The sequence below is a fragment of the Flavobacterium sp. RHBU_3 genome, assembly GCF_046613565.1.
In the GTDB taxonomy this organism is placed as follows: Bacteria; Bacteroidota; Bacteroidia; order Flavobacteriales; family Flavobacteriaceae; genus Flavobacterium.
The window spans coordinates 402,399-460,069 of sequence record NZ_JBKJHC010000002.1 but is presented as its reverse complement, the minus strand read 5'-3'; the positions used below and the strand labels follow the sequence as shown (position 1 = coordinate 460,069).

At 44.3% G+C, this 57,671-nt stretch carries 47 protein-coding genes and 1 riboswitch (1 of these 48 only partly in view); of the genes, 25 read left to right on the top strand and 22 right to left on the bottom strand.

Going from position 1 to position 57,671, the window contains the following annotated elements:
- The first annotated feature begins 33 nt into the window (after nt 1-33).
- Complete coding sequence (gene ahcY, locus ACLI1A_RS04325) at nt 34-1,350, top strand: adenosylhomocysteinase (RefSeq protein ID WP_411406455.1); 1,317 nt, start codon at nt 34-36, stop codon at nt 1,348-1,350.
- A gap of 280 nt (nt 1,351-1,630) precedes the next feature.
- Here the strand turns inward: ahcY and ACLI1A_RS04320 are convergent, their stop codons facing one another.
- Nucleotides 1,631-2,170 (bottom strand): hypothetical protein, encoded by a 540-nt coding sequence (locus ACLI1A_RS04320; protein ID WP_411406453.1) that lies wholly within the window; start codon nt 2,168-2,170, stop codon nt 1,631-1,633.
- A 302-nt stretch (nt 2,171-2,472) separates the two neighbouring features.
- Between ACLI1A_RS04320 and aat the strand changes: the two genes are divergently transcribed.
- Nucleotides 2,473-3,108, top strand: a complete 636-nt coding sequence (gene aat, locus ACLI1A_RS04315; protein WP_411406451.1) for a leucyl/phenylalanyl-tRNA--protein transferase — start codon at nt 2,473-2,475, stop codon at nt 3,106-3,108.
- An 18-nt stretch (nt 3,109-3,126) separates the two neighbouring features.
- Here aat and ACLI1A_RS04310 read toward each other — a convergent pair whose 3' ends face one another.
- The 6 genes from ACLI1A_RS04310 to ACLI1A_RS04285 all read right to left on the bottom strand — a co-directional run bounded on the left by ACLI1A_RS04310 (nt 3,127) and on the right by ACLI1A_RS04285 (nt 7,008).
- Nucleotides 3,127-3,759 carry a YiiX/YebB-like N1pC/P60 family cysteine hydrolase gene (locus tag ACLI1A_RS04310; protein WP_411406448.1) on the bottom strand — a complete coding sequence of 211 codons (633 nt, stop codon included), beginning with the start codon at nt 3,757-3,759 and terminating at the stop codon, nt 3,127-3,129.
- Between the two features lie 13 nt (nt 3,760-3,772).
- Nucleotides 3,773-4,147 (bottom strand): hypothetical protein, encoded by a 375-nt coding sequence (locus ACLI1A_RS04305; protein ID WP_411406446.1) that lies wholly within the window; start codon nt 4,145-4,147, stop codon nt 3,773-3,775.
- Between the two features lie 45 nt (nt 4,148-4,192).
- A complete protein-coding gene (truB, locus tag ACLI1A_RS04300) occupies nt 4,193-4,894 on the bottom strand; it encodes a tRNA pseudouridine(55) synthase TruB (protein WP_411406444.1) in 702 nt (233 codons plus the stop codon).
- Nucleotides 4,895-4,900: 6 nt separating this feature from the next.
- On the bottom strand, nt 4,901-5,713 hold the full coding sequence (locus tag ACLI1A_RS04295) for an undecaprenyl-diphosphate phosphatase (RefSeq protein WP_411406442.1): 813 nt from the start codon (nt 5,711-5,713) through the stop codon (nt 4,901-4,903).
- A gap of 3 nt (nt 5,714-5,716) precedes the next feature.
- Nucleotides 5,717-6,001, bottom strand: coding sequence for a DUF3098 domain-containing protein (locus ACLI1A_RS04290; RefSeq protein WP_411406440.1), 285 nt, complete (start codon nt 5,999-6,001; stop codon nt 5,717-5,719).
- Between the two features lie 134 nt (nt 6,002-6,135).
- Nucleotides 6,136-7,008, bottom strand: a complete 873-nt coding sequence (locus ACLI1A_RS04285; RefSeq protein WP_411406438.1) for a cell division protein FtsX — start codon at nt 7,006-7,008, stop codon at nt 6,136-6,138.
- Nucleotides 7,009-7,309: 301 nt separating this feature from the next.
- Here ACLI1A_RS04285 and leuS point away from each other — a divergent pair, with 301 nt between their 5' ends.
- Nucleotides 7,310-10,222, top strand: a complete 2,913-nt coding sequence (leuS, locus tag ACLI1A_RS04280) for a leucine--tRNA ligase (protein WP_411406436.1) — start codon at nt 7,310-7,312, stop codon at nt 10,220-10,222.
- A gap of 102 nt (nt 10,223-10,324) precedes the next feature.
- On the opposite strand, the gene ACLI1A_RS04275 is transcribed toward leuS, so the two are convergent.
- Nucleotides 10,325-10,681, bottom strand: coding sequence for a TfoX/Sxy family protein (locus ACLI1A_RS04275; protein ID WP_411406434.1), 357 nt, complete (start codon nt 10,679-10,681; stop codon nt 10,325-10,327).
- A gap of 425 nt (nt 10,682-11,106) precedes the next feature.
- Nucleotides 11,107-11,715 carry a superoxide dismutase gene (locus ACLI1A_RS04270; RefSeq protein ID WP_411406432.1) on the bottom strand — a complete coding sequence of 203 codons (609 nt, stop codon included), beginning with the start codon at nt 11,713-11,715 and terminating at the stop codon, nt 11,107-11,109.
- A gap of 294 nt (nt 11,716-12,009) precedes the next feature.
- Here ACLI1A_RS04270 and ACLI1A_RS04265 point away from each other — a divergent pair, with 294 nt between their 5' ends.
- From ACLI1A_RS04265 to ACLI1A_RS04245, 5 genes are all read left to right on the top strand, one after another.
- Nucleotides 12,010-13,020: an SdiA-regulated domain-containing protein gene (locus tag ACLI1A_RS04265; protein WP_411406430.1), complete on the top strand. Its 1,011-nt coding sequence runs from the start codon at nt 12,010-12,012 to the stop codon at nt 13,018-13,020.
- A 509-nt stretch (nt 13,021-13,529) separates the two neighbouring features.
- Nucleotides 13,530-16,688: a UvrD-helicase domain-containing protein gene (locus ACLI1A_RS04260; RefSeq protein WP_411406428.1), complete on the top strand. Its 3,159-nt coding sequence runs from the start codon at nt 13,530-13,532 to the stop codon at nt 16,686-16,688.
- 256 nt (nt 16,689-16,944) lie between these two features.
- The gene (kbl, locus tag ACLI1A_RS04255) at nt 16,945-18,138 is read left to right on the top strand and encodes a glycine C-acetyltransferase (RefSeq protein WP_411406426.1); all 1,194 of its coding nucleotides are present in this window, start codon (nt 16,945-16,947) and stop codon (nt 18,136-18,138) included.
- 110 nt (nt 18,139-18,248) lie between these two features.
- Nucleotides 18,249-19,640, top strand: coding sequence for an OmpA family protein (locus ACLI1A_RS04250; protein WP_411406424.1), 1,392 nt, complete (start codon nt 18,249-18,251; stop codon nt 19,638-19,640).
- A gap of 100 nt (nt 19,641-19,740) precedes the next feature.
- The gene (locus ACLI1A_RS04245) at nt 19,741-20,667 is read left to right on the top strand and encodes a hypothetical protein (RefSeq protein WP_411406422.1); all 927 of its coding nucleotides are present in this window, start codon (nt 19,741-19,743) and stop codon (nt 20,665-20,667) included.
- Here ACLI1A_RS04245 and ACLI1A_RS04240 read toward each other — a convergent pair.
- Both ACLI1A_RS04240 and uvrC read right to left on the bottom strand, forming a co-directional pair.
- Complete coding sequence (locus ACLI1A_RS04240; protein WP_411406420.1) at nt 20,664-22,862, bottom strand: patatin-like phospholipase family protein; 2,199 nt, start codon at nt 22,860-22,862, stop codon at nt 20,664-20,666. The two genes, ACLI1A_RS04245 and ACLI1A_RS04240, sit on opposite strands and share 4 nt — an antisense overlap.
- Nucleotides 22,863-22,948: 86 nt before the next feature.
- Nucleotides 22,949-24,745, bottom strand: a complete 1,797-nt coding sequence (uvrC, locus tag ACLI1A_RS04235) for an excinuclease ABC subunit UvrC (protein WP_411406418.1) — start codon at nt 24,743-24,745, stop codon at nt 22,949-22,951.
- A gap of 656 nt (nt 24,746-25,401) precedes the next feature.
- Between uvrC and ACLI1A_RS04230 the strand changes: the two genes are divergently transcribed.
- The 11 genes from ACLI1A_RS04230 to ACLI1A_RS04180 all read left to right on the top strand — a co-directional run bounded on the left by ACLI1A_RS04230 (nt 25,402) and on the right by ACLI1A_RS04180 (nt 37,694).
- Nucleotides 25,402-26,850 carry an ATP-binding cassette domain-containing protein gene (locus tag ACLI1A_RS04230; protein WP_411406416.1) on the top strand — a complete coding sequence of 483 codons (1,449 nt, stop codon included), beginning with the start codon at nt 25,402-25,404 and terminating at the stop codon, nt 26,848-26,850.
- Nucleotides 26,847-27,806: a succinylglutamate desuccinylase/aspartoacylase family protein gene (locus tag ACLI1A_RS04225; protein WP_411406414.1), complete on the top strand. Its 960-nt coding sequence runs from the start codon at nt 26,847-26,849 to the stop codon at nt 27,804-27,806. Before ACLI1A_RS04230 ends, ACLI1A_RS04225 begins: the two co-directional genes overlap by 4 nt.
- Before the next feature lie 74 nt (nt 27,807-27,880).
- The gene (locus tag ACLI1A_RS04220) at nt 27,881-28,444 is read left to right on the top strand and encodes a hypothetical protein (protein ID WP_411406412.1); all 564 of its coding nucleotides are present in this window, start codon (nt 27,881-27,883) and stop codon (nt 28,442-28,444) included.
- 453 nt (nt 28,445-28,897) lie between these two features.
- Nucleotides 28,898-30,055, top strand: a complete 1,158-nt coding sequence (locus tag ACLI1A_RS04215; RefSeq protein ID WP_411406410.1) for a homogentisate 1,2-dioxygenase — start codon at nt 28,898-28,900, stop codon at nt 30,053-30,055.
- A 214-nt stretch (nt 30,056-30,269) separates the two neighbouring features.
- Nucleotides 30,270-31,430: a 4-hydroxyphenylpyruvate dioxygenase gene (gene hppD, locus ACLI1A_RS04210; RefSeq protein ID WP_411406408.1), complete on the top strand. Its 1,161-nt coding sequence runs from the start codon at nt 30,270-30,272 to the stop codon at nt 31,428-31,430.
- Nucleotides 31,431-31,731: 301 nt separating this feature from the next.
- Nucleotides 31,732-32,493: a DUF3108 domain-containing protein gene (locus tag ACLI1A_RS04205; protein WP_411406406.1), complete on the top strand. Its 762-nt coding sequence runs from the start codon at nt 31,732-31,734 to the stop codon at nt 32,491-32,493.
- A 12-nt stretch (nt 32,494-32,505) separates the two neighbouring features.
- Nucleotides 32,506-33,438: a tryptophan 2,3-dioxygenase family protein gene (locus tag ACLI1A_RS04200; RefSeq protein ID WP_411406404.1), complete on the top strand. Its 933-nt coding sequence runs from the start codon at nt 32,506-32,508 to the stop codon at nt 33,436-33,438.
- 24 nt (nt 33,439-33,462) lie between these two features.
- Nucleotides 33,463-34,698, top strand: a complete 1,236-nt coding sequence (locus ACLI1A_RS04195) for a peptidoglycan DD-metalloendopeptidase family protein (protein ID WP_411406402.1) — start codon at nt 33,463-33,465, stop codon at nt 34,696-34,698.
- Between the two features lie 7 nt (nt 34,699-34,705).
- The gene (gene pgi / locus ACLI1A_RS04190; RefSeq protein WP_411406400.1) at nt 34,706-36,349 is read left to right on the top strand and encodes a glucose-6-phosphate isomerase; all 1,644 of its coding nucleotides are present in this window, start codon (nt 34,706-34,708) and stop codon (nt 36,347-36,349) included.
- Between the two features lie 283 nt (nt 36,350-36,632).
- A complete protein-coding gene (locus ACLI1A_RS04185) occupies nt 36,633-37,013 on the top strand; it encodes a VOC family protein (RefSeq protein WP_411406398.1) in 381 nt (126 codons plus the stop codon).
- 99 nt (nt 37,014-37,112) lie between these two features.
- Nucleotides 37,113-37,694: a YdeI/OmpD-associated family protein gene (locus ACLI1A_RS04180; protein ID WP_411406396.1), complete on the top strand. Its 582-nt coding sequence runs from the start codon at nt 37,113-37,115 to the stop codon at nt 37,692-37,694.
- Nucleotides 37,695-37,769: 75 nt separating this feature from the next.
- Here ACLI1A_RS04180 and ACLI1A_RS04175 read toward each other — a convergent pair whose 3' ends face one another.
- The 4 genes from ACLI1A_RS04175 to rbfA form a co-directional block, all read right to left on the bottom strand.
- The gene (locus tag ACLI1A_RS04175; protein ID WP_411406394.1) at nt 37,770-38,498 is read right to left on the bottom strand and encodes a hypothetical protein; all 729 of its coding nucleotides are present in this window, start codon (nt 38,496-38,498) and stop codon (nt 37,770-37,772) included.
- Nucleotides 38,499-38,599: 101 nt separating this feature from the next.
- A complete protein-coding gene (locus tag ACLI1A_RS04170; RefSeq protein WP_411406392.1) occupies nt 38,600-40,024 on the bottom strand; it encodes an MATE family efflux transporter in 1,425 nt (474 codons plus the stop codon).
- Between the two features lie 449 nt (nt 40,025-40,473).
- Nucleotides 40,474-41,682, bottom strand: coding sequence for an ABC transporter permease (locus ACLI1A_RS04165; protein ID WP_411406390.1), 1,209 nt, complete (start codon nt 41,680-41,682; stop codon nt 40,474-40,476).
- A 6-nt stretch (nt 41,683-41,688) separates the two neighbouring features.
- Entirely contained in the window at nt 41,689-42,081 is a 393-nt protein-coding gene (gene rbfA / locus ACLI1A_RS04160; RefSeq protein ID WP_411406388.1) for a 30S ribosome-binding factor RbfA, read from the bottom strand.
- Between the two features lie 351 nt (nt 42,082-42,432).
- Here rbfA and ACLI1A_RS04155 point away from each other — a divergent pair, with 351 nt between their 5' ends.
- The 3 genes from ACLI1A_RS04155 (at nt 42,433) to ACLI1A_RS04145 (ending at nt 46,695) form a co-directional block, all read left to right on the top strand.
- Entirely contained in the window at nt 42,433-43,269 is an 837-nt protein-coding gene (locus ACLI1A_RS04155; protein ID WP_411406386.1) for a sulfite exporter TauE/SafE family protein, read from the top strand.
- Nucleotides 43,269-43,658: a DUF1634 domain-containing protein gene (locus ACLI1A_RS04150; RefSeq protein ID WP_411406384.1), complete on the top strand. Its 390-nt coding sequence runs from the start codon at nt 43,269-43,271 to the stop codon at nt 43,656-43,658. The genes ACLI1A_RS04155 and ACLI1A_RS04150 overlap by 1 nt, the downstream gene beginning before the upstream one ends.
- A gap of 61 nt (nt 43,659-43,719) precedes the next feature.
- A complete protein-coding gene (locus tag ACLI1A_RS04145) occupies nt 43,720-46,695 on the top strand; it encodes an ELWxxDGT repeat protein (protein WP_411406382.1) in 2,976 nt (991 codons plus the stop codon).
- An 88-nt stretch (nt 46,696-46,783) separates the two neighbouring features.
- On the opposite strand, the gene thiL is transcribed toward ACLI1A_RS04145, so the two are convergent.
- From thiL to ACLI1A_RS04130, 3 genes are all read right to left on the bottom strand, one after another.
- Entirely contained in the window at nt 46,784-47,836 is a 1,053-nt protein-coding gene (gene thiL / locus ACLI1A_RS04140) for a thiamine-phosphate kinase (RefSeq protein ID WP_411406380.1), read from the bottom strand.
- A 75-nt stretch (nt 47,837-47,911) separates the two neighbouring features.
- A complete protein-coding gene (locus ACLI1A_RS04135) occupies nt 47,912-48,211 on the bottom strand; it encodes a type II toxin-antitoxin system RelE/ParE family toxin (RefSeq protein WP_411406378.1) in 300 nt (99 codons plus the stop codon).
- Nucleotides 48,211-48,432 (bottom strand): addiction module protein, encoded by a 222-nt coding sequence (locus tag ACLI1A_RS04130; protein WP_411406376.1) that lies wholly within the window; start codon nt 48,430-48,432, stop codon nt 48,211-48,213. The genes ACLI1A_RS04135 and ACLI1A_RS04130 overlap by 1 nt, the downstream gene beginning before the upstream one ends.
- 125 nt (nt 48,433-48,557) lie before the next feature.
- Nucleotides 48,558-48,748, top strand: a riboswitch (cobalamin riboswitch).
- Nucleotides 48,749-48,894: 146 nt separating this feature from the next.
- On the opposite strand from ACLI1A_RS04130, the gene metE reads away from it, so the two are divergent.
- Together metE and ACLI1A_RS04120 are read left to right on the top strand one after the other, a co-directional pair.
- Entirely contained in the window at nt 48,895-51,210 is a 2,316-nt protein-coding gene (metE, locus tag ACLI1A_RS04125) for a 5-methyltetrahydropteroyltriglutamate--homocysteine S-methyltransferase (protein WP_411406374.1), read from the top strand.
- A 17-nt stretch (nt 51,211-51,227) separates the two neighbouring features.
- Nucleotides 51,228-51,482 (top strand): cysteine-rich CWC family protein, encoded by a 255-nt coding sequence (locus tag ACLI1A_RS04120; RefSeq protein ID WP_411406372.1) that lies wholly within the window; start codon nt 51,228-51,230, stop codon nt 51,480-51,482.
- 64 nt (nt 51,483-51,546) lie between these two features.
- Here ACLI1A_RS04120 and ACLI1A_RS04115 read toward each other — a convergent pair whose 3' ends face one another.
- From ACLI1A_RS04115 to ACLI1A_RS04100, 4 genes are all read right to left on the bottom strand, one after another.
- Nucleotides 51,547-52,308 carry a succinate dehydrogenase/fumarate reductase iron-sulfur subunit gene (locus tag ACLI1A_RS04115; RefSeq protein ID WP_411406370.1) on the bottom strand — a complete coding sequence of 254 codons (762 nt, stop codon included), beginning with the start codon at nt 52,306-52,308 and terminating at the stop codon, nt 51,547-51,549.
- Between the two features lie 13 nt (nt 52,309-52,321).
- A complete protein-coding gene (locus ACLI1A_RS04110; RefSeq protein WP_411406368.1) occupies nt 52,322-54,331 on the bottom strand; it encodes a fumarate reductase/succinate dehydrogenase flavoprotein subunit in 2,010 nt (669 codons plus the stop codon).
- Between the two features lie 17 nt (nt 54,332-54,348).
- Nucleotides 54,349-55,194 carry a succinate dehydrogenase cytochrome b subunit gene (locus ACLI1A_RS04105; protein WP_411406366.1) on the bottom strand — a complete coding sequence of 282 codons (846 nt, stop codon included), beginning with the start codon at nt 55,192-55,194 and terminating at the stop codon, nt 54,349-54,351.
- Nucleotides 55,195-55,585: 391 nt separating this feature from the next.
- A complete protein-coding gene (locus ACLI1A_RS04100) occupies nt 55,586-56,437 on the bottom strand; it encodes a ChaN family lipoprotein (protein ID WP_411406364.1) in 852 nt (283 codons plus the stop codon).
- A 204-nt stretch (nt 56,438-56,641) separates the two neighbouring features.
- On the opposite strand from ACLI1A_RS04100, the gene ACLI1A_RS04095 reads away from it, so the two are divergent.
- Nucleotides 56,642-57,671, top strand: partial view of a hydroxymethylglutaryl-CoA synthase family protein gene (locus ACLI1A_RS04095; protein WP_411406362.1) — the 5' portion only. Its footprint extends 332 nt past the window's final position; only the first 1,030 of its 1,362 coding nucleotides appear in the window; the start codon lies at nt 56,642-56,644; its stop codon lies off the right edge, out of view.

Here is a 57,671-nt window from a genome sequence, read left to right as displayed (position 1 = left end):
ATTTTTTGCTAATACAAATATACGTAATTAGGAATGAGTACAACAACGCTGCCGTATGTGGCATACAAAGTAAAGGATATTTCGCTTGCGGAATGGGGAAGGAAAGAGATACAACTGGCTGAAGCCGAAATGCCTGGTCTTATGGCACTGCGCGCCGAATATGGCCCAAGCCAACCACTAAAAGGTGCCCGCATAGCCGGATGCCTGCACATGACCATACAAACCGCTGTGCTTATAGAAACGCTTGTAGCCCTGGGTGCAGAAGTTACCTGGAGCTCATGCAACATATTTTCTACGCAAGACCACGCTGCTGCTGCTATTGCTGCTGCAGGTATATCGGTTTATGCATGGAAAGGTATGAACGAAGAAGAATTTGACTGGTGTATAGAACAAACCCTTTGGTTTGGTGAAGAGCGCCAGCCGCTAAACATGATTCTTGATGATGGTGGCGACCTTACCAATATGGTATTTGACCGTTTCCCTGAGCTTGCTGCCGGTATTAAAGGCCTTAGCGAAGAAACCACTACAGGTGTACACCGCCTTTATGAAAGGATGAAAAACGGCACGCTTGTAATGCCTGCCATTAACGTAAACGACTCTGTAACCAAATCTAAATTTGACAACAAATACGGCTGTAAAGAAAGTGCTGTAGACGCGGTACGCCGTGCTACCGACCTTATGCTTGCCGGTAAGCGTGTTGTAGTTTGTGGTTATGGCGACGTAGGTAAAGGTACTGCTGCATCATTCCGTGGTGCGGGTTCTATAGTTACCGTTACCGAAATTGACCCAATATGTGCACTACAGGCTGCAATGGACGGTTATGAGGTTAAGAAACTGGATACCGTAATAGGCAACGCCGACATTATTATTACCACTACTGGTAACAAAGATATTGTTGTAGGCCGTCATTTTGAGCAAATGAAAGACAAGACTGTTGTATGTAACATCGGTCACTTTGATAACGAAATTGACATGGCTTGGCTTAACACTAACCATGGCGCTTCTAAAATAGAAATTAAACCACAGGTAGACAAGTACACTGTAAACGGTAAAGACATTATCATCCTTGCCGAAGGCCGTCTTGTAAACCTTGGTTGTGCTACAGGCCACCCAAGCTTTGTAATGAGTAACTCGTTTACAAACCAAACCCTTGCACAGCTTGAGCTCTGGAACAACAGCGCTGCTTACGAAAACAAAGTATACATGCTGCCTAAGCATCTTGACGAAAAAGTGGCTTCGCTTCACCTTGCTAAACTGGGTGTAGAGCTTGAAACCCTTACCGAAGGCCAGGCTGCCTACATAGGCGTAGAAGTACAAGGCCCGTACAAACCAGAGTACTACCGTTACTAATTATAAAGGTTTTATAACAAACAAGCCCCGCTCTTTTCAGAGCGGGGCTTGTTATTTAAGCCAAAACTATCACTAATGCTTACGAAGTTTTCTAACACTGTTCAAGATGCTTTGAAAACAAAAGGTTTACTACCTCAAAAGTACAGCGAAAGTAAGGCTTAAAAAATACCTACATGTAGGTATTTTTTTGTTTCCGTTAAGGAATATCTCGGCCCTGTTTTACAGGGACAGTGTTATTTTTAGTGCATTAATAAATATTCCTTAACAAATACTTATTTTACTATGCAAGTGCTGCCCTTTTTGCAGATATTTTTGCAATAATAAAGTTAAACAGGGCCACAAATATTGAAGGGACACCTGCCACAAGTGCCGCAGTAGGATTATTCATCTTCGAGGAATAAATACCATCATGCAGGCTGGGCGAAATCGTATAGGCAATTATGGAAATTAACGCTACACCAGCCAATAGTATTGTAGCCATCTTCAGCCTTGGTATAAACATACAAACAGCCGCTACCAAGGTAAGAAGCCCCAGTACTACAAACATACACATTAAACCGTTTAAAAGTCCCGGGCTGGGTACTTCATCTACAGCTTTTTGCATGTCTTCAATTTTTGCAGTCGCTTCTGCTTTTGTAACACCCGAAAGTCCTTTTTCAATTTCTTTCATGGTTTCAATCTGTTTTACAGCAGCCTCACGTTCCGGTTGCAGTTTTGCCGCTTCTTCAGCATCTTTGTAGCTTAGCACTATAGCTACACTTGTAAACAATAAAGCGACAAGGAGTGTAATAACCCCAATAATCCTCAAAAAGATTTTCATGGTAAAAAAATGTTGGTTGATAAAAATGGTTGTTGCGTCAAAAATATAAAAAAATATTAACCTGCAACATATTTAGCAAAAAAAATCCTATAAACATACAGCCCCACCTTACGGCGGGGCTGCTTGCTTAATGAAAAAATAGATGATAAAAGCGAATCGCTTTCACGCTGCAAAGGTACAGTATTACAAAGGTATTGTAGTAACAACCACAAGGCTATTTAAGTTAAATTTAATATTGAACCGCCTCTTTTTTTGCAGTAAATTGAAAAAAGTTAATTTTGTAACACATCAAACTAAAAACTATGTATTTTTTATCACGCGAGCTGTATTTTCCGCCGGTGCACTACACTTCTCCTGAGGGCATTATAGCCATAGGAGGTGACCTTAGCCCCGAACGGATAATGCTGGCCTACCGCAGCGGTATTTTTCCGTGGTTTGATGATGATGAACCTATACTGTGGTGGGCACCGCCCGAGCGTATGGTGCTTTTTTTTCCGGAACTGAAGATTTCTAAAAGCATGCGCAACGTGATTAACCGCCGCATGTTTACCGTAACCTGGAATACCGCCTTTGAGCAGGTAATAAGCAACTGCCGCAGCATAAAACGCGACGGGCAAACCGGAACCTGGATAACCCCCGAAATGAAAGCGGCTTACATAAAACTGCACGAAATGGGCTATGCAAAATCAGTAGAGGTATGGCAGGATGGCGAACTTGTAGGCGGCCTGTATGGCATAGACCTGGGGCATATATTTTGTGGCGAAAGCATGTTTAGTACAGTAAGCAATGCCAGCAAAATAGCCTTTATAGCCCTGGCCAAAAAACTGCAACGCGAAAACTACCGCATACTGGACTGCCAGGTACACAACGACCACCTGGAGAGCCTGGGCGCCCGGGAAATTCTACGTAAAGATTATATGGACTTGCTTATTTCCTGAGGTGGAAATAAACGGTTTTTATAAATTCAGCACACCCAGCACCTGTAGTTTATTACTACGCGATAAACCACCCGGATTACAGCCCGGCAATCCTTCGGGTATGGGCATATCCAGCTTTTTATAATATTCTACCCATGCAGCAAAATACTCGTCGGTATCGGGCTGCTTGTACGTCATGGGAGTAAGCTTAAAAAAGGGCTTGCCGCCATTAGCGTGCTTAAAGGCATCGTATATCAACTCAGAGCAGTAGTAGGCTCCGTTGTCGTAAATGTATTCGTCGTCATAGGGAACGCCCAGCTGCTTTAACGAAAAATCAAGCGCAGACGGTATTAGTTTGGCAAATTTCTTTTTAAGGCGTGCCACCAGCATGGGCTTGGTGGTGTTTTTGGCAAATTTAGCAAGCGGGGTAAGGCGCACGGCACTACCGGCAGCCTCTACCACATACAGCGTGTCATTCCGGTGGAATACCATACCCATGTGGCTGAAGTCGGCGCCGTTGTAGCCTTCGGTTACGGCTTCTATGGCATCGCACAGTGGGCCGCAGTCCATATCCTGGAAAATGAAGTCGCCGTCTTTTAGGTCTTTTACAACAATATTTTGCGCATACAATGATGAGCAGGCTATAAAAAGTATAAGGGTAAATATTCTCATTTCGGTTTAAAACTTAGTGGCTTAGTTTTATAAATAACTTATTTCCGTTATGTAACGCTGATAAACACATTTCTTTCAACGAATCTAAAGCGGGCAAATCTAAGGGATGGGATGGAACCAAATTAGTTGCTGTGATTAACTGGTCGTAAAATTCTGAGAGACTTAATATTTCGGTAAAATCCCGGCCCCAACTAAAATCAGTATTAAATAGATAGACTACACTTTTAGGATTAGCTTCTTCGTTATAAGGAATCCAATTAATAATATTTCCAAAATCTCCATAACACAACCTCAACTCAAAAATTATTTCGTCGGAACTATCTTTCTCGATTATTGTAGTTTCTAATTCTCCTAAATAATGTTTCGAATATAGGTCAATTGTTTTCATAGTGTGGTTTATCCCTGATAATTTACAAAACTATGAAATTTTATATTACTCAGATTTTGGAGTAAGCGAGTCTTCAAAATCGTTAGGAGAAACCGCGTTTACCACATCAAACTCGCCTATTTTGGTACGGCGAAGTGCTGTAAGGTGGGCACCGCTATTTAGTGCCACGCCATAATCATACGCCAACGAACGGATGTAGGTACCCTTGCTGCACACCACCCTAAAATCTACTTCGGGCAGGGCTATGCGTGTCAGTTCAAACTCGTATATGGTGGTTTTACGGGCTTCTATTTCTACCTCCTCGCCTTTACGAGCGTGTTCGTACAGGCGCTTGCCGTCTTTTTTTATGGCCGAAAACACCGGTGGTTTCTGGTCTATTTCGCCCAAAAACTGTTGCAGGGTTTGCTGTAGCAACTCCTCAGTAATATGTTCTGTAGGAAAAATTTCGTTTATCTCTGTTTCCAGGTCATAACTCGGCGTAGTAGCCCCTATGTGGAACGTGCCGGTGTATTCCTTCACCATCCCCTGAAGTTCGGGTATACGTTTTGTAAACTTTCCGGTGCAGATAATAAGCAGCCCTGTAGCCAGCGGATCGAGTGTACCGGCATGGCCCACTTTCAGCTTTTTAAGGCCCAGGTGCTTTTTTAGCGCCCACTTCACTTTGTTAACCGCCTGGAACGAACTCCAAGTAAGCGGCTTGTCTATAAGCAGTACTTTGCCTTCGGTAAATTCTTCTGGTGAAGCCAATGATAATTATTTAAAATAAGTAAAATACACCAGCAGTAAAACGCCGGCTACAATACGGTAAATACCCCAGGGTTTAAACCCGTATTTTTTAATAACTCCTATAAAACCCTTAATGGCTATAATGGCCACCACAAAGGCAATTACATTACCCAGCAGGAACAGTTTCATGTTGTCGCCCTCCATAAGCATTTCGTAGCCTTTTACCTCTGCTCCGCCTACATCATACTTTTTAAGCACTATAGAGTACACGGTTACAGCAGCCATAGTAGGCACCGCCAAAAAGAACGAGAACTCAGCAGCCACCTCGCGAGTTAGCTTTTGCTGCATACCGCCTATAATAGAGGCTGCGGCACGGCTGGTACCCGGCATCATGGCAAGGCATTGCCAAAAGCCTATAGTAACGGCTTTCTTTATAGTAATGTCTTCTTCCCTTACAATCTCTGGGCTGTGGAAAAACTTATCGATGAACAGCAGCACTACGCCACCCACTATAAGCACTATGGCTATAGGAATGGGTTTGCCCAGCACATCGTCTATCATATCGTCAAAAATCTTACCCAGTACAAGGGCAGGGATTACTGCACAAACCAGCTTTATATAAAAATTAAGGCGGCTAAGGTCAAAAAACTTCCTCCAGTACAGCACCACCACGGCAAGTATGGCCCCAAACTGTATGGCTGTCTGGAACAGTTTTACAAAAGCATCATCCTGAATACCGTATGCCGAACTGGCAAAAATCATGTGCGCGGTAGACGAAATAGGCAAATACTCGGTAAGCCCCTCAATAATGGCAAGAACAATGGCTTGTAATAAATCCATGTGCTATTTTTTTGTTTTTATCGGTTGGTCTTCAGGAAACGTTTCAGTGCCCTTCTTTGGGTTTTTAAGGATGGCATAAATAGTAATACCATACCCTATAAGCACCACGGTAGGCGCCAGGCGTATCCTCCTGAAATTAAATATATCTTCGCTAAAAACCTTAGGATCGGTACTGCCACCGCCACTCATAAGCAGGTAGCCCAGCGCCACTACGGCAAGCCCTATAAATAATATCTTGTAGTTTACCTTTTCAAAAAGGAATTCGGTTTTCAAAGGGTTGTTTTCCATTTTTTAGTTTAAAGTTTAAGGTTTAAGGTTTTGCATCGGAAACACTCAAACACATATCATTTCTTTATTACTTCTTATTTGGAAGTCTTTCTCCAAATAATTTAAAATTCATCATTCAAAATTTAAAACAGACCTTAATAAAGATCGTCCGTCCTCAGGTTCAGGAACCTCTGCGTGGCAAAGAACGTGCTTATGGCGGCAATTATTATTCCCGTAGCCAGCACACCCGACAGCACTATGGCGGTAGGAATCCAGTCGGCCCACAGGTGCAGTTCCGGGAATACGCCATCCAGCCAGTAGGCCAGGCAGGTTACCGCAATCATACTGAAAAACGACCCCAGCAGCCCCAGTTGTATGCCTTTCCATATATACGGGCGGCGGATGAATGTTTTTGTAGCACCCACCAGCTGCATCGTCTTAATAGTAAAGCGGTGCGAATAAATACTCAGCCTTAGCGCGCTGTTTATAAGCAGCATGGCTACCACAGCCAGTACGCCGCTTATTACCAGTATCCAGTACGATATGGCATTAATGTTTTCGTTAGCCTTATCTACCAGTACATTATCATAGCTTACATCGCCCACGTAAGGGTCGTTGCGCAGCTCTATTTCTATATCCTTAATATGCTTCTTATCTACATAAGCGCTTTTCAGGTGAATTTCGTAGTTATCCAGCAGCGGGTTTTCACCTTCCAGGAACTCAGAGCCTTCCATAAGGTCGGGACTGTTTTTTACGGCATCTTCCTTGCTTACGTATTTATAGTCTTTAATATACCCGCTGTTTTTAAGGCGTTCGCCAAAAGCCTGGGTAACGGTATCGTTTGCCTCACGCTTAAAATACACCACCATAGGGATATTCTCCTTAACGTAGCCCGAAATTTTATCGGTATTAATTACAAAAAGGCCAAGTGCCCCCAGCAGGGTAAGCACTATGAAAATACACAGTACCACAGAGAAATATGACGATATTATCCTGCGCCTCTGGAACTTTTCAAAAGATGATGCCATAGTTATCCTGGAATTTAGGCGTAAAAATAAGAAAGTAATTTTTAAAAAGCCGCTGAGCCGCTGAGTTTCTTAGCTTCTTAGTTTTTTTAGCCTCATTAGTCAATGAATTACCAACCCTGTTACTATGTAACACAACGTATTTTCCACGACAAAATTGCCAAGTGGCTAAGCGGCCAACTGGCTCAGGTGCTTTCTCAAAAAAAACACTAAATTTGTGGCTCGGAAAAAGCTTCTAAGCTTCTAAGCCGCTTAGCCTCTAAGCTGCTCAGTAGCTCAGAGGCTTAGTAACTAAGTAGCTAAAATGAAATACAACCACAGAGAAATTGAGGCCCGCTGGCAGAAATTCTGGGCAGAAGACGGTACCTTCCGTGCCGAAAACATATCAGACAAACCCAAGTACTACGTACTGGACATGTTTCCTTACCCAAGTGGTGCGGGGCTGCACGTAGGCCACCCGCTGGGCTACATAGCCAGCGATATCTATGCCCGCTACAAACGCCACCAGGGCTTTAATGTACTGCACCCGCAGGGGTACGATAGCTTTGGCCTTCCGGCAGAGCAGTATGCCATACAAACCGGGCAGCACCCTGCCGTAACTACCGAAACCAACATAAACCGCTACCGCGAGCAGCTGGATAAAATAGGTTTTTCGTTTGACTGGGACAGGGAAGTGCGCACCAGCAACCCTGAGTACTACAAGTGGACACAGTGGATTTTTATACAGCTATTTAACTCGTGGTACAACTACAACAGCGATAAGGCAGAAAGCATCTGCACGCTGGTACAGCATTTTGAACAAAACGGCAATGCAGGCGTTAATGCTGCTGCCGATGATAATATACCGGCTTTTACCGCCGAAGAATGGAACGCCTGGAGCGCCGACGAACAGGAGCGTATGCTGCTAAAATACCGCCTTACCTTCCTTGCGGAAACTGAGGTAAACTGGTGCCCTGCACTGGGTACGGTACTGGCTAACGACGAAATTGTAAACGGCGTAAGCGAGCGCGGTGGCCACCCGGTTATCCGTAAAAAGATGACCCAGTGGAGTATGCGCATTTCGGCGTATGCCGAAAGGTTGCTACAAGGTCTTGAAACCATAGACTGGACAGAATCGCTTAAGGAAAGCCAGCGCAACTGGATAGGAAAATCAGTGGGTGCATCGGTTAAATTCCGTGTAATGCAAGCGGATGAAGTGAGTGCAGAGGGTAACGACTTAGCTGAGTTTATTACCGACCTTACAAGCCCGCTTGAAAAAGACACCTACATAGAGGTATTTACCACACGCCCTGATACTATTTTTGGCGTTTCGTTTATGACCCTGGCTCCTGAGCACGACCTAGTAGCCAAAATAACCACCCCGGCACAAAAAGCTGCCGTAAAGGCGTATGTAGAAGCTACTGCAAAACGCAGTGAGCGCGACCGTATGGCCGATGTAAAAACCATATCGGGGGTATTTACAGGGGCGTATGCCGAGCATCCGTTTACCAAAGAGCCTGTACAGATATGGATAGGCGACTACGTACTTGCCGGTTACGGTACAGGCGCCGTTATGGCGGTACCTGCGGGCGACCAGCGCGACTATGATTTTGCCAAGCACTTTGGCATAGAAATTCACAATATTTTTGACGGTGCCGATATATCTGAGGAGGCGTTTACCAGCAAAGACAACGTGAAGCTGATAGCGTCTGACTTCCTGAACGGGCTTAACTACAAGGAAGCAACCAAAGAAGCCATAGCCGCCCTTGAGGAAATGGGACAAGGCAAAGGCAAAACCAACTACCGCCTGCGCGATGCTGTGTTTAGCCGCCAGAGGTATTGGGGTGAGCCGTTCCCGGTATACTACGTAAACGGGTTACCGAAGATGATAGCTACCGAGCACCTGCCTATCCGCCTGCCGGAGGTAGAAAAATACCTTCCAACCGAAGACGGACAGCCACCACTGGGTAACGCTACCGAGTGGGCTTGGGACACTACAACTAACACCGTAGTAAGCACTGATAAGATAGACAACGTAGCCGTATTTGCACTGGAACTAAACACCATGCCGGGATGGGCAGGTAGTTCATGGTACTGGCTGCGCTATATGGATCCGTTTAATGACGATGAATTTATATCAGACAAAGCAGAGGCCTACTGGCAGAATGTTGACTTATATATAGGCGGTAGCGAGCATGCTACGGGTCACTTATTGTATAGCCGTTTCTGGAATAAGTTCCTTAAAGATCGTGGTTTTATCAACCAGGAAGAACCATTTAAGAAGCTGATTAACCAGGGGATGATATTGGGTACGAGTGCTTTTGTATTCCTAAAACGTGAAGGAGACAAAAACATCTTCATTTCTAAAGAAGAATATAAAAGCCTTGCAGATACCGATGCTTTGGTACAATCAATCCACGCCGATGTAAACCTTGTAAACGCTTCAGATGAACTTGATGTAGAAGGTTTCCGTAATCACCCATTGAATCAAGACTATAAAGATGCCGAGTTTATCCTAAACGAAAACGGTAAATACATAGTAGGCCGCGAAGTCGAAAAAATGTCGAAGTCAAAATACAATGTGGTTACGCCGGATAACATCTGCGAAGACTACGGTGCCGATACCCTTCGTTTATACGAAATGTTCCTGGGGCCATTGGAGCAAGCCAAGCCGTGGAATACTGCCGGCATTACAGGGGTAAGTGGTTTCCTTAAAAAACTATGGAAACTGTACTTTGACGACAATGGCATGGTGGTAACCGCTAATCCGCCGAGCAAGGAAGCGTACAAAACGCTGCATAAAACCATTAAAAAGGTTCAGGAAGACATAGAGAACTTCTCGTTTAACACCTCGGTGAGTTCGTTTATGATTGCCGTTAACGAGCTTCTTGCCATGAACTGCCACGAACGCCTTATACTGGAGCCGCTCGCGGTACTGATTTCGCCGTACGCGCCGCACATTGCCGAGGAGCTTTGGCACCAACTGGGCCACAGAACCAGCATCAGCACGGTAGCGTTCCCTAAATTCAACCCTGAGTACCTGGTAGAAAGCAGCAAGGAATACCCGGTGTCGTTTAACGGTAAAACCCGCTTTAAGCTGGAATTCCCGCTGGATATGCCGGTAGCCGACATAGAAGCCGCAGTACTTGCCGATGCCCGTACCAGCGAATACCTTAACGGTAACGCACCTAAGAAAATCATAGTGGTGCCGGGACGTATTATAAACGTAGTAGCATAAGTATCCGCCTACAGCGGGACACTTACACATACATAGCAAAAGCCTGCTTTAGTTGTTGTTTACCACAGCAATTAAGGCAGGCTTTTTTAGTATTTGCAATTCCTATTTCTTACTTGCCTTAGCAAACGGATTGTAATCCAGGCACAGTTGTATAAAACGGTTCAGGTCGCGCGCGGAAGCAAAGGCATCTTCTCCTACATATACATAGCCTTTCATCTTTTTGCCGGTAAAGTCCATAGGAGTTACCCCCTCCTCCCCTATTACTTTTTCGTAATCTTCGGGGCTAAGGCGGCACATCAGGCGGTCGGCTTTGGTAGATTTTTCAATTTTACAGGCGCACAGCATTTTGTCGTCTACCATAAAGCAGATACCGCCAAACATGGCTTTCTCGTAGAAGTTGGCTCCCTTTTGCTGTAGTATTTCGCGTATGCGCTGTATGGTGTGTTCATTGTAGGGCATTTTTTAATGTATTAAGTAGTAGGTATTAAGTATTAAGAAAGCCGGATGAACGAAGATAGGAATTTTACATTTAATGTGGTGTTGAAAGTAACTCAGAGATGCACAGAGGGAGCGCAGAGATACGCAAAGAAAAAGATTTACCTTCGGTATAGAGCACACAGAGCAAAGCGAATAATTTCGTACAGCTTTGCGAACTCGCGCCTAAGGCGCCACCTTAGTTACTCTTTTAAAACTCCGTGTATCTCTGCGCTCCCTCTGCGTGCCTCTGTGGTATAACATCCGCAACAGGAAAAACAAAAAAACGACACCTCCCGGCATGCTACAAATCTTGAAATTTCTCCACTCCGCTACGCTGCGATCGAAATGGAAGAAAAAAAACGGGCACCTTTCAGCGCCCGTTCCTCTATCTAAAATCAAAGAAAAAATTATTTTTCGTTAGCGTAGCGCCTTGCTACTTCTTCCCAGTTAATTACACTGAAGAAAGCTTCAATATAATCAGGCCTGCGGTTTTGGTAGTTCAGGTAGTACGCGTGCTCCCACACGTCAAGACCAAGGATAGGTGTACCGCCACAGCCTACTTCAGGCATTAGTGGGTTGTCCTGGTTTGGCGTACCACACACCTCAAGCTTACCGCCAGGGTGTACACAAAGCCAAGCCCAGCCTGAACCAAACTGCGTAGCAGCAGCCTTGGCAAACTTAGCCTTAAACTCTTCAAACGAACCGAATGACTTTTCTATAGCAGCCTCAAGTTCGCCTGTAGGCTCGCCTCCGCCTTTTGGTGAAAGGATAGTCCAAAACAGGTTGTGGTTGTAAAAACCGCCACCGTTGTTGCGCACGGCAGCATTGGTCATATCAAGGTTAATAAGGATGTTTTCTATGGTTTTACCTTCAAGATCTGTACCTGCAATTGCATTGTTAAGGTTTGTAGTATAAGCATTGTGGTGCTTTGTATGGTGGATTTCCATCGTACGGGCATCAATGTGCGGTTCCAATGCGTCGTATGCATAAGGTAGTTTCGGTAATTCGAATGCCATGATTATCGTGGTTTTATAATTAGTATTAAAATTAATACCAAATTTAGGAATTTTAGCCTTTACAAAAAATAACAATTTGTAAATATTTAGCAGGCAGAATAATAAAATCACATTTGCAAGTGCGGTTATTAACTTTTTGACAGAAACAGCAGCACTTTGTTAGCAATCTTCCCAATTTAAAAACAAAACCGCTACACCAATCGTTTTTTATTAATAATGATGTAAACCCCTGTTAACACACAAACCGTTGCGGAAAAATACATTTGTGTTTCACACCATTACAAAAAAACATAAATGAAAAACAACAAACTTATTGCCGCATTAGCCATTACAGCTACGCTACTGGCATCATGTAGTACAAACGACACTGATACTACCGAAACCACAAACCAGGCCACCACCACACAAACGGAAGTTAACGGCACTACACAAAAAATCACCTCAGCCACCGTGCTTTCTGCCCCTGTAGCGGAAGCCAAAATTTACAAACTGCTACCGGGCTACGACAGCTCAGACGTTTTTGAAGGCAGCGGCGTGCAGTACCTTAACGGTTATTTTTATGTAGCCTGCGACAATACCCAGAAAATAGCCAAGATAAAAAGCACACTACCCATAAACAGCTCAAGCAACTCGCTACTGAGTACAGGCGCGCCGGGTTCGGGGAGTTCTAACTACGAGGGTATAACCTATGAGGCAAACGGTACACCACATTTTTATGTAGTAGAAGAAACCGTAAAAAACGGCAGTGTGTACCAGCCGCGCATAAGTAAGCTCGATGATAGCATGACCTACCAAAGCAGGGACTGGGCCGACTACAGCTTTAGTTCGGCTAACAGCAACAAAGGTTTTGAAGGACTGGCATGGGTATCGCGCGACGGCAACAACTACCTGCTGGGCCTAGTAGAGGGCACGGGGAAAATAGCGGTGTTGCTAAAAGGCACCTCAAGCTGGAACCTGGTTACCGAAATTACCCTGCCATCGTCGGTAACATTTACTGATTATTCAGACCTTGCCATATCGGCCTCAGGTAAGGTAGCCATAACATCTCAGGAAGACGGACAGCTGTGGGTAGGGCAACTAAGCAGTACTTCATGGAGCATAACAGGCGGTACAGCATATACGTTCCCTCTGGGTAGTTCAAGCGGTGTAATAGGTGCCGGAACGCTACAGCTATACGGTAATGTAGAGGGCGTATCGTTTATTACCGACACGCAAATTGTTATTTGCTCAGACAAAGCCGGCAGCGACCAGCCAAGCTATCAATCCTACAAAGAGCAAACAGTATCGGTATTTAACCTGCCGTAATACGTTTTTATATAAAATAATGAACCCCGGTTGAGAGACCGGGGTTTTGTTGTTTTAGAGTTTACTATACAATGTTGCGCTGTCGTTTTTAGGTACAAAATGCGCAATGCCACCCCGCATACCTATGCAGATACTGAGTACTCTTTGTAATGTTTTCATACAGACTAGCCACCCCGGCGTTCCGCCACCCCTCCGGAGGAGGGGAATTCCACTCTGCTCATGGGGTGCTACAATTCCCCTCCTTAGGAGGGGTGCCCGCAGGGCGGGGTGGGTTTAAATTACGCGCTCCTTATATTCCTGGTTAAGAAAGATAGCCGCGCTCCGTACCTCCGCTCGCCATGACAGAGCCTGAAAACTGCGACTGAAAACTTTGCTAACTTCGGGTAATAACTTATCTGTGAAACTCAGGGCTCACTCCGCGAATCTCTGTGTTACTAAGCGCATGAGTAAACACTGAAAACTGCGACTGCGACTACAAACTGAAATCATAAATCCTTACCTTTACCCCTATGCCAAAAACCGCTTTTTCTATATACAACGCCTCGGCTGGGTCGGGTAAAACCTATACACTGGTTAAAGAATACCTGCGCATACTGCTTACCTCTCCTACCGATGATGCCTACCGCCGTATCCTGGCCATTACCTTTACCAATAAGGCCGTGGCCGAGATGAAAACCCGTATCATCCTTAACCTGTCCGACTTTGCAAAGGACGACCCGGGGCCGCGAGCCGAAATGCTTATGGAGGTACTGCACGTAGAAACCGGACTTTCATTGGCTACCATAAAAGACAAGAGCCGCGCGATAATTAAGAACATCATTCACAATTATGCGGCGTTTGATATTAGTACCATAGACAAGTTTACCCACAAGGTTATCCGCGCGTTTGCACACGACCTTAACCTGCCGGTGACTTTTGAGGTATCGCTGGAAACCGACCTGCTGCTGCAGGAGGCGGTAGATGCCGTAATAGCCAAAGCGGGTGATGATGAAACGCTGACGTCCCTGCTGGTGGATTTTTCACTGGACAAAACCGATAACGACAAGAGTTGGGACGTAACCCACGAACTGTTCAATACCGGGAAACTGCTGGTAGACGAAAACAACCGCACCGAGCTGGAACAGTTTGAAAGCAAATCCATAGCCGATTTTATTGTTATAAAAGATAAGCTGCGCCAAAGCACCGAAACCCTGGAAGCCGAATGTGTGGCTCAGGCCAATGAAATGTTTGCCGTACTGGAAAACAACGGGGTAGACTTAAAATCATTTTCACGGGGTACGTTCCCTAACCATATTGGGTACATTCGCGATAGTGCGCTAAAGCCTTCGCACAAGCGCTTTTATGAGATAGAGGAAGTAGCCATAAACAAGGCTGCAAAAGACCGCGCCATTATAGAGAACTTGTTGCCCGACCTTATAAGCCGGCTAAAGGCCATTTACAAAAACTACGAAAAGAAGAACTTTTACGAAGCCTTCCTTAAAAACATTACGCCCCTATCCCTGCTAAACACCATAGGCCAGGAACTAAAGCGCATACAGGAGGAACAGAACATACTGTCTATCTCTGAGTTTAACGCGATTATAAATAAAGAGATACAAAACCAGCCCGCGCCGTTTATATACGAACGCCTGGGCGAACGTTACCGCCACTTTTTTATAGACGAGTTTCAGGATACCAGCCACATGCAGTGGCACAACCTGATTCCGCTTATAGACAACGCCCTGGCGGGCGAAGATGCCCATGCCGGGCAAGGTTCGCTTATGATAGTGGGCGACCCGAAACAGAGCATTTACCGCTGGCGTGGTGGCCGTGCCGAACAGTTTATAGAACTGGGCAAGGAAACCTTTAACCCGTTTTCTAACCCGGACAAGCAAACCGTAACACTGGGCACCAACTTTAGGAGTTATAGCGAGGTGATTAACTTTAACAACGGCTTCTTTACATTTCTGTCAGACAGGTTTACCAATCCGGAGTACCGTGATTTGTATGCTGCGAGTCCGCAAGCGGTAAACAGCAAGGCTGGTGGTTATGTGAATATTTCGTTTATTAGCCCCCCAGCCCCCCAAGGGGGAGACGACAATGGCGATGAGGAAGAAATCACTAAAGACGATTTGTATCTTGAGGCTACGCTAACTACCATAGAAAAAGCCCGCGCACAGGGTTTTCAGTATAAGGATATTGTTTTGCTTACGCGAAAAAGACAGCCGGGGATTTTGCTTGCCAACTATCTTACCGAAAACAACATACCCATACTGTCCAGCGAAACGCTGCTGATAGACAATGCCACGGAGGTAAAGCTGATCCTTAACCTGCTGCGCTACCTTAAAAGCAACGAAAACAAAGAGGCAAAAGCGCACTTTTTGTACTTTGCCAGCGGTACGCAAACCACCCTTGCCACGCACGATTTTATAGCACAGGGTATGGAGCAGCCTGATGAAGAGTCACTTCAAAACTGGCTGGGGCAGTACGGCATTCATATTTCTTTTAAAGATTGCCGTAAAAAGTCGCTTTACGAAGCGGTGGAGAGCATTATTGATGCTTTTATTAAAGAGAAGGCCAACCAGAGTTACGTACAATACTTTTTAGACCTGGTACTGGAGCGCGACATCCGTACGCAAAGCGGTATCGCCGACTTCTTGGAATATTGGGACAAAAACGGTTATAAATTCAGCATACCATCGCCGGAGGGCAACGATGCCGTGCGCATTATGACCATACATAAGAGTAAGGGGCTGGAGTTCCCGGTAGTGATTTTCCCGTTTGCCGAGGAAGACTACAGCCGCGCCCGCCGCGATAAGCTGTGGCTGGAACTCGACGACGAAACCTTTGAGTTTGAAAAAGCCCTGATAGACAGCAGTAAGGCGGTAACCGAATACGGCGAAAAAGCCGCCGAACTCTACAACATAAAGGCACAGGAGGAAATGCTGGACAACATAAACATATTGTACGTAGCCCTTACCCGGGCCGAAGAACAACTGTACATTATAAGCGGGCGCAACTTTAGCAAAAGCGGTGCCTTGCCCGAAAATAACATGTCGACCTTCTTTATAGAGTACCTTATGCAGCACGCCAACTTTAACCGGGAGGTAGACCAGTACGCATTTGGTAACCCACAACGCTTGTCGGCTCCCGAACTGCATACGGCAGAGCAGCCAAAAATACAGGTGGTGAAAGAACGTTTTAACCCGCGTAAGGTAAAAATCGCGCAGCGCGAATCGCTTATGTGGGGCAGCACTCAGCAAAAGGCTATTGAGTTTGGTAACCTTACCCACGAGGTGCTTTCGTTTGTAAAAACCAAAAACGACATCGACCTTGCCCTAACAAAAGCCATAGAAAACGGACTCATAACCACCAGCCAGCGCCCTGACATGGAGCAGATTGTTACCCTGGTAGTAACCCACCCGGAGTTGGAAATTTTCTTTGCGGAAGGGAACACGGTTTTTAACGAACACAATATTATAGGTCCGGGCATCCCGAACCTGAAACCCGACCGCGTGGCTATTAACGGTACCTCAGCCTACCTGCTGGATTACAAAACCGGAGCGCACCAGGATAAATATGCCAAGCAGCTTGCAGGTTATGCTTTTGCCTTAAGGCAAATGGGGTATACGGTAGAAAAACAGACGATTGTGTATATAAGTGATAGTATTGAAATTGTGAATGTTTAGTTTGCAGTCCTTACTCCTATGTATTTTACCACAAAGTTCACAAAGTTTTTTCACAAAGAACACAGGACAAAGGCATCAAGAAAGAGCAATCTCTAAAGAGATTGAAGAACACAAAGCTTGGTGTTCTTTGTTACCCGGAACGGGTTTAGCACACACAGCTTGGTGATCGTCGTGAAAAAACTTTGTGAACTTTGTGGTAAAAATATAATTGTAAATTTGTACACAAACAATAAACTATAAACAACAAACTCATAAAATGTACGGAAACATTAAACAACATCTGGAATCAGAACTAGAGTCGATTAAAGAAAACGGCCTGTATAAAAAAGAACGCATCATCGCTTCGCCGCAGGGTGCAGAAATAACCCTTACATCGGGTGAAACAGTGCTAAACTTTTGTGCTAATAACTACCTGGGGCTTTCATCGCACCCGGAAGTAGTACAGGCAGCAAAAGACGCGCTGGATACGCACGGTTTTGGTATGTCATCGGTACGTTTTATTTGCGGTACGCAAGACATCCACAAAAAACTGGAGGAAACCGTAGCCAACTTTTACGGCACTGAAGACACTATACTATATGCAGCAGCTTTTGATGCCAATGGTGGTGTGTTTGAACCGTTACTGGGTGAGCAGGACTGTATTATTAGCGACAGCCTTAACCACGCCAGTATTATAGACGGGGTGCGCCTGTGCAAAGCAGCGCGTTACCGCTACGAAAACAACAACATGGCCGACCTTGAGGCCCAACTTATAAAAGCTACCGAAGCAGGTCACCGCTTTAAACTTATTGTTACCGATGGTGTTTTCAGTATGGATGGCCTTGTAGCCCCGCTGGATAAAATATGCGACCTTGCCGATAAGTACGACGCTATGGTTATGGTAGACGAATGCCACGCAGCTGGTTTTATAGGCGCTACCGGAAAAGGTACCCTTGAGGCTAAAGGCGTTATGGGCCGTGTAGACATTATTACAGGTACGCTGGGCAAAGCCCTTGGTGGTGCTATGGGCGGTTATACTACCGGTAAAAAAGAAATTATAGAAATACTTAGGCAGCGTTCGCGCCCATATTTGTTTAGTAACTCGCTTGCACCATCTATTGTAGGAGCCTCTATTAAGGTATTTGAATTGCTTGAGAAAGACACATCACTACGTGATAAGCTGGAATGGAACACTAACTACTTTAAAGACGGCATGAAAAAAGCCGGGTTTGATATTATAGACGGCGATAGCGCTATAGTACCGGTAATGCTATACGATGCCAAGCTGAGCCAAACCATGGCCGACGAACTGCTGAAGAAAGGAATCTACGTTATAGGATTTTTCTTCCCGGTAGTGCCTAAGGAAAAAGCACGTATCAGGGTACAACTTTCGGCGGCACACACCCAGGCACATTTAGACAAAGCAATAGCTTCATTTACAGAGGTTGGCAAAGCGTTGGGCATAATTTAACGATACTTTAAGTACGTTTGTAGGATATATTCTGTTAATTCGTTTTGCCATCTTGGGGGAACGATTTACTTTTGTAGTATATAACCTATATGTAATTTAAACAAAAAAGTATGAAACATCTAAACAAACTTTTCGTTGCTGCGCTCCTTGCAACGGGCCTTACTGCCCAAGCGCAGAATGAAGATAACCCTTGGGCTCTATCCTTTGGTGTTAATGCTGTAAGCAACAGGTTTGGCGCATCTTCAGAATTCGGCGACCAGTTTACGCATTTCTTCAAAACAGACGAATCTTGGAACGTACTTCCTTCAGTATCTTACCTTAACGTATCGCGCTACATCGGAAGCGGCTTTGCTTTCGGCGTAACAGGTTCGGTTAACAAAATCGACAAACTGGTAAGCCGTGCTCCCGGCACACTTGATTACACAGTATACAACCCTGGCGATGTTACTTACTACGCAGTAGACGGTATCATTAAATACAACTTCCTTGAAAAAAGCTGGTTTAACCCATACGTACACATTGGTGGTGGTTATACCTGGATGGATCAACAAGGTAACGGTACTGTAAACGGTGGTTTAGGTATCAACTTTTGGTTTACAGACAATGTAGGCTTTACTGTACAGTCTACTTACAAGCACACGTTTGAAGATCAGGCTACAGCAAATGTACCACGTCACATACAGCACTTTGCTGGTCTTACCTTCAAGTTTGGTGGTAAAGACACAGACGGCGACGGTATCTATGACAAATATGACGAGTGTCCGGATGTACCGGGTCTTAAGCAGTTTAACGGCTGCCCTGACACAGACGGCGACGGTATAATAGACAAAAACGATGAATGTCCGGATGTTGCAGGTCTTAAAGAATTTAACGGATGTCCTGATACAGATGGTGACGGTATAGCTGACAAAAACGACGCTTGCCCGGATGTAGCAGGTCCTAAATCACTACAAGGTTGCCCTGATAAAGATGGCGACGGTATAGCTGATAAAGACGATAAGTGTCCGGATGTTAAAGGTCCTAAAGAAAATGCAGGTTGCCCTTGGCCAGATACTGATGGCGACGGCGTTCTTGACAAAGACGATAAGTGCCCTACTGTAAAAGGTACTGCTGCTAACTTTGGTTGTCCTGAAGTAACTGAAGAAGTTATCAAGAAACTAAACGAGTACGGTAAAACTATCCTGTTTAACAGTGGTAAAGCAAGTTTCAAAAACGAAACTATGCCGGTACTAAACGCTATGCTTGCTATCTTTAAAGAGTACCCTCATGCTAAATTCAGCATTGAAGGACACACAGACAGCGACGGTAGCGATAAACTAAACCAAAAACTTTCTGAAGAAAGAGCTGCGGCTGTAAAACAATTCCTTGTAGAAGGTGGTGTTGCTGCTGACAGGCTTGAATCTAAAGGTTATGGCGAAAGCAAACCGGTAGCTTCTAACAAAACTGCTAAAGGCAAAGCCCTTAACCGCAGGGTAGAAGTGAAACTTGTTAAAACTGAGTAGTCTTAATAAGATATATACTAAGAACGCCTCCACAATGTGGAGGCGTTTTTTTGTATGTTAAAGTTTATTCCTTTAATTAGCGGGAATAAACTAATCAAACATGGAAATTAAGCCAACGAAAGTTCTCTTCATTAAGTTAGGCGAAGGCGGAAAGTACGAAAAAGATTGTATAGAGAATAGTCAGACTTTACGTTTAGGATACCAAGAATCTAATCACGAGACGTGCATGGCTAATGACTGGGATAGTTTACATAATTACTTTCAGCAACTTGGGCATAGTAAAGGCGTATCTACAAGTCATACAAATCAAATACGTCAGTTTTATACAGAGGATGAAAAAACACTTTGGGTTACGTTTTATGCCAACAAACTTTGGTGGTGTTTTTCAAACCCCATTATAACACAGTTCACTGATGGAAGTAAATCACGTCCTGTAATAGGAAAATGGTCTGATGAAGATATTTTTGGAAACAAACTATTAGCAAGTAATATTAGCGGAAAACTGCTCAAAACTCAAGGATTCAGGGGTACGATTTGCAAAATAGTAGAACATGAATATGCTTTACAAAAGATAAACAGAAAACAATCAAAAGATGTCTTAGATGTAGAAGACGCTATAACAAAACTCAAAGAAAAATTAGCTAACCTTATACAGAAATTGCAATGGAAAGATTTCGAAACATTAATTGACCTAATATTCAGACAGGCTGGTTGGCAAAGAGTAAGCGATAAGGGGAAGACCCAAAAAACCTTAGATCTTGAACTTTTTGCTCCTGTAACTTCGGAAAGATCAATCGTACAAATAAAGTCACAATCAGATTTACGGGAGTATATGAAGTATAAAGAAGATTTTGTTCCAATGAGCGACTATCATCGGTTCTTTTTTGTAGTACATACGGCTTCAAGAAGTTTGATAAATTATAAAGATGATGGCGATACTAATGTCCATCTTTACCTCTTAGATGAAATAACCGAATTGACAATATCATCAGGATTGACAGAATGGGTAATCAAAAAATCATCCTAAAACCAAAACCCTATAGCAAACCACGTATAGTGTTTGTGGGTTTCGGGGCTCCAGGTGTGCTTTATTTCCAGCGGGCCTATTATAGTTTCCAGGGCATAACCCGCGGCGTAACCCGAGTAGGTGGGCAACGAAAACATTTGGCCTTCTTCATACAGGTTATTACCTACATTGGCATAATTTGCAGAGAAGTTAAGGTGGTGCTTTTTATAAAACTCATAGTCGGCGGTAACAATACCCTTTATATAACTATTACCCGAAAGGCTCATAAAATCATAACCGTAAAAATGCCTGAAACTGTTCATTTGGTAAAACCCATAACCTCCTAAAACGAAGTCGAAAGTATTTACCCCATTTTCCCCAAAAGCCATACCGGTTTCACTCGCTATGTTTACCGTAAAGTTTTGAAACAGGGTTTTGGCCGTACCTATCTCCCCTTTTATAAGCGTAAACTTTTCAAACTGGTTGTTATAATCTGAAGAGTACCAAAAGCTTTTGGCCTCTCCCGAAAAGTAATACCCTTCAGACGGGAAAAATTTATCATCATAAGAGTCAAATTTAAGATAGCCGTAGGTGCTAATGTAATTACTCTTATCAAACACTGGGTTTATACCCGGTATGGTAGGCGATTCTATCTTAATGTTCTTCACCTCTAACCCTCCCCCTATAAGGAACCGCTGCGCAAATACAGTTTGTATATACACCTGGTTAGTAAAATCTTTATAATCCACACTCATGCTTTCCACGCCCAGTACTTCGCCCAGCATTTGCCCGGTATAGTCGGCTGTTACATTACGGTCGAACCTGTAAAAATGCGAATGAAAACCGTAGCTCAGGTAAAACCCATTGTCTATATAATAGTCAAAGTTATAACGGCTGTTATCACCCAGTATCATATCCAGCGAGGCTACGTCGTTTCGCTTCAGCAGGTTTTTCTGGGTAAGGTTTACCAGTATGGCACTTTTGGTCAACCCGTCATAGTGCAGCCCAAACTTAAGGTAACGGCTTATAGGGTTTTCCTTAAGCGTTAGCTTCAGTATCTCGCCCTTGCGTTCGCCTGCATCAAAACAGTACCCCATAGATGTAAAGTTTTGCGTGGCGTTAAGGGTACTAAGCCCTGCATTAAGGTCGGCATAAGTAATTACGGTTCCCGGCTTAAAATTCAGCTTACCTATAACGTACGACCTTGTGTAGTGGTTTAACCCGCTTATGCGTATCTGCTCTACGTATATAGAATCGTCTACCGCAAAGCGTTCACGCTCCACAGGCTTATCACTACCCAGTTTTTGCAGCGTGGGCAGTATCCTCCTGGCAGCATCCTCGCCCGCCTTAATAATCGATTCTCCGTCTTCAAATGATACTACCGTAAATCCCGAAATATCGGGTTTTATATAAATGTCGGTAGCTTCGCGCTTGGCCTCCATTTTTTGTATCATCTGGTAGTTGTTTATCTGCACCAGTATGCCGGTAGCACTGGTTATCTGGTCGCGGTTTTTTAGCGGATCCTGCACATCTACGCCTATAATAATATCGGCTCCCATTTTCTTCACCTCTTCTATGGGGTAATTATTTGTAACACCGCCATCTATAAGCAGGCGCCCGTCTATCTCTACAGGGTTGTACAACGACGGAAATGCCCCACTGGCAAGCAGCGCATCGGCAAGCACACCTTTATCCAGCACCACTTCCTGGCCAGTTTCTACATCGGTAGCTATACACACAAACGGAATGGGCAGTTCTTTAAAACTCCGCACATGGCGCACGTGGTCGGTAAGGCGGTTTATGGTAGTGTAGTTGTACAAACCCTTAGAAAGCGCCTTAGGCACACCTATCCTGAAACTTTGGAATGGCAACTGAAGGGCATACATTTCGTCGTTTCGCTTTTCAAAAAAGTTCTTGGTGCGGCGTGGGGTATAGTCGCGCAACAGCGCATCGGAATCGAGCGAACGAAAAATAGAATCGAGCTCCTTAGCCGAATAGCCAGCCGCATACAGCCCACCCACTATGGCACCCATACTGGTACCGCCTATGTATGATACTTCTACACCGGCTTCTTCTAAAACCTTGAGTACACCTATGTGGGCAAGGCCCTTAGCCCCGCCACCACTGAGTACCACACCCACTTTTAGTTTTTCCGGTTGCTCCTGCGCCGATAATGTGAGTGTAAAACACAGCAGCAGGAGGAGAAGGTTTCTCATCTCTTTTGTTTAAAGTTTAAGGTCAAAAGTTTGTCGCAACCTGCAAGGTTCCCAGAACCTTATAGGCTTATAACCGCCAGCCTGGATTATTTCGCTTTGTCCTTATAATATTCCGTAATCTTTTTGGCCTTAGCCGGGCCTACCACTTTGGCAATCTCCTCTTCAGGGGCGGCCGCCATACGCTTAACCGATTTAAAATGGGTAATCAGCGCTACCATCGTCTTTTCGCCTATGCCGGGTATACTTTCTACGCTGGTTTGCAGTGCACCCTTACTGCGCTTGTCGCGATGGTGCGTAATACCAAAACGGTGCGCTTCGTTTCGCAACTGCTGAATAATTTTCAGGGTCTCGCTTTTTTTGTCAAGATATAAGGGTACCGGGTCGCCGGGGTAAAAAAGTTCTTCTAGTCGTTTGGCGATGCCTAATATACTAATTTTCCCACGAAGCCCAAGGTCGTCCAGGCTTTTTAACGCCGACCCAAGCTGTCCTTTGCCTCCATCAATAATAATCAGCTGCGGCAAGGGTTGGTTTTCGTCGAGCAGGCGCTTATAGCGGCGGTACACCACCTCTTCCATACTGGCAAAGTCGTTTGGCCCCTCTACGGTTTTTATATTAAAATGGCGGTAGTCTTTTTTACTTGGTTTACCATCTTTAAAAACCACACAGGCACTAACGGGATTTGTACCCTGAATATTACTGTTATCAAAACATTCTATATGGCGGGGCTCTACCGGCAGGCGCAGGTCTTTTTTCATTTGCGCCATAATGCGGTTAGTATGCCTGTCCGGGTCTACAATTTTCATTTGCTTCATCTGGTCCATACGGTAAAAACGCGCATTGCGCTCGCTTAGATCCATAATCAGCTTTTTGTCGCCCATTTTAGGTACGGTAATGTTCACATTCTCGCCCAGGTTTATCTCATACGGCACCAGTACCTCGCGGGTATTAAGGCTAAAGCGTTCGCGGAGTTCCACCACGGCAATTTCCAGCAGTTCCTCATCGGGCTCGTCCAGCTTTTTCTTTATCTCCATGGTATGGCTGCGAATAATCGCACCATGCGAAACCTGTATAAAGTTTACATACGCCATGCTTTCGTCGCTTACAATGCTAAAGCAATCCAGGTTGTTAATCTTAGGGTTAAATACCGTACTGCGCGCCTGGTAGTTTTCCAGCGACTGTATTTTTTGTTTAATGGCTTCGGCTTCCTCAAAACGCATTTCGGCAGCCAGGTCCATCATCAGCTTTTTAAAATCGCGCAGGCTTTCCTTAAAGTTCCCTTTCAGGATTTCGCGTACCGCAGCCACATGGTTTTGGTATACCTCCAGGGATTCATGCCCCTCGCAGGGTCCTTTACAGTTGCCTATGTGATATTCCAGGCACACCTTAAATTTGCCCGAACGTATGTTTGTAGGCGTAAGGTCGTAGTTGCAGGTACGCAGCGGATACAGCTCCTTAATCAGGTCCAGCAGGGTATCTACGGTTTTGGAATTAGTATATGGCCCAAAATACTCCGAACCGTCTTTTACCACATTACGGGTATAAAAAATACGCGAAAAGGGTTCGCGCTTTATGCAAATCCACGGGTAGGTTTTATCGTCTTTAAGCAGTACGTTATAGCGGGGCTGCAGTTTTTTTATCAGGTTGTTTTCCAGCAGCAGCGCCTCGCTTTCGGTAGGAACCACAATGTGCTTTACCGTTACAATTTTGCGCACCATTATACGGATGCGTCCGCTGTCGTGTACCTTATTAAAATAAGACATTACCCTTTTTTTAAGGTTCTTCGCCTTACCTATATACAGCAGCTTTTCATCCTTATCATAGTATTGGTATACCCCCGGGCTGTCCGGTAGGGTTTGTATCTGAAGTTCCAAAGGCGTTTGCATACTACAAAGTTAGCAAAGTTTTTAGTCGCAGTAGCAGTTTTCAGTGCTTACTCATGCGTTAGTAACACAGAGTTTCGCGGAGGGAACTCAGAGTTTCACAGAGAAGTTATTACCCAAAGATTCTCAAAGGAAGCACAAAGTTTCGCGAAGTTTTTACTTTAAAGCGTACCGAGCATTCCTGCGGAATGTGAGAAGTGCGCAGAGTTTTTCAGGCGCGAGTGAAGCTGCTCCCCTCTCCGAGAGGGGTTGGGGGTGTGTTATTTTCATCGAAAAGTTTGTAACACAAAGTTTCGCAGAGAAGTTATTACCCAAAGTCAGCAAAGTTTTCAGTCGCAGTTGGCTTCAGTCGCAGTTTTCAGGCTCTGTCATGAGGACCGGAGGTACGGAGCGCGGCCATCTCATAACTTCGCGCCTCTGCGCTTTGCGTGAAATTTACTGTACAGAGAATTTTATCTAATACCCACCCCACCCTGCGGGCACCCCTCCGAGGGAGGGGAATTGCAACGACTTATAAGCAGAGTGGCATTCCCCTCCTTCGGAGGGGTGGCGGAACGCCGGGGTGGGAAAAATAAAACAATCCCTCCTTCATATTACCACAATTCCTTAAATTTATGGCTTTGTGTTGCAACCGCTTGTGTTGCCAATATTTTATGTGAATGACAGACCTACTTTTCAGCTATAAAAATGTTACGGTTACTAACGGCATAGAACCCATTTTAAAAGATTTCAGTTTTACCATACAATCAGGCCAGCACTGGGCGCTGGTGGGCGATGCCGCTTCGGGCATACCCGTACTGTTACAGGCTATGGCAGGCAAAACACGCGTAACCGGAGGCGAAATCATCAGTCCGAAAAATGTGGTGCTGGTAGCCAATAACGCCCACTTTAAAAACCGGTCGAATACGGGTGAATTTTATTTTCAGCAGCGGTTTAACAGTACCGAGGCCGGCGATGCGCTTTCGGTTTGGGAATACCTTGCTGCCGTAAAACCACTCCGCGAAGGTACTACCTGGTCGTTACCGCACACCCTGAAACGGATGAACCTTTGGCTCCTTGCCGAAAAACCCATTATACTACTGAGCAACGGCGAAACCCGCAGGCTGCTTTTGGCGGAAGCCCTGATTAAAAACCCCGAACTACTGCTGCTGGACAATCCATTAGCGGGGCTGGACGTGGCATCGCGGGAGAATTTTAACGACCTGGCGCAAGACATTGTAGCATCGGGGATTACGCTGGTACTTTCGGCGAAGGCCGACGAACTACCCGATGCAATAACGCACGTGGCGGTTTTTGAAAACCAGCAACTCACGGCTACACACACCGCTGCCGAATTTGCCCAACAAATAAACGACGACCTTAGCGCAGGTATCGATGCCCACCTCCTTTCGCCACTGATTGCCGGTTGGGATGTGCCCGCGTTTGAAACCCTTGTAAAGCTGGAGGACGTTACCATTCGTTATGGCGAAAAAAACATACTGGACACCATTAACCTCGATATTCACCAGGGCGAACACTGGACGATAAAAGGCCACAACGGCGCGGGCAAAAGCACCCTGCTGAGCCTGATTAACGGCGACAATCCGCAGAGTTATGCCAATAAAATTACCTTGTTTGATATAAAGCGTGGTTCGGGAGAATCCATTTGGGATATAAAAAAACACATCGGTTTTGTGTCGGCCGACCTGCCCCGGTTTTTCCCCACAGATCAGTCGTGCGCCGAGGTTATAGAATCGGGCCTGTACGACACCATGGGCTTATTCCGCAAATCGCAACCCGATAACCTGCGCCAAATATTAGAATGGATGGACCTCCTGGGTATTGAAGCCTTTGCGTGGTCTGGCTTTAGCACCGCACCGCTGAGTGTGCAGCGCCTTGCCCTGCTGATTCGCGCGTTTATAAAAAAGCCCGCCATGCTTATATTAGACGAACCCAGCCAGGGACTCGATGCCCAGCAGGTAACGCTTGTAAAAAATATTATAGACCATATATGCGCCCACACCGGCACTACCCTGCTGTACGTGAGCCACTACGAAAACGAACTGCCCGCCTGCATAACCCGCACCCTGCAACTACAGGCCGGTAGCATAACACACCCAAGCCTATGAGCCAGGAACTTACCATACTGGGAGAAACCATACTGCCGGGACAAGGCAAAACCATAAACATGGAAATAGCCCGCCTGCATACCATGACCAAACTAAAAGTGCCCGTAATTGTAGAACGTGCCAAAGCCGATGGTCCCGTGGTACTGCTTTCTGCCGGGCTACACGGCGACGAAATAAACGGCACCGAGATTGTACGCCAAATTATAGCGCGCAACATAAACAAGCCCAAAGTCGGCACCATTATATGCATACCTGTGGTAAACATTTTTGGGTTTGTAAACAAGTCGAGGGAGTTCCCCGATGGGCGCGACCTGAACCGGGTGTTTCCAGGGAGCAAAAAGGGTTCGCTTGCCAGCCGTTTTGCCTACAACCTGCTTAAGGAAATTATTCCGCATGTGGATTACTGTATTGATTTTCATGCCGGGGGAGCCAGCCGCTTTAATGCGCCACAGATACGCCTGGTACCAAACGACCCCGAACTAAAAGCCCTGAGCGATGTGTTTAACGCGCCGTTTACGCTGTACAGCAAAAACATATCGGGTTCGTTTAGGAGTGCCTGCGGTAAGCTGGGCGTAAAAATGCTGCTGTTTGAAGGCGGTAAGTCGCTGGATATAAACCCCGATATTACCTACCACGGCATACAGGGCGTAAAACGTGTACTGCACCACCTGGGCATGCTAAACCCCAAAAAGAACATGAACCCTGCCGAACGGCCGTCGCTGTGTATACAATCGTCGGCATGGATGCGCGCACGGGAGTCGGGCCTGTTCCAGAATCCTACCAAGGCGGGGCAGTTTGTAACCAAAGGTGAGGTGATTGCCTGTATTACCGACCCGTTTGGCAAATACGAAAGGAAGGTGAAAGCGCCCCACAGCGGCTACATCATTAACAGCAACGACTCGCCTATTGTATACGAGGGCGATGCTATTTTTCATATTAGTGTGAAGATGGGGTAGGAGATTTTGTTTCAGGTTGAAGGTTGAAGGTTGTGGACGCTCACGCCAACGGAAATAGGATAAAATTTAAAGCTATGAATTACAATTTTTTTGCAGACAAATCCGATAAATTAAAGGTCCTTGATTTTATATTTAATGAAACTGATTTGCTAGTTTATGATTTAGCTTCTCCCTATGGGCAGGAAATTTGTAGATATACAAGTGTTGAGGAAATGGAATCAAAGTTTGATTTTGAAAACGGTGATAAATTTTCAAATACATTCCAACTTTGGTCACCAAGACATAAAGGAGAACCCATTTTCAGAAAAGTAGAACTCAACCCAAAGTATTGTAACGGGTATACGTTCCGCTATGCAACTGAAGGCTGGGGGCTTATTCAATTATATTTTGGAGGGATACGTAATGATGAACTTAATCAATCCCACATAGGGCATTTCAGTGTAAAAGGGGCTTCAAAATGGGAAGATATAAACAATGACAAAGGCCCTGTTGATGCCTGGAACTGGAAAGAAATTGAAATAACATCCAGAAAATTAAAGCACTTTATCCGTAATAAATTAACTGTACGAAAAATCGGTAGTTTTGGTGTGTTACAAGGAGCCAATATGCTTGAAAAGCAAGGAATAAAATTCAGGTAACACTAACATCACAAATTTACCTAACATCGCGGATTTACAATCTGTGATTAATAAAGTCCACAACGCTCCGTCCTTCCACCCGCTGTGAAGAATACATATAAAACTTAGCACCTCTGCCGGCTTTGCGTGTAAATTATCTCGCAAAGCCGCTAAGCCGCAAAGCAGGAAATAAAAACTTTGAAAAATACCACAACCATAATTCAGCCCTAAAACAATCCTTTTTGTTATTAATATAACAATCCCATCAGCCCTAAAACGATTTACATTATCGAATATTTATTTTTACCTCAAAAAAGAAATGTAAAATTAAATTTTTACGATATTTGTTATATGAAACCGCAATGGCAGGGCTTACTATCGCATCTTAAGTTCCTTATTAAAAGGAACCCGGAATGATTTTGCCCCAAACTTCACGCTCATTGTTTCATTTAATTCACTAATTTTAAAACTGTTATGCCAATATATCATAAATTAGGAGATATTCCGCAGAAGCGCCACGTACAGTTTGAGAAGCCCGAGGGCGGACTCTACTACGAGCAGCTTTTCGGTACCGAGGGTTTCCACGGGCATTCGGCTTTGCTGTACCATGTGCACCGCCCTACGCAGGTAAAGGAGATACTGAAATCGTATTCGGTAGCCCCTAAAATTGCCATAGATAAAAACATTAAGTCACTCTTATTCAAAGGCTTTGAACTAAAACCCGAAGCCGATTTCCTGGACAGCCGCAAGGCCATGCTGGTTAACAGCGACTGTATTATAGGGCTTGCCGCCCCGCAGGAGTCGCTACGCAGCTACTTCTACAAAAACGCTGATGCCGACGAGATGCTGTTCATTCACCGTGGTACGGGTACCCTGCGCACGCTTATGGGCAACATTCCGTTTGAGTACGGCGACTACCTGGTAATACCGCGCGGCATGATTTACCAGATTGATTTTGACACTACAGACAACCGTATTTTTTACGTGGAGTCTACCGCACCTATCTATACGCCAAAGCGTTACAAAAACGCCAGCGGTCAGTTACTGGAGCATTCACCGTTCTGCGAGCGCGATTTTAAACTGCCTGTAACCCTTGAAACACACGACGAAAAAGGTGACTTCATCGTTAAGATAAAAAAGGAAGGCATGATGCACGAAGTGGTTTACGCCACGCATCCGTTTGACGTAATAGGTTGGGATGGGTACAACTTCCCGTACGGGTTTAGTATTCATAACTTTGAGCCCATTACCGGCCGTGTGCACCAGCCACCTCCGGTACACCAAACCTTTGAAACCAGTACGTTTGTGGTGTGTTCGTTTTGCCCAAGGCTATACGATTACCACCCGAAAGCGATACCGGCTCCGTACAACCACAGCAACATAGACAGCGACGAGGTACTGTACTATGTAGATGGTGATTTTATGAGCCGCAACAACATAGAGCAAGGACATATTACCCTGCACCCTAAGGGAATACCGCACGGACCAGCACCCGGGGCTATGGAACGCAGCATAGGCAAAACGGTTACCGAGGAGCTTGCGGTTATGGTAGATACCTTCCGTCCGCTTATGGTTACTGAAGAGGCTATGGGACTGGACGACGGACAGTATTATAAGAGCTGGGTGGAGTAAGCCTCACCCCCAGCCCCTCTCCAAAAGAGAGGACACTCTGCTGTTAAAGGTTAGAGTGGCATTCCCCTCCTTCGGAGGGGTGGCTGAAAGCCGGGGTGGAATATTATAAATGTTCTACCCACCCCACCCTACGGGCACCCCTCCGAAGGAGGGGAATTGAAGAAAAACTAACAACATGACGCTGACACCATGTCAGTTAACTGAATATTAAATTATGGCAAACGAAATAAAAAGTGTAGAATACGGCCTTGAAAAGATTTTTGAAGGCGCACAGGATTTCCTTCCGTTACTGGGAACGGATTATGTAGAATTTATTGTGGGTAACGCCAAGCAGGCTGCCCATTACTATAAAACTGCTTTCGGCTTTCAGTCGGTAGCGTATGCGGGCTTGGAAACCGGCCTGCGCGACAGGGCCAGTTATGTACTTAAGCAGGATAAAATTCGCTTTGTATTTACTACGCCGCTTACTGCCGACAGCCCTCTTAATGAACACATTGTAAAACATGGCGACGGCGTTAAAGTGGTAGCACTTTGGGTAGAAGACGCACGCAAATCGTTTGAAGAAACTACCAAGCGTGGCGCTAAGGTATACATGGAGCCAACGGTAGAAACCGACGAGTTTGGTGAAGTGGTACGTGCCGGTATTTATACGTATGGCGAAACCGTACACATGTTTGTAGAGCGCAAAAACTACAACGGTACGTTCCTGCCGGGGTATAAAGAATGGAAAAGCGACTACAACCCTGCCCCTACCGGACTTAAATACGTAGATCACATGGTGGGCAACGTGGGTTGGAACGAAATGAACACCTGGGTAAAATGGTACGAGGATGTTATGGGCTTTGTAAACTTCTTGTCGTTTGATGATAAGCAGATTACAACCGAGTACTCGGCACTGATGAGTAAGGTAATGAGCAACGGTAACGGCCGCATTAAGTTCCCGATTAACGAACCGGCAGAGGGTAAAAAGAAATCGCAGATTGAAGAATATCTTGATTTTTATGGTGGCCCGGGCGTACAGCACATAGCCATTGCTACAGACGATATTATTAAAACCGTATCAGACCTTAAAGCTCGTGGTGTAGAGTTCCTAAGTCAGCCGCCACAGGCGTACTATGACGCGGTTCCTATGCGTTTGGGCGCGCACAAAGATGCCTTTAAAGAAGACATACTTGAAATACAAAAACTGGGTATTATGGTAGATGCCGATGAGGAGGGCTACCTGCTGCAAATATTCACCAAACCGGTTGAGGACAGGCCTACACTTTTCTACGAAATAATTCAGCGTATGGGTGCCCGCGGATTTGGTGCAGGCAACTTTAAAGCGCTGTTTGAGAGCATAGAACGCGAACAAGCATTGCGCGGAACACTATAAAAACAGTCTAAAATTGAAATATCATCAATAAAGCAACCGAAAATAACTTCACTTTTAGCAAATTTGTGTTAAAGTGAAATTTTCAGAAAGAATTATGCAACAAAAAGCACTACTTTTGCACCGCGAAAGAGAAAGTGGTAGTTTATGTAATCTCTTTCGTAAGTAAATTTTCATAATTTATAGTTTTTGGTTGGTTAATAGCATAAAAACCCGGTCATACTTTTGACTGGGTTTTTTTGTTTTCTTATTTTTGGAACAGAAATTGCATTTCCCGTATCAAAACACCAAAGAAAAATTTACTATGAGAAAATTAATGGTTATTGTTTTGCTTTTTGCAACAGCACTGGGTTTTTCACAGAGTGCATTTAAAGCGGGAGAATTTTTTAAGTTCAGGATACACTACGGTGTGGTAAATGCAGGCTATGCTACCCTGGAGGTAAAAGATGCAACTAAAAACGGCAAAAAAGTATACCATGTGGTAGGCAACGGCTACACCACCGGCATGACCAAGTTCTTTTTTAAGGTAACGGACCTGTACGAAAGTTATTTTGATAAAGAAACAGGCAAGCCTTACCAGTACGTGCGTAAGATAGACGAAGGCGGCTACACAAAGGATCAGGAAGGTTTTTTTAACCAGGCAAACAACACTGTGCTGGTAAAAGATTATAAGCATAAAAAACAAAAAACAATTTCGGTAACCGAAAATGTACAGGATATCGTATCTACATTCTACTACCTAAGAAACCACCCCAAGGTAAACACTATGAAGGTGGGCGAATCTATAAACGTGGATATGTTTTTTGACGATGAAGTGACAAAATTTAAACTAAAATTCATTGGCAGGGAGGATATATCCACTAAATTTGGCACCGTTTCTACCATGATATTCCGTCCGCTTGTACAGGCAGGCAGGGTATTCAAGGAAGAAGAGAGCTTAACAGTTTGGATTTCAGACGACGACAACAAAATTCCCCTAAGGATAAAAGCCAGTCTGGCAGTAGGTTCGCTTAAGGCCGACCTGGAGTCGTACTCAGGGCTAATGCATCCGATGAAGGTAAAATAGAAATAACACACAATGGAGATTACATCCCCTATAGCTGAAAAACTGGACGAACTTGAAAAGAAGTTCAGTGCAATTAACCAACGTACCGAAACCCACCTGGAAGGACTGTTATGGGCAAAACCCATTACCTACTGGGACTATATACAAACCGATGCGCTGCTGAACCTGCAGATACAGCGCACTACCCTGCCCGACGAAATGGTGTTTATTATGTACCACCAAATCAACGAGCTGTTGTTTAAGATGATACTTTGGGAAATAGACCAGCTGTGCCATACCGATGTGCCTACAGCCGAATATTTTACCGAAAAGCTGCGCCGTATAAGCCGTTACTTTGATATGCTTACCACCTCGTTTGATATTATGGGCGATGGCATGGAAATAGAGCAGTACATGAAGTTCCGCAACACGCTTACCCCGGCCAGTGGTTTCCAGAGTGCGCAGTACAGGCTGATAGAATTTGCCAGTACCGACCTTATAAACCTTATAGACTACCGCTACAGACACAATATAGACCGCAATACGCCTTATGAGCATGCCCTGGAACACCTGTACTGGCAGGCGGCAGGCAAGGACTACCACACCGGTGAAAAGAGTTATCTGCTTGCCGAGTTTGAACGCCGTTACAAAGGCGAGTTCCTTCGCTTTATGGAAGAATACAATACCATAAACATATGGCGCAAGTTTAAGCAGCTGCCCGAAGACCGCCAGGCAAACCCTGAGCTGGTAGCAGCCATGCGCCACTACGACTATACGGTAAACGTAACCTGGGTTATGGGGCACCTTAACACTGCCAAAAAGTACATAGAAAGTACCAGCGGCCCACAGGAAGCTACCGGCGGCAGCGACTGGAAAAAGTACATGCACCCTAAATACCAGCGCAGGATATTTTTCCCGGAGCTGTGGTCTGAAGAAGAATTACGCACCTGGGGAGAAAATGTTTAAAACCGTACTATTAAATCATCAGCATTGAGATATCTTGTAGCCATACTTACACTACTAACACTAATAGCCTGCAAAGACAAAGAGCAAACTAAAAAGACGCAGCCTGTAGCCCCAAAGCCTAAAATAACTAAAGAATACGGCTTTGTTACTAACGATTTTGCCGTGGTGCATGATACAATAAAAAGAGGTGACACCTTTGGCGGTTTACTGGAAAAAGAGGGATATGATGCAGCCGCAATACACAAGATAACGGAAGCCATAAAGGATACTTTCGACCTTCGTGATATACGTGTAGGAAAACCTTATGCCATGTTTCGGACAAAAAAAGACAAGGCATTACAAATGTTTGTCTACGAACCCGATAACCTGAGCTTTTACGTAATAGACCTTCGCGACAGCATAGCCAAAGTAAGTAAAACGGTAAAACCCATAACGATAAAACGCAGGGTAATTGCCGCCGAAATTGAAGGTTCGCTTGCTGAAACCCTTGATAAAGCCGGAGCCAGCGCTGCAATGGTACAGGAACTTGCCGATGTGTATGCCTGGACCATCGACTTCTTTAAGATACAGCGCGGCGACAAGTTTGCCGTGGCAGTAAACGAGCGTTATATAAGCGACAGCATTTATGCAGGCGTAGAAAACATAGAATCATCGTTCTTTGAGTACAAAGGCAAGCGCATTTATGCATTTCCCTACAAACAGAACGAAAAATCGAAATCACAGTATTACGACGAAGAAGGCAAGGTACTTAAAAGCATGTTCCTTAAGGCACCGCTTAAGTTCAGCCACATTACGTCGCGTTTTTCGCCCAAGCGTTTCCACCCGGTTACCATGCAGTGGAAAGCCCATAACGGTACCGACTATGCCGCCCCTACCGGCACGCCTATTATGACCACCGCCACAGGTACGGTTATACAGGCGGGCTATACATCGGGTAACGGTAATTATGTAAAGGTAAAGCACAACGGCACCTACACTACCCAGTACCTACACATGAGCCGCATACTGGTACACAGGGGCCAGCACGTAAGCCAGGGGCAAACCATAGGGCTTGTGGGCAGTACCGGCCTTGCCACAGGCCCGCACGTATGCTACCGTTTTTGGAAAAACGGCGTACAGGTAGATGCACTGAAACAGAAGTTGCCCAACTCGCAACCAATGGACAAAAAATACATTCCGGCTTATCAGGAGCACATAAAACCGCTTAAGAAAGAGCTGGACGATATAGCAGACAAAAAATTTAACTCCTCAACAAATTAAGAAGAAAATGGCTTTAGAAAACATTAACCCTACCCATACCCCGGCATGGAAAGCCCTTGAAGGCCACTTTGCCGAAATAAAAGACGCCAAAATGCAGGACCTGTTTGCTGCCGACAATCAGCGTGCTGAAAAATTCCACATTAAGTGGGAAGACTTTTTGGTAGACTACTCTAAAAACATTGCAACCGAAAAAACATTTGAATTACTGCAAAACCTTGTCAAAGACGTAAACCTTAAAGGCGCTATAGAAGCGTACTTTGGTGGCGAGGCCATAAACCGTACCGAAGGCCGTGCTGTACTGCACACTGCACTACGCGCCCCTGAAAGTGCAGAGATACTGGTAGACGGCGTTAACGTAATGCCTGAGGTATATGCGGTAAAAAACAAAATAAAAGCCTTTACAGCGTCTGTAATCAGCGGTGAGTTTAAAGGCTATACAGGCAAAGCCTTTACCGATGTGGTAAATATAGGTATTGGCGGGTCAGACCTTGGCCCTGCCATGGTGGTAGAATCTCTTAAATTTTACAAAAACCAACTTAACGTTCGCTTTATCTCTAACGTAGACGGCGACCACGTTATGGAAAGCCTTAAAGGGCTTAACCCTGAAACTACACTATTTGTAGTAGCTTCTAAAACCTTTACCACACAGGAAACCCTGAGCAATGCCGAAACAGCACGCAAGTGGTTCCTTGAAAGCGCATCAAGCGAAGATGTGGCCAAGCACTTTGTAGCGGTTTCAACCAACATACAAAAAGTTACTGAGTTCGGTATCGCCGAAGAAAACATATTCCCGATGTGGGACTGGGTTGGCGGACGTTTCTCTCTATGGAGCGCCGTGGGCCTTACCATAGCCCTTGCTGTGGGTTACGATAACTTCGACGCCCTGCTAAAAGGTGCCAACAAAATGGACGAGCACTTTAAAACTGCTGAATTTGACCAAAACCTTCCGGTAGTGCTTGCGCTGCTTACCGTATGGTACAACAACTTCTTTGGTGCAGAGAGCGAAGCGCTTATTCCGTACACGCAATACCTGCAAAAACTTGCCCCTTACCTGCAACAGGGTATTATGGAAAGTAACGGTAAAAGCGTAGGCCGCGATGGCGAAATAGTAAACTACCAAACAGGTACTATCATTTGGGGTGAACCGGGAACCAACTCTCAGCACGCGTTCTTCCAGCTGATACACCAGGGTACTAAGCTTATCCCTACTGATTTCATTGGCTTTAGCCAGCCGCTACACGGTAATGCAGACCACCACGAGAAGCTTATGAGTAACTTCTTCGCGCAGACTGAAGCCCTACTTACCGGTAAGCCGGAGGCTACCGTACGTGCTGAGTTTGAAAAAGCAGGTACCGCTGCCGATAAGGTAGAATACCTTACGCCGTTTAAAATATTTGCAGGCAATAAGCCTACAAACACCTTCCTGATTAAGAAACTTACCCCGGAAACCCTTGGATCACTTGTAGCGCTATACGAGCACAAGATATTTGTACAGGGTGTTATCTGGAATATTTTCAGCTACGACCAGTGGGGCGTGGAGCTTGGTAAACAACTTGCCAACTCTATCCTTGACGAAATCAAATCGGGTGAAGTGAAAAACCACGATGCTTCTACAACATTCCTTGTAAAAGCATTCCTTGCTCAGAAGTAATTTTTACTGAAATGATATAGGGAACGCCTCACTTTGTGGGGCGTTTTTTTTTGTGCATCGTCTGTATCTTCCATGTCGACTGCAGCGAACCAGCACGAGGGCTTTGCCCGAACTGGTGAAGCAAATGGAAACATCTCCTTTTAAAAACTGAGATTTCTCGGCTCCGTTTCACTTCGCTCGAAATGGAAAACTCACTCGAAATGGAAAAAACCAATACCTCCTGACACACCCTTGTCACAACCCGCATGTACGTTTGCAGTAATTAATACTAAAAGCAACAATCATGAATCTCGTTTCAACAAGGATTATTACGTCAGATGTAAAACAACTGGTACAGTTTTACGAACAAATAACCAGTTTAACCGCCGTACACTACACCGAAGATTTTGCCAAACTGGTAACCCCTACCGCAGCCCTGGCCATAGGCAGCACACGCACGTTGCAGTTTTTTGGTGGCGACACCGTAGCACAGGCAGCACAAAACCGCAGCGTGATTGTAGAATTCCAGTTTGACAATGTAGATGACGTCTACGAAAAAATAGAGCTGTTTATAGAGCCCTACCTGGTACACCAGCCTAAAACCATGCCGTGGGGCAACCGCTCGTTACTATTCCGTGACCCGGATGGTAACCTGGTGAACTTCTTTACGATAGTTACCCAGTAAGCCGCCTCATAGTAATTTAGCCTGCATACTACAAACGCCTCACTTAGTGGGGTTTTTGTGGTTTATTCTCATTACATTGCAGTACCAAATCATCAATTTATGAATCCGAAAGTCGATCTGTTTCTGGAAAAAGCAACCAAGTGGAAAGAAGAAATGGTTTTGTTGCGCACCATAGTCCTTAATAATAGCCAACTCACTGAAGACTACAAGTGGATGCATCCCTGCTATACCCTGAACGGTAAAAACGTGGTACTGATCCATGAGTTTAAGGAGTATTGTGCGCTGCTGTTCCACAAAGGTGCTTTAATGAAAGACCCCGAGGGTGTGCTGGTGCAGATAACCGAAAACGTACAGGCCGCACGGCAGCTGCGGTTTACCAACGTAGGCCGCATAAAGGAGCTTAAAAACGTGATTAAAGACTACATTAACGAGGCCATTGAAATAGAAAAATCAGGAAAGAAAGTTGCCCTGAAAGAAACCGCCGACTTTGAGGTACCCGAAGAATTTCAATCGAAACTTGACGCTGATGCCGACCTCAAAAGAGCGTTCGCTGCCTTAACACCGGGCCGCCAAAGAGCGTACCTGTTTTATTTTTCGCAAGCCAAACAATCCAAAACCCGCGAGTCGAGAATTGAAAAATACATCCCGAAGATACTGGACGGCAAAGGCATGGATGATTAGATAGTATAGAACGCTTAACACTGTAGAGCGTTCTATACAAAGTGAATTTGCCCAAATTATTTTAAAAATTTAATTTTAGGCACTGAATATTTCCTTACCATCGCACCAAAGTTCAATTTCTTTAATGAAATTAGCTGTAAACAAATGATAACTCTCTAATCTATTATTATAATCGTATTTATCCCAAGCAGATATGTAACGCTCTAAAATTTCAATCAACTCAAAATCAATATTTCTTAAATCGTCGTAAAATGTTGCATAATTAAAGCTTTTATTTGGACACGCCTTCGCTGAAAAATATATTCCTATATACACATCAATTGCTTTATCCAAATAAACTTTTCGCCCATGATGATTAAAACAAAAGTAATTTTGTAATTGTGAGAATTGCTGATGTTTGCCCTTATTTATATTATAGTCATCTATGAACTCTTCTATTTCATATCCCAACTCTAAAAATAAATTAACCATTTTCATATGATTAAGATTATTTCCAATATTATCGATTAAATCCCTTGAGAAAATTTTTCTGACTTTAGGATTATTTGATGACAAAATCTCAATGCAACCTGCTACATTCACGCCACATTTTGATAAATGTATGTGTAATAATTCATGTGCAAATGAGGAACTTTTAAAGTCATTTAACGGCACTTCAATAGTGTGATGATTACTTTCAGAATATACTCCATACGATTGGTAGTCATCTACGGAAATTACAATTTCCTCAGTTTCTATTAGTGAATTCCACAACTTTTTATTCTTATCATCTAAAAGTTTCTCTAAATAAATACTGTTTGTCATTTGATTAAATCTTTAATTCATAAGATACTATTTTTTTTACTAAAAGTAAATCTAAATGACATCGGATTTTAACAATTTACTTAACAATAGATTTATTAACCCTACACCTTTACCGCTTTCCACTTCCCTTTCTTAAAAAGGATAAAGCTGGCAATGCTCATACAGGTTTCGGCAACGGGAATGGCAATAAACACCCCCACAGGCCCTAAATCTACCTGTATGGACAAAAGATACGCCAGCGGTATCTGGAACAGCCAGAAGCCTACAAAATTAACCCTGGAAGGTGTTTTGGTGTCGCCCGCTCCGTTAAATGCATTCATAAGCACCATACCCATACCGTAAAACACATATCCGGCACTGAGTATCCGTATGGCTTTTACCGCAATATCGTGCACATGCGGGTTGTTGGTAAAAAACCACATCATAGGGTCGGCAGCCAGCAGGGTTACACCCATAATAAGCGCCATGTAGGTTACATTAAACTTCGCCGTAACCCACACCGAGCGTTCAGCACGATCTACCTGCTGTGCGCCCAGGTTTTGCCCCACCAGTGTAGCTGCAGCACCACTAAGTCCCCAGGCAGGCAGCATAAAAAACATCATAATGCGCAGCGCACTCTGGTACCCCGCCGAGCCTTCGTCGTCGCCGGTTTCGGCCACCAGCCTTGCCAGGAAAATCCAGCTGCAACTGGCTATGACAAACTGCATAATGCCCGGAGCGGCAACTTTTACCAAAGCCTTTATCTGTTCCCAGTGCGGCTTAAAATACGCAAGCGAAACCTTCAGCACGCCCTTACCGTTAAACAGGTTGTACAACTGGTACAGCACCCCCATGCTACGGCCTATGGTAGTAGCCATAGCAGCTCCCGTTAACCCAAAGGCCGGTACGGGACCAAACCCTTTTATGAATAGCGGGCAGAGTAGGATGTTGGCAATATTGGCTATCCAAAGGCTTTTCATGGCAATGGCGGCATTGCCCGCCCCTCGGAAAACACCATTGAGCAAAAACAGCAGCATGATTACAAAGCTGCCGCCCATCATCAGGCGGGTAAACGGCGCACCAAATGCCGCCGAATGTTTAGACGAGCCCATAAGCACCAGTATATCCTGTGCGTAAATAACCCCTGCAACGGCAATTACCGCATTAATGGCTATGGCTACAATTACGGCCTGCATACCGGCTTTGGCAGCGGCTACAGGGTCCTTCTCCCCTACGCGGCGCGCCACCATAGCCGTAGCCGCCATGCTCATGCCTATGGCTATGGAATAGATTACGGTAAGCACCGATTCGGTAAGGCCTACGGTTTGTACGGCAAAACTGCTGTCTTTAAGGTGGCCCACAAAGTAGAGGTCTACCAGCGCGAAGACGGATTCCATCATCATCTCCAGCATCATGGGGATGGCAAGAAGGATGACGGCACGACGAATGCTGCCCGTGGTAAGGTCTATGTTTTCGCCATTGAGCGATTGTTTCAAGAGTGAGAAGAAACGCTTCAGGGCACTTGGTTTTTGTCCTGTCTGTGTCATTATTTTAAAAATGGTTTGGTGAACGATATGATTGTACAGGGCGCAGTATGCTCCCGGGGTCAACTAAAAAATTTCAGCCTGCATAGAGGCTTACAAAACAATCATATTCAAAAGAGTGGAATACAAATATAGGATTTTCCCGAAATAAAAAACAGATTTTATTAGCTGCCTGAAAATGTAAAATTTTGAACCACATAGGCACATAGTCGAAGCTGCGCTTCACATAGCTATATGAGGAATTATCTCTGCCTTTGTATTATTAAAAATTACTTCGTGGACTTCGCCGCTTTCCAAAGGAAAGCTTTTGTGAACTTTAAAGAGTAAAAGGAATTGTGAACTTTGTGAAAAACTTCGTGACCCTTGTGGTAAAAACAACACACCCGTAACCCCTTCTCCGGGAACAAAAATCTATGTAACTATGTGGTTAAACAAATTTAGCCTGTAGTAAACTAACTTTCCAGCAAAGAAGTACTTACCCTCGATGCCGCAATGCGCGATGCTATAACGCCCAGTATAAAAATGGTAGCAAGCACCACCACTACATTGGTCATAGTAAAGGCCGTAGGGTACGCCATGGTTTGGGTAATCATAACCAGGTTAAACTCCTGTTGCAGCCAAACCACAAGCACGCCAATAATCAATCCAAATATGGCACCTATACCGGTAATAAACACCCCTTGTATAAAGAAGATGTTGCGCAGGCTGCTTACTTCGGCGCCCAGACTGTGCAGGGTACGTATGTTTTCCTGCTTGTCCAGTATCAGCATAATCAGCGCACCGGCAAGGCAAAACAACGTAAGCACTACCACCAGCGTACAAAACAGGTAGGTAACCAGGTTTTCGGCATTCAGCATTTTGTAGAGCGAATCGTTTAGTTGCGCACGATTTTTTATGTCAACTTTACCCAAAAAAACCTTAGCCAGTTCACCCCTAATGGCTGATTCACTGGCGCCGGGTTTCATTTTCAGTTCAATGCCTGTGTATTGGTTCGGCTTGAATTGCAGCATATCCTGTGCTAATGACAGGGTACAAAACACGTATTTATTATCAATATCCTCGTTTACCGAGTACACGCCCATTACCACCAGTTCTTCAGTATTAAATCCTTCCTCCGGCGAGTCGATAGCGCCTTTACCGGGTTTTGGCACATACACTTCAAGAGCGTGGTTCAGGTTTAGCAATCCCAGCGACAGCCTGTGAAAAATGCCACCGCCTACCACTACCTGGTTAGTATGCGGAGCCAGCCATTCGCCGCCCAAAAGCCGCTTGGGGTCGTTCATAGACGTAACTTTGTTGTACAGGCTGTCTACCCCTTTCATGTATGCCACCTGCTCTTTGCCATTGTAATAAAACAGCACGCGCTCCTCGGCTATAAAGGTATAAGCCGCAACGCCCTCAGTCTTTTTAATTTCGGAAAGTTGGGCGGGACTCACCATAAACGATTTTCCCTTGGAGGGAAAAACCTTCAGGTCGGGATCGGTATCGTTAGAAAATGAAAGGCTAAAGTCTTTTAACCCGCTGAACACTGACATGATGATGAACAGCGCGGCGCTGCTTACCAATATACCCAATACGGCAATCCGCGTAATGATGTTTACGGCGGTGCTTTTACTGCGGCTTATGGTATAGCGGCCTGCTATGTACAGCGGAAATGACACGAATGGTTATATTTTTTTGCGTCGTGGTAAAAGTTCAGGATTAGCTATTGGGTTGTTTTCACCTTTTAGCTCTTTGTCAAGCGCTTCTATCCTGTCCAGCGAGTCGTCTATATAAAACACAAGGTTTGGCACTTTGCGCAGCTGAAGGCGTACACGTTGTGCAAGGTCGTGTTTAATAAGCGGCGCATTGCTTTTTACCGCATTCAGTATTTCGCCGCCCTTTTCAGACGGGAACACGCTAAGGTACACCTTTGCCAATGAAAGGTCGGTGGTAACCGCCACCTTACTTATAGAGATAACGAGGTTGCTGATGCCGTTCTTACGGATTTCGCCCTGTAGTATATCTACCAGGTCGTTTTGCAGCAAGGCTCCTATTTTTTTTTGCCTGTTTGTTTCCATCTTGCAAAAGTACTCAAATTATTAATAGGGTGTTACCAAATAAATTCAGGGCTTTTACCAACTAAGGGCTACTATCTAGACACATCCTTGCAGCTTGGCGTCTTTGCGCTAAATTTTCTACCACAAGGACCACAAAGTTTTGCACAAAGTCCACGAAAAACCTAAATTACACTTAACACGAACACCAAGGCTTTCCTTTGGAAAGCTGAAAAGAACACAAAGTGATTTATATATGCGATGGAGCATGAATTTGTGAAAATTAGTGCAATTCGTGGCTTAAATACCATACAAGTAGCCGGGTTTTTATTTTTTGCGCCGTAAATTTACCCCTCACATAAAAATTCGGAGTACATGACCTTACTCACATTTACCCTCATAATGCTTATCGGTGCCTTTGCGGCGGGCTTTATAGGTTCGCTTTCGGGGCTTGGCGGCGGCATTATCATCATCCCATTACTCACCATAGGCCTGGGAGTAGACATTCACTACGCCATAGGCACGGCACTGGTAGCCGTTATAGCCACATCGTCGGGCTCGGCGGCGGCTTACGTACGCGAGGGCATAACCAATATGCGCCTGGGCATGTTCCTGGAAATAGCCACCACACTGGGGGCTGTAGGTGGGGCACTCATATCAAGTGCGGCACCGGCATCGGCCATTGCAGTGATTTTCGGACTAACGCTGATTTTTTCGGCAATAAATTCGTTACGCAAAAAAACTGAGCACGTACTGGAAACCTCAAGCGCACTGGCACAAAAACTCGATCTCCCATCGGATTATCCTGCTACAGACGGCACCAAAATAAAATACGGCGTAAAAAACGTAATTGGCGGTTTTAGTATGATGGGGCTTGCAGGTATGATGTCGGGTATGCTGGGTATCGGTTCGGGAGCATTTAAGGTTATTGCCATGGACAACATTATGCGTATACCGTTTAAAGTTTCTACCACAACCAGTAATTTTATGATGGGCGTTACGGCAGTAGCCAGCTCAGTCATCTATATTCAAAAAGGATACATACAACCCACTATATGCATGCCGGTGGTTATTGGTGTACTGCTGGGTGCACTTACAGGCGCACAGGTACTTATAAAGGCTAACCCTAAGAAACTGCGCGTTTTCTTTGCCTGCCTTATCGTAGTACTGGCGTTGAATATGATTTATAACGGATTAATGGGCAACATATAATGGAACACAATATACAACAGGAAAAAGATTTCCAGCAACTGATAGGCAACCTGCTGCGCTATGGTGTATGGACAGCGCTGGGCGTGGCACTTGCAGGAGGATTAGTATACCTAAGCACTCACAGCCACGACACGGTAAATTATGCTCATTTCACCGAAAACGACCGCAGCCTTTTTGATGTTATACGCGATATTTTTATCGGTATAGCTAATGGCGATGGTAACGCCATGATATTCCTGGGGGTACTGCTGTTATTCTTAACCCCGGTGCTAAGGATGATACTCTCTTTATTCTCTTTCATAAGGGAGAAAGACCGCAAATACATTTTCATTACCCTGCTGGTAATGGGCATCATTTGCATGAGTATTGCCTTAGGGTTTTCGCATTAAACGAAGTGTTTTAAACAAAAATAAAATTATATTTGCCTTATATAACTACCAATCACAACTTATGAAACCGCTTTTATCTGCTATAGCACTTATTGCATGTTTTTTTGTCAATGCACAAAGCCTGGATCTTCAACTACGCGAAATCAATTATTCCGGGAACTGTTCCCCTGTAAACATTACAAAATTTGGTACTAAAATTTGCTTTAGCGGATACCACAATAGTTACCAGGAAAGCTTATGGCTTTATGATGAAGAAACCGAAAGTATTTATACTATAAGCAGTAGTGGTTCTTTCTACTTTTTAAAAGTAGTAGGCGAAATACTCTATTACATAAAATTTGAGAACGGATATGAACTATGGAAAACTGATGGAACAGAAGAAGGAACGACACTGGTTAAAAATTTTGGCTATAATATAGGCCTCAATGGCCTCACTGCCTATAACGGAAAGTTATACTTTATACGTTATACCGAAAATTACAATGGTGAAATTTGGGTCTCAGACGGGACTGAAGAAGGGACACACATACTTAAAGATGTTAACCCAGAAGGTTTGAATGACAATGTTACGAATTTGTTCGTGTTTAACAATATACTTTATTTTAATGCAAGCAGTTCTGAAAATGGAACTGAACTATGGAAAAGTGACGGAACAGAGCAAGGAACTACCCTTTTTAAAGATATAGCTATTGGCGCTGCAAGTTCAAATCCCGGAAAGCCAATAGTCCTTGACAATAATTTTTATTTCCTCTGCACAACACCCGAAAATGGCACAGAATTATGGAAAAGTGATGGAACACCTGAAGGCACAACCCTATTTAAAGAGTTTTTACCTGGAGCATCAGGCCTGTATTCTTATCCACCTGAATTACAAGGAATCGCAGTACAAGGGCAGTATTTTATTTTCATGGCCCAATATAGTGGTTATCTTGCCCTATGGAAAAGTGATGGAACCCAGGAGGGGACAACAGAACTTAAAATACTCAATCAGCAAACGGATAACATTAGCTCGTTTACAGATTTCCTGTTATTTAATAATGCACCATATTTTGTTGCTACAGCATTCGGGTCAACAACTCAAATATGGACTACCGACGGCACCTCTGAAGGTACAGTTATGGCTATAAATAGCTCTTCAGCAAACGCCGGAACCATCACTAAGTTCTCTGCAAACGAAAACTACCTTATATTTTCGGGACAAGAAGGATCTAATTTAAAACCATGGGTGTCTGACGGAACACAGAACGGAACACACTTGCTTAAAGATATAAATCTTTATTCATCGCCCGTACAGTATCTTGACTTTGTCCCGGCAGGTAATATAACCTATTTCCCCGCAGGCTTCCAATCAGCAAATGGTATAGAGCTTTGGTCTACAGATGGAACTGAAGCCAATACAAAAATGATTAAGGACTTATCTCACAGCAATTCGGGTATTTTAGATGGCCGTGGTTATTTATCATCAGTAGCACTGAATAACAAGCTCATATTTGTAGGAAATGATGGTTCCACAGGGAACGAACCCTTTATAACAGATGGGACTGAAGAAGGCACACACATAATAAAAGACATTTATACGGGCAACTACACCCATTCATGCGGTTTTACCAACGAACAAACAGGACCCATTTTTACAAAAGCAGGAAACAAAGTATACTTTAATGGTCTGTATAGTGAAATAGGACGGGAAATATATGTTACGGACGGAACCGAAGAAGGCACCCAACCGGTAAAAGACATAGCACCCGGCAACAGTAGTGGTGTAAGCGGCTATACCTATTTTATGGTGTATAACGATATTTTTTACTTTAAAGCTAACGACAACATCCATGGCGAAGAATTATGGCGCACAGACGGCACTGAAGAAGGCACATGGATGGTGAAGGATATCTATCCTGGCGCCCAGTCAGGAGTTATAACGAGCAATTGCACATATAACAGTATTAAAAACTATGCTGTACTTAACGGTTTTTTATACTTCGTTGCAGAAGACAGTACCGGCAAAGGAATATGGAAGACCGACGGGACTGAGACAGGTACAGTTAAAGTAATTAGCTCAATGAATAATGCACTGCCCCTTATAATAGAAGCTAATAACAATAAAATTTTCATAACCATAGTTGGCTCAAATTATTTATACAGCAGTGATGGCACACAGGAAGGAACTGTATTGATTCAATCCGGGATTATCTCAAACTACAATTTTCGTTTTATAGCTATCGTAGATAACCAATTATATTACAACTTAGAAACAAATACTACAGGCCTCAGCATATACCGTACAGACGGCACTATAGCAGGAACAGTCCTTGTTAAAGAAAACCTGCCTGCTAATATGAATATGAAATTCATGAAAGCTTGTGGGGATTATATATTTTTTGGTTTAGGTGATAATAACAGTTATTCTGAACCTTACGGTAAACAGATATGGAGGACAGATGGCACTGAAGAAGGCACATTTCATCTCGCCGAAGCTGAAAGCTATTACATATTTCGTGACTATGATTGCCTTGGCAGCAACCTTATCTTTGTAAACCAATTTAGTGCTCTCTTTACCGGTCTGTCAATTACAGATGGCACGGTGGCTAACACAACCTTACTGGATATTAACATTACTAATGCACCGCAGTTTGATTCTGAAAATTATACTAACGGATTAACCAGTATATTTGGTGTAATTGACAATAAATTATATTTAGGAGGCCGAACTTTCAAAGGAGGGAATGAGCTTTATGTAACAACTGTAGACGAGAATTATTTAAGCACTCATGACAATGATACAGCAGGCAGTAAGAAAGATTTAAATGATATTGTTTTATATCCTAACCCTACCAAAGAATGGGTAAACATTTCTTCTAACACTAAGAGTATTATTTATAGTGCGGAAATATATGATATAACCGGGAAAAAACTTAGTGAAACAGCAATAAACAATACCGGATACAAACTGAAAACAAACACATTGACACCTGGAATCTACTTAGTAAAGGTAAAATCTTCAAACGGTACATCTACACAAAAACTCATCAAATCATAAGCAGGAAAACTATCGAAAATTTGTTTAAAGTTTAAAGTTTCAGGTTCGGCAGAGTGGCAACCTGAAACTTTAAACCTTAAACTAAAACTTATGCTTCGTCGTTTAGCGCATTCCATCCCCTTGATTTAAGCGGGATTTTGGTATTGGCGCGGGTAATAAGGTGTATACCCTCACTTTCCTGCGTGGTATGGCCTATAACCGTAAAGTTAGGGTTGCCTTTTATCTTGTCGAAGTCCTCCATTTTTATGGTAAACAGTAGTTCATAGTCTTCACCGCCGTTAATGGCTACCGTGGTAATATCTATATTAAACTCCTCGCAGGCGCTTATCAGTTGCGGATCGGCAGGGATTTTCTCTTCATAAAGATTACACCCCACCCCACTTTGCTTACAGATATGTAAAATTTCAGACGACAACCCGTCCGAAACATCTATCATAGCTGTAGGCTTCACATCCAGTTCTTTCAGCAATTCACGCACATCAGTACGGGCTTCGGGCTTCAGCTGGCGTTCTATAAGGTAGTTGTAAGCATCGAGGTCGGGCTGGTTGTTCGGGTTCACCTGAAACACCTGCTTTTCACGCTCCAGTACCTGTAGCCCCATGTAGGCAGCACCTACATCGCCTGTAACCACCAGCAGGTCGTTACTAGCGGCACCGTTGCGGTACACTATGTCTTCGGCATTAGCCTCACCCAGCGCGGTAATGCTCAGTATCATTCCTTTTTGAGATGATGTAGTATCGCCACCTACTATATCTACATTGTACACGCGGGCAGCCAGTTTAATACCTTCATACAACTCATCAAGCGCCTCAACAGGGAAACGGTTGCTTACAGCAATAGAAACGGTTATCTGCGTAGGCTTGGCATTCATGGCGGCAATGTCGCTCAGGTTTACCACCACGGCTTTATACCCTAGGTGTTTTAGCGGCATATACGCCAGGTCAAAATGCACGCCTTCTATAAGCAGGTCGGTACTCACCACCACTTTTTTATCGGCAAAATCAAGCACAGCGCCATCATCGCCTATCCCTTTAAGGGTAGAAGGCTGTGTAATTTCTATATTAGCGGTAAGGTGTTCTATAAGCCCGAATTCGCCCAACGAACCCAGAGTGGTACGTTGCTGGTTTTTATCTTCAATCATTTTCTTGAGTTTCTGAGTTTCTTAGCTACTGAGTAACCGAGTGGCAAAGGTACGAAGATAAAGCAATATGCAATATTAGATATCCTTTTCGTGCCATATATCAGGATTTCTGGAAGTATGTATTACAGCAATAATGTCAACTACATTCTGTTTAATCCTGTAATGCAACAAATAAGGAAAACCCTTTATTTTTCTATAATGCACATCATCATACTTTACAGGATATAGTAATGCATCATCGCGCAAATCATTAATTTGGCTTTTAACTGCAATTTTATATCTGGTACCTAAGCCTGATAATTGCTCATTATACCAGTTTTCCGCTTCGCGTATATCGGCAACAGCGCGAACAGAAATTTGTATTTTATATGGCATTACAGAGATTCTGAAACTTCATCCCAGTCCAACAATAAATCCGGATTTGAATCAACTTCTTTAATACGCGCTCTCACAATTTGCTTATGCCACTCAGGCACTACATAAGATTCATCCCAAATCGCATCGTTCAGCTTTAGCTTATCTTCAGGCGATAATTGCTTTACGGCCTGGATAAGCTGATCAACGGTGAGGTTAATATTTACGTTTACAGATTCCATAGTAACAAAAATAATAAAAAAACCAACTCTCTATCAAGCACATCCGTTAAAGTATAAAACAAAAAAACACCCGGAAAACAAAATAAAGAAATACCTATCTTTGCCCCATAGTTCTTTACTTTATTTCTTTATCAAATGGTAGAGGTTTTCGGCGAAAGCCGGGATTAAAAGGGAATCGTGTGCAAATCACGAACTGTCGCGCAACTGTAAGTAACGCCAAAAGTTTTTACCCACAGCAGTCCACTGTCTTAACACGATGGGAAGGACGGTAAAAATGTTACAAGTCAGGAGACCTGCCTATACTTACTTGACAATGCTTTCGCGGTTTGAAGCAGTTGGTTTACTATAAGGCACCCGGGGATAACTATACCCTGCCCTAACTACCCCACCCACTTCTTAAGGCATTGTGAAATCAGGCAAAAGAGCTTTTAAATCATTTATTAATTTTTTAAAAGCACTAAAATGCGTACAAACAATCTTGGCTACCCGCGTATTGGGGGCAACAGGGAACTGAAAAAGGCCTGCGAAAACTACTGGGCCGCAAAAATTTCGTTAGACGAACTAATCGAACAAGGCAAAGCCATACGGCTGCACAACTGGCAACTGCAACAAGAGGCCGGCATCGACCTTATTCCTTCAAACGACTTCTCTTTTTACGACCAGGTACTGGATCTTTCGCTTGCACTGGGCGCCATTCCTCCCCGCTACGACGAACTTAGAAGCGAACCGTTAACCGACCTGTATTTTGCAATGGCACGCGGGTATCAAAAAGACGGGAAAGACATTACCGCTATGGAAATGACCAAGTGGTTTGATACCAACTACCACTACATAGTACCTGAATTTTACAACAATCAGGAGTTCTCTTATCAATCAAACAAAGCCGTTTCAGAATTTATTGAAGCAAAAAACGCAGGCATACTTACCAAACCGGTTTTAATCGCACCGGTGTCGTACCTGTTATTAGGTAAAGAAAAAGAAGAAGGTTTTAACAGGATATCGTTACTAAACAACCTGCTGCCTGCCTACCTTAAAATTATTGAGGCGCTGGTACAGGAAGGCGCACAATGGCTGCAACTGGATGAACCGTTTTTGGCTCTGGAGCTTACTGAGACTGAAAAAGAAGCAATATTAATTAGCCACGATGCCATACGCAGTGCGTTTCCGCAACTGAATATAATGGTGGCAACCTATTTTGAAGGACTGAACAACAATACGCAATTAGCATGCAGCCTGGGTACTAATGCACTACATATAGACCTGGTACGCGCACCGCAACAGCTGGAAGATGTATTACAGCACCTACCGGGCACCACCCTACTGTCATTAGGGTTAGTAGACGGACGCAATGTATGGATAAACGATTACACTCAGTCACTGCAAACCATTTACAAGGCGGTAAAAAAACTGGGCAAGGAGCGCATTATCATTTCACCATCGTGTTCGTTACTGCACGTGCCCTGCGACCTGGATTCGGAAACCAATGAAACATCGCTAACTGCCGAGGTAAAGCAGTGGATGGCTTTTGCCAAACAAAAGCTAAACGAAACCGTACTGCTAAAGCAATTGGCAAACAGCGAAAACATGACCATTGCGGCCAAAAAACTGCAGCAAAACATTGACGCAATTGCAAGCCGAAACACATCGGCATTAATACACAACGAGCTTGTTAAGGAACGTATAGCTAATATCACTGAAGCCGATGGTCGTCGTAACAGCAACTTTGCCATAAGGAAACCTTTGCAAAACGCCGCGCTAAACCTGCCACTGTTCCCTACTACGACCATAGGTTCGTTTCCGCAAACACCGGAGGTACGTTCATGGCGTGCCAAGCTGAAAAAAGAACAGCTAACCAAAACCCAGTACGATACCCTGATTAAAAAGGAAACCGAGGAAACCATACGTTTTCAGGAGGAAGTAGGACTGGATGTACTGGTACACGGCGAATTTGAGCGAAACGACATGGTGGAGTACTTTGGCGAACGCCTTAGCGGTTTTGCCTTTACACAAAACGGCTGGGTACAAAGCTACGGTAGCCGCTGTGTAAAACCACCGGTTATTTACGGCGATATAAGCCGCCCTGAACCCATGACGGTTTACTGGACACAATATGCGCAGTCGCTTACCCAAAAGACCGTTAAAGGCATGCTTACAGGCCCGGTAACCATACTGCAATGGTCGTTTGTGCGCAATGACCAGTCAAGATCGATTACGTGTACACAAATAGCCCTGGCCATACGCGATGAAGTTGCCGACCTGGAAAACGCAGGCATAAAAATAATCCAGATAGATGAACCCGCACTTCGTGAAGGGCTTCCGTTGCTAAAACAGCACTGGCCACAGTACCTGCACTGGGCCATAAAAGCGTTTCGCATCAGTGCCAGCGTAGTGCAAGATGCTACCCAGATACACACCCACATGTGCTATTCTGAATTTAACGACATTATTGAGGACATAGCCGACATGGATGCCGATGTGATTACCATAGAGTGTTCGCGTTCGCAAATGGAACTGCTGGATGCCTTTGCCCATTTTAACTACCCTAACGATATTGGCCCGGGTGTGTACGACATCCACTCGCCACGCGTTCCGTCTGAGGAGGAAATGGTGCAGCTGATGAAAAAAGCCGAAAGGGTAATACCGGCAGAACAGCTATGGGTAAACCCGGATTGCGGACTTAAAACCCGCCATTGGGACGAAACCAAAAAAGCCCTGGCGGCTATGGTAAACGCTGCAAAACAATTACAGCTTGCCTACGAACCCGAAATAAAACAGTAACCCATAATAGTATCACTGTGCAAAAACACGAAAGTAAATACTGCCCCAGATGCCAGGCCGAGTTTGAATGCAAGGCAGGCTCCATATCGCTGTGCCAATGCACTGCCGTAGTTCTTAGCAAAGAAGAAAGCGAGTACATAAGCCTGCAGTATAACGACTGCCTGTGTGCTAACTGCATGAAAGAAATGCAAGCGACATACCACAACCAGCAATTCCAAAACAGGCTAAAGGCCATACTGGGAGTATATTATAAAAGCAGTGATACTAAATAGCTACAAACAAAAACGCCTCCCATACAGGAGGCGTTTCTACTATTAACGATTTGACTGTGTCAAATTATTTTATGCTTGCAAAAAGGTATTCCCTGTTCATACGGGCAATGTTTTCAAGCGAAATGCCTTTAGGACATTCTACTTCACAAGCACCGGTATTAGTACAGTTACCAAATCCTTCTTCGTCCATCTGGCGTACCATGTTAAGCACACGCTGTGTAGCTTCTACTTTACCTTGAGGCAATAGCGCGTACTGAGACACCTTAGCACCTACAAACAGCATAGCCGAACCGTTTTTACAGCTGGCCACACAAGCACCACAACCTATACATGCAGCAGCTTCAAAAGCGCGGTCTGCATCGTGCTTAGGTACCGGGGTAGCATTAGCATCGATAGTACGACCTGAAGTGTTTACCGATACGAAACCACCGGCTTGCTGAATACGGTCGAACGCAGAACGGTCTACCATAAGGTCTTTAATTACCGGGAACGCTTTACTTCTCCATGGCTCTACATAGATAGTGTCGCCATCTTTAAACGAACGCATGTGCAGCTGACAGGTAGTAACCTTGTGAGCCGGGCCGTGCGCCTGTCCGTTAATATAAAGTGAACACATACCGCAAATACCTTCGCGGCAGTCGTGGTCAAAAGCTACCGGTTCCTGCCTGTTGCTTATCAGCTGCTCGTTAAGCTGATCCAGCATTTCCAGGAATGAACTGTCAGTAGAAACATTATCAAGCTTGTAAGTCTCGATACTTCCTTTTTGTTTAGCGTTTTTCTGACGCCAAATTTTCAGGGTTATATTTATATTTTTATTAGAAGCCATATCTGTGTATATTTTATTTGTAGTTCCTGGCTGCGATTTTAATGTACTCGTAGTTCAACACTTCTTTATGAAGTACTTCGGTGTTAATGTCGTCGCCTTTGTATTCCCAGGCACCAACAAAGTTGAAGTTTTCGTCATCACGAAGTGTTTCACCTTCAGAATCCTGGTATTCTTCACGGAAGTGGCCTCCGCAAGACTCTTTACGTTGCAGTGCATCGCGTGCCATAAGCTGGCCCAGGTCTATAAAGTCGGCTACACGTATTGCTTTTTCAAGCTCAGTGTTAATTTCGTCGGCAGTACCCGGCACATATACATCTTTGTAGAATTCTTCTTTAAGGGCAGCAATTTCGGCAATAGCCTCAGTAAGTCCCTGCTCGTTACGGGCCATACCCACCTTGTTCCACATAATGTGGCCCAGGCGTTTGTGGAACGAGTCTACAGATTTAGTACCGTTATTGTTAAGGAAACCGTTTATCTGTGCAATTACGCCAGCTTCGGCTTCGTCAAACTCAGGAGTGTTTGTAGGTATCTTACCTGTACGGATTTCTCCGGCAAGGTAGTCAGACACTGTATACGGAAGTACAAAGTAACCATCAGCAAGACCCTGCATCAGCGCAGAAGCACCAAGACGGTTAGCACCGTGGTCTGAGAAGTTAGCTTCACCCGCTACAAAACAGCCCGGTATAGAGCTTTGCAGGTTGTAGTCTACCCATACACCACCCATAGTGTAGTGTACCGCAGGGTAAATCTTCATTGGCACTTCATACGGGTTTTCGTTGGTAATTTGTTGGTACATCTGGAAAAGGTTACCATATTTCTCCTCTATCCATGCCTTACCAAGTTTTACAATCTCTTCCTGAGAAGGATTGTGGTTACCTTGTGCATAAGCAGTCTGGCGGCCTTTGTTAATGATCTCTGAAGAGAAGTCAAGGTAAACACCTTCGCCTGTTTCGTTGTTTTCGATACCGAAACCTGCATCAGAACGCTCCTTGGCAGCACGCGAAGCTACGTCGCGCGGTACAAGGTTACCAAAGGCAGGGTACCTTCTTTCCAGGAAGTAATCCCTGTCTTCTTCTTTAATATCGGTAGCTTTAAGCCTTCCTTCACGGATGGCCTGAGCATCTTCAAGTTTCTTAGGAACCCAGATACGGCCCGAGTTACGTAATGACTCAGACATCAGGGTAAGCTTAGACTGGTTAGTACCGTGTACCGGAATACAGGTAGGGTGAATCTGCACGTAGCAAGGGTTAGCAAAGTAAGCACCTTTTTTGTGGATTTTCCAGCCGGCAGTAACGTTACTACCCATAGCATTTGTAGAAAGGAAGTATACGTTACCGTAACCACCCGAAGCAATAATTACTGCGTGGGCAGAGTGCCTTTCTATAGCGCCGGTAACAAGGTTACGGGCTATAATACCACGTGCCTTACCGTCTACTTTTACAATATCAAGCATTTCGTGGCGGTTGTACATTTCTACACGGCCAAGGCCTATTTGCCTTGAAAGCGCAGAGTATGCACCCAGTAGCAACTGCTGTCCTGTTTGTCCCGCTGCGTAGAACGTACGTTGTACCTGAGTACCACCAAATGAACGGTTATCAAGCATTCCGCCGTAATCGCGTGCAAAAGGTACACCCTGGGCCACACACTGGTCTATAATGTTAGCCGAAACTTCTGCAAGACGGTGTACGTTAGCTTCACGCGCACGGTAGTCACCACCTTTTATAGTATCATAAAACAGCCTGTATGTACTGTCGCCGTCATTCTGGTAGTTTTTAGCGGCGTTAATACCACCCTGCGCAGCAATAGAGTGCGCACGGCGTGGTGAATCCTGGAAGCAAAACGCCTTAACGTTATAGCCCATTTCGCCTAGAGAGGCGGCAGCCGAAGCACCGGCAAGACCGGTACCTACTACTATTATATCAATCTTTGGCCTGTTGTTTGGAGCAACAAGTTTAAGATGGTCTTTATATTTGGTCCATTTTTCGGAGATGTCCCCCGCTGGTATCTTAGAATCTAAACTCATATCGGTAGACGTTGGAATTATTTAAGCTTAAAGTGAATGAATAGTGGTATTATAGCAAATGCAAACGGCACTATAACAGAAAAACCATAACCAAAGCCTTTTATAAGGCCATTGTATTTTGGATTGTTAAGCCCCAGCGACTGGAATGCGCTGCTGAAACCATGCCATAAGTGGAACCCAAGCACAGCCATAGCCAGTGCATAAAGTATTGCAGCTATAAGCCCGAATTGATCATTTGTAAAGAAAGCTACAGTAATCCTGTAAAGGTCTTTATAACCTTCTTTTATTTTAACATTGGCCTGAGCATCATAAAACGATGTCCTGTCTTTTATAACAACAGCACCGCCGTCTACCTGGCCTTTAGGTATATAACCACCATCGGTAGTAACATATAGTTCCTGGGTTTGGCCCTGTATGTTAATAGTTACGGTTTGCAGCGGCATTTGCTCTGCGTTACCAAAGTGCATTACTGCCCAAAAGTTTACCATGTGTGTAACAATGAATACAAGCACAACTGTACCAAGTACCGCCATGTTTCGAGATGCCCACTTAGAGTTTTTAGAAGGCTGGTTCATGGCATAGCCTATTGGCCTTGCCTTCTTGTTCTGTATGGTAAGCAGTATACCGTCTACAGCATGGAAAAGGATTGAAAAGTAAGTAAGCCATGATAGAACCTTAACAGCCGGGTTAGTGGTCATGAAAAGCGCGTACTGGTTGAAGTGAAGTGCAGCGTGCTCGCCGGTAGCCAGCAGCTGTAAGTTACCCAATAAGTGCCCCGTAAGGAACAGGCAGAGAAATAAACCTGTTAAAGCCATCCAGTATTTTTTGGCGATGGACGACTTCAAAAATGCAGATTTTGCCATAATGTTTGTTTAAAAGTATAAGGTTTTCAAAAAAAATCAAACAAAAGTAAGGCTAAATCAGTTTTACCGCAACCTTTCGAAGCTAATTTATAATCAGTTTAAAGTAAGATTTTTTTAAAGTATTTGCAGAGATAAAATAAATAATGCATTTTTTTTACCTAAAAAAATCTCAAATAACGCAAAGAGTTAAGAAATTCCTACTTTGGTGTTTTGGTACACCGTATTTTCTACAACGGTTTAGTGGATTAAAAAACGCCTGAACTTTCAAAATTTTTGAAAGCTCAGGCCGAATTAATTTATAAGGGAATCCCAGACTTGTCTTGGTAAAATCAATTGTATAAAAGCATCATAATTTCAGGACACACCCCTAACCCCGAAAAATTGTAATACCTTAGTACGTCTTTGTCATATTATCATCAACCACTATAATAAAGTCGGCTTTTTTAAGGTGTTCCGTTTCCAGTTTATCCAGGTCTTTTTGCGAAACAGCCGCTATGGTAACAATCTTCAGCCCCGGTTTATACTGATTTAAATACCAACTTATACCCTCGTAATTCTCGCTGTGGTACGACCCGTTATAGTGGATAAATGTACTGCCCGGCTTTATGTTTTGGCTTATAAACCACGCCATAGTAGCATCTTTTATAGCCTGTGCTTTAGGCAGGTTGTCGCCACCGTGGCCACCGCCCATTTCCAGCATGGCTTTATACCCCGGCAACGAAGCATCATAAGCTATAGGCAACGGGGCCATCCATGCTTTTTCGTCGGCAGGCAGGGCTTCAAGCGATTCCAATCCTTTTTTGTATACCTGGCTGGCATACCTACGCGGCACATTGGCCGCCACAAACGGCAGCTTGTTTTCTTTAGCAAAATCAACCAATGTCTTATAATCCGTTTTATGGTTTTGCCACAGGCGCGCCAGGCTGTCCAGCTGCTTTTGGTTTATTTCACCGGCCAGATAACGGTTCAGTACCTGCTGGTTATCGGCCTCTATCATTTCAGCCCCCAGTATCACAGGCTTTTGCTTAATAACATCGGCAGCCAACTCGTACTCCAGCCAGTGCACTATGCTGTTATCATGCAGTTCGCCAAATAGCACTACATCAGCACCGACGTTAGCTTTCACCAGGGCTTTATAAGTAGTCTTTTTTCCATTTGCGGTAAAAAGTTGGTACCCCTGCTTATCCTGAGCAGCGGCGGTAAAACCAACAATAAGCAACAGTACCAATAGGTGTTTTTTCATATTATTAATAATGATTATAAATAACAAAACGAAGGTACTGATACTTTGCTAAAAAAACGCCTATGCAGGGAAATAATTAAACATATCAAAATAAAAAGCGCATTAAACACCAAAGGAGCATCATCTTCTCAATTAACCTTTTTGCTTCCCTGTATGTATTATGAAATTGAATAAATTTGCATTCTTTCAAACCATGAAACAATAATGAACACCGGAATTGACGCCATAGCATACGATATTGCCAAAATACACCTTCCTATAAAAGACCTTGCCATAGCAAGGGACATAGACCCCGACAAACTGGAAAAAGGCCTTGGCCTGCTAAAAATGACCCTGCCCGATGTACATCAGGATGCCGTTGTTTTTGGCGCTAACGCACTAACCAGGCTAATTGACGAAAACCACCTTAACCCCGCCGATATAGCCCGCATTTATGTAGGTACCGAAAGCGGTATAGACAACTCTAAGCCTATAGCCTCATTTATTGTGGCACTTATGGAGCAGAAGTACGGGCACAACAGTTTTCTGCACACCGATGCGGTAGACCTTACCTTTGCATGTATAGGTGCGGTAGATGCCCTGCAAAACTGCATCGACTTTGTACGCCTTAACCCGGATAAAAAAGCCGTGGTTATAGCCAGCGACATAGCCAAATACGACCTTGAAAGCAGCGGCGAATACACCCAGGGTGCCGGAGCCGTGGCGCTACTGGTAAGTGCTAATCCTCGCATTATTGCTTTTGATAACACCTGGGCAGTAAGCACACGCGGCGTGTTCGACTTTTTTAAGCCGTACCGCACGCTTGCCAAAAAAGAGATTACCAACATAGAGGCAAACGAACCGTGGTTCGGTAACCTTGAAGCCGAGATAGAAATACACAAAGACCAGCCGGTTTTTGACGGTCAATACAGCAATGTGGTATACACAGAGCGTACTAAAGAAGCCTACTACAGCTTTAAAAAACTGAATAACATACAAGGTTCGCTATACGATACATGGGACAGCATCATTATGCACCTGCCATACGCTTTTCAGGGCCGACGTATGTTTAGCGAAATTTTTGCGCTCGACGCAAACGAACCGCTGCTTACCGGCAATGAAGATGCTGCCGATTTTGCAAACCGCGTTAAGGAAATAAGCAAGAGTGACGATTACAAAGCATTTGTATCCCAAAAACTACAACCTGCCGAACCTGCTTCATCGCTTATAGGCAACCTGTACACCGGCTCTATTT

Excerpts from the sequence above, each read along its gene's own strand:
- ACLI1A_RS04220 (WP_411406412.1), top strand. The coding sequence starts at position 27,881 with ATGAATTACAATTTTTTTGCAGACAAATCCGATAAATTAAAGGTCCTT.
- pgi (WP_411406400.1), top strand. The coding sequence starts at position 34,706 with ATGGCTTTAGAAAACATTAACCCTACCCATACCCCGGCATGGAAAGCC.
- ACLI1A_RS04215 (WP_411406410.1), top strand. The coding sequence starts at position 28,898 with ATGCCAATATATCATAAATTAGGAGATATTCCGCAGAAGCGCCACGTA.
- ACLI1A_RS04150 (WP_411406384.1), top strand. The coding sequence starts at position 43,269 with ATGGAACACAATATACAACAGGAAAAAGATTTCCAGCAACTGATAGGC.
- ACLI1A_RS04200 (WP_411406404.1), top strand. The coding sequence starts at position 32,506 with ATGGAGATTACATCCCCTATAGCTGAAAAACTGGACGAACTTGAAAAG.
- ACLI1A_RS04240 (WP_411406420.1), bottom strand. The coding sequence starts at position 22,862 with ATGAGAAACCTTCTCCTCCTGCTGCTGTGTTTTACACTCACATTATCG.
- ACLI1A_RS04295 (WP_411406442.1), bottom strand. The coding sequence starts at position 5,713 with ATGGATTTATTACAAGCCATTGTTCTTGCCATTATTGAGGGGCTTACC.
- leuS (WP_411406436.1), top strand. The coding sequence starts at position 7,310 with ATGAAATACAACCACAGAGAAATTGAGGCCCGCTGGCAGAAATTCTGG.
- ACLI1A_RS04265 (WP_411406430.1), top strand. The coding sequence starts at position 12,010 with ATGAAAAACAACAAACTTATTGCCGCATTAGCCATTACAGCTACGCTA.
- ACLI1A_RS04320 (WP_411406453.1), bottom strand. The coding sequence starts at position 2,170 with ATGAAAATCTTTTTGAGGATTATTGGGGTTATTACACTCCTTGTCGCT.
- ACLI1A_RS04260 (WP_411406428.1), top strand. The coding sequence starts at position 13,530 with ATGCCAAAAACCGCTTTTTCTATATACAACGCCTCGGCTGGGTCGGGT.
- ACLI1A_RS04270 (WP_411406432.1), bottom strand. The coding sequence starts at position 11,715 with ATGGCATTCGAATTACCGAAACTACCTTATGCATACGACGCATTGGAA.
- ACLI1A_RS04175 (WP_411406394.1), bottom strand. The coding sequence starts at position 38,498 with ATGACAAACAGTATTTATTTAGAGAAACTTTTAGATGATAAGAATAAA.
- ACLI1A_RS04180 (WP_411406396.1), top strand. The coding sequence starts at position 37,113 with ATGAATCCGAAAGTCGATCTGTTTCTGGAAAAAGCAACCAAGTGGAAA.
- ACLI1A_RS04230 (WP_411406416.1), top strand. The coding sequence starts at position 25,402 with ATGACAGACCTACTTTTCAGCTATAAAAATGTTACGGTTACTAACGGC.
- ACLI1A_RS04115 (WP_411406370.1), bottom strand. The coding sequence starts at position 52,308 with ATGGCTTCTAATAAAAATATAAATATAACCCTGAAAATTTGGCGTCAG.
- kbl (WP_411406426.1), top strand. The coding sequence starts at position 16,945 with ATGTACGGAAACATTAAACAACATCTGGAATCAGAACTAGAGTCGATT.
- uvrC (WP_411406418.1), bottom strand. The coding sequence starts at position 24,745 with ATGCAAACGCCTTTGGAACTTCAGATACAAACCCTACCGGACAGCCCG.
- ACLI1A_RS04285 (WP_411406438.1), bottom strand. The coding sequence starts at position 7,008 with ATGGCATCATCTTTTGAAAAGTTCCAGAGGCGCAGGATAATATCGTCA.
- ACLI1A_RS04170 (WP_411406392.1), bottom strand. The coding sequence starts at position 40,024 with ATGACACAGACAGGACAAAAACCAAGTGCCCTGAAGCGTTTCTTCTCA.
- ACLI1A_RS04130 (WP_411406376.1), bottom strand. The coding sequence starts at position 48,432 with ATGGAATCTGTAAACGTAAATATTAACCTCACCGTTGATCAGCTTATC.
- ACLI1A_RS04245 (WP_411406422.1), top strand. The coding sequence starts at position 19,741 with ATGGAAATTAAGCCAACGAAAGTTCTCTTCATTAAGTTAGGCGAAGGC.
- ACLI1A_RS04100 (WP_411406364.1), bottom strand. The coding sequence starts at position 56,437 with ATGAAAAAACACCTATTGGTACTGTTGCTTATTGTTGGTTTTACCGCC.
- ACLI1A_RS04205 (WP_411406406.1), top strand. The coding sequence starts at position 31,732 with ATGAGAAAATTAATGGTTATTGTTTTGCTTTTTGCAACAGCACTGGGT.
- ACLI1A_RS04290 (WP_411406440.1), bottom strand. The coding sequence starts at position 6,001 with ATGGAAAACAACCCTTTGAAAACCGAATTCCTTTTTGAAAAGGTAAAC.
- hppD (WP_411406408.1), top strand. The coding sequence starts at position 30,270 with ATGGCAAACGAAATAAAAAGTGTAGAATACGGCCTTGAAAAGATTTTT.
- rbfA (WP_411406388.1), bottom strand. The coding sequence starts at position 42,081 with ATGGAAACAAACAGGCAAAAAAAAATAGGAGCCTTGCTGCAAAACGAC.
- metE (WP_411406374.1), top strand. The coding sequence starts at position 48,895 with ATGCGTACAAACAATCTTGGCTACCCGCGTATTGGGGGCAACAGGGAA.
- ACLI1A_RS04110 (WP_411406368.1), bottom strand. The coding sequence starts at position 54,331 with ATGAGTTTAGATTCTAAGATACCAGCGGGGGACATCTCCGAAAAATGG.
- ACLI1A_RS04225 (WP_411406414.1), top strand. The coding sequence starts at position 26,847 with ATGAGCCAGGAACTTACCATACTGGGAGAAACCATACTGCCGGGACAA.
- ACLI1A_RS04275 (WP_411406434.1), bottom strand. The coding sequence starts at position 10,681 with ATGCCCTACAATGAACACACCATACAGCGCATACGCGAAATACTACAG.
- ahcY (WP_411406455.1), top strand. The coding sequence starts at position 34 with ATGAGTACAACAACGCTGCCGTATGTGGCATACAAAGTAAAGGATATT.
- ACLI1A_RS04250 (WP_411406424.1), top strand. The coding sequence starts at position 18,249 with ATGAAACATCTAAACAAACTTTTCGTTGCTGCGCTCCTTGCAACGGGC.
- thiL (WP_411406380.1), bottom strand. The coding sequence starts at position 47,836 with ATGATTGAAGATAAAAACCAGCAACGTACCACTCTGGGTTCGTTGGGC.
- ACLI1A_RS04310 (WP_411406448.1), bottom strand. The coding sequence starts at position 3,759 with ATGAGAATATTTACCCTTATACTTTTTATAGCCTGCTCATCATTGTAT.
- ACLI1A_RS04155 (WP_411406386.1), top strand. The coding sequence starts at position 42,433 with ATGACCTTACTCACATTTACCCTCATAATGCTTATCGGTGCCTTTGCG.
- ACLI1A_RS04105 (WP_411406366.1), bottom strand. The coding sequence starts at position 55,194 with ATGGCAAAATCTGCATTTTTGAAGTCGTCCATCGCCAAAAAATACTGG.
- ACLI1A_RS04305 (WP_411406446.1), bottom strand. The coding sequence starts at position 4,147 with ATGAAAACAATTGACCTATATTCGAAACATTATTTAGGAGAATTAGAA.
- ACLI1A_RS04185 (WP_411406398.1), top strand. The coding sequence starts at position 36,633 with ATGAATCTCGTTTCAACAAGGATTATTACGTCAGATGTAAAACAACTG.
- aat (WP_411406451.1), top strand. The coding sequence starts at position 2,473 with ATGTATTTTTTATCACGCGAGCTGTATTTTCCGCCGGTGCACTACACT.
- ACLI1A_RS04145 (WP_411406382.1), top strand. The coding sequence starts at position 43,720 with ATGAAACCGCTTTTATCTGCTATAGCACTTATTGCATGTTTTTTTGTC.
- ACLI1A_RS04135 (WP_411406378.1), bottom strand. The coding sequence starts at position 48,211 with ATGCCATATAAAATACAAATTTCTGTTCGCGCTGTTGCCGATATACGC.